The sequence below is a fragment of the Sulfitobacter sp. 1A15258 genome, from assembly GCF_043557045.1.
GTDB classification, from domain to species: domain Bacteria; phylum Pseudomonadota; class Alphaproteobacteria; order Rhodobacterales; family Rhodobacteraceae; genus Sulfitobacter; species Sulfitobacter faviae.
The window spans coordinates 283902-340163 of record NZ_JBIFFK010000002.1 but is presented as its reverse complement, the minus strand read 5'-3'; the positions used below and the strand labels follow the sequence as shown (position 1 = coordinate 340163).

Genomic DNA, 56262 nt, shown 5'->3' with positions numbered 1-56262 from the left:
GAGGGCGGCAGCTCCGACTTTTCGCTGCAGGGGCAGCGCAGCATGATCGAAGAGCAATTGGCGCAAAAGGTTGAATCGATCCTCAACGCCCGGGTTGGGCCGGGCAATGCCCGCGTTCGGGTCAGCGTCGATCTGACGACCGAGCGCGAAGTGCGTGTCTCGCGCAGCTTCGATCCCGCCCAGCAGGTCGCCCGGTCGATCGAAACCCGCGTGCGCAACTCGAACGAGACTGACCCGGCGGCGGCCACGGTGGATGTGGCCAACAACATCCCCGATGAGCTGCGCGACGATGCAGGCGGGGCCGCAGGCCAGTCCACCCGCTCGGAAAACGATGAGATCATCAACTACGAGATCGGCTCGGTTCAGAGCGAATTGGTACGCGAGCCGGGCGATATCGAGCGTATCTCGGTCGCGGTGCTGGTCAACGGCAGCTACGGCACCCTGCCCGATGGGTCCGAAGGCTATATCGAGCGCAGCCCCGAGGAGATGGCGCGCCTAACGCAGCTGGTGAGCACCGCCATCGGCTTTGATCAGGCGCGGGGCGATCAGGTGCAGGTCGACAGCCTGCAATTCCTCGATTTCGATTCCGAGTTCAGCAACCCCGCCAGCCGTGGCTTAGGCGCGGTGCTGGCCGATAACGCCATGACCATTCTGCGCTCGCTCTTTGCCTTGGCGCTGGTGGCGATCATCATGGTGCTGGGCGCCCGCCCGCTGCGCATGGTGCTGGATGCCACCCTGCCCCAGCCCGCCGCGCTGGCCGGTGCCGGAGCCGATGCGGCGCTGCTGGACGGCCCTGAGGAAGACAACGCGCCCAAGGCGCTGACCGGCGGCACCCAGAAAGAGACGCCGCAGAACCGCCTGCCCACCCCGGCAGGGGCGCAGACCGGTGCCGTGCTCGGCCCGATGGATGAGATGCCCCGCGACATGGTGCATCTCGCCTCGGTCGAGGGGGCGGTTCAGCACAGCCAATTGCGCGCCGTGGCCGAACTGGCCGAGGACAACACCGATGACGCCCTGCGCGTTCTGGGCGAATGGCTGTCGGAAGGGGATGATCTGTGATCACGAGCCTCAAGCTTCAGAACTTCGACGAAGACGGCAAGAGCAAGCCGCAAGACCCGGCGCTGCCCACCCCCGAAGAGATCGAAGCGAAAATCAAAAAGGCCCATAAACAGGGCCATATCGAAGGCTATCTGGCCGGGGCCGATGCGGGCCGCGCCGAGATGCATCAGACCATGCAGGCCGAACATGCCGCCATGGCCGAAAAGCTCGCGCAGGAACTGGCGCGGCTGGCACAGGCGATGCAGGCTCATCAAGAAGCGCTGATGGCGCAGATCGTGGGCTTTACCCTGCAAACCTGCGAGATCGTCCTGCCCGAGGTGATCGAAAGGCTCTCGACCGCGCGGGTGAAAAAGACCGTGACCCAATCGCTGAAAATGGCCATCGGATCAAGCCATATCAAAGTGCGCCTGTCGCCCGCCACGCTGGATCAGATCGGCCCCGAGTTGCGGCAACGGGCGGTCTATTACAAATGCGACAGAATGCTGGACCTGCGGGCCGATCCCGAACTGCCCGATGGCGATGCGCGCATGGAATGGGACCACGGCAGCCTTGATTACGGGTTCAAAAAGATTTGCGACCGCCTGCTCGCCGAATTGCGCGACACCCATGCGCGGGCGCTGAAAGCACAAAAGGAGAAGGACGGAAATGGACAAGCCTGACCTGCAATCCCCCCAAGACGACAACAACGCCACAGAGGGCAAAGCGCCTGACGCCACGCCAGAGCAGCCGCGCGCCGATGCCTTTGGCAACGCCGCCAGCACGGGCGGCGATGATGCGGGCGTCTTCCCGCAGCTCGACACCGAAGACTCGCGCAATGCGCTGGCCCCCCGCCCCGAGGCGGGCGGCGCGGGCATCAACGCGATGCTGAACGTCGGCCTCGACGTGCAGATCGTGCTGGGCCAAGCCCGTATGCCGATTTCGCGCCTGCTGGAACTCACCCGCGGCTCCATCGTGGAGTTGAACCGCAAGATCGGTGCGCCGGTGGACCTTATGGTCTCTGACCGTTTGGTGGCGCGCGGTGATCTCGTAAAGGTCGGCGAAGACCGGCTGGGCGTGTCCCTGACACAGATCGTCAAGGACTATGTCCCTGACTGACCGCCCCTCTCTGCGCAGCTATGCGTCGGGCCGTATGGGCCTTGCCCTGCTGGTGCTTCTCGCCAGCGGCAGCATGGCCATGGCCCAAGACGGCGGGTTTCTCAGCACCCTGTCGGATGTGATCGGCGATACCGCGCCCGGCAGTGACGAAAACGCCAATCTCTCGGGCCGGATCGTCCAGTTTATCGCGCTGATCACCGTGCTCAGCATCGCGCCGGGGCTTTTGGTGGTGATGACCAGCTTCACCCGCTTTGTCATCGTCCTGTCGATGCTGCGCTCGGCCCTTGGCCTGAACCAGACCCCGCCCAATATCGTGCTGACCTCGCTGGCGCTGTTCATGACCTTCTTCGTCATGCAGCCGGTGTTTGAGGACGCCTATGAGGCCGGGGTCGAGCCGCTGCTGGAAAACGCCATCGCCGAGGAACAGGCGCTGGAGCGGATCGCCGCGCCCTTTAAGACCTTCATGTACGTCAACACGCGGCCCGAAGACTACGCCCTGTTCCTGCGCATCGCGCCCGCGGATGAGGAGGCCGAAGAAAGCCCCCTGCCCGCCTCGGCGGAAGAGGCCACCTTCCGCCATCTGGTGCCCGCCTTCATGATCTCGGAACTGCGCCGTGCCTTTACCATTGGTTTTCTGATCTACCTGCCCTTCGTCGCCATCGACCTTATCGTCGCCTCGGTTTTGATGAGCGCGGGGATGATGATGCTGCCCCCGGTACTCATCTCCTTGCCGTTCAAGGTGATCTTCTTTGTGCTGATCGACGGTTGGTACATGCTGGCGGGATCGCTGATTGAAAGCTATGTGCCGCTTGCCGGTGGCTGACCTGCACTGAAAGGATCTCTTCATGTCGACCAATGCCCTTTCCAAATCCCGCAGAAAGCCCATCACGGTGGAGGATCTGAACGGTCCGACCAAGGCCGCCATCACCTTTCTCTGCCTTGGCGAGCAGACCGGCTCGGAACTCATGCAAAAGCTCGGCACCGCCGAGATCGAGCGTATCACCAGCGCCATGAGCCGCCTTGGCCCGATCCCGGCAGAGGTGGTGGAACATGTGCTCAAAGAGTTCACCCAAAAGGTCGTCAGCGGCACCGGATCGGTTGTGGGGTCGCTGTCGACGGCAGAGTCCATGCTGCGCAAATTCATGCCCGAAGAGCAGGTGACCAGCATCATGGAGGGGCTCAAGAACAGCGAGCGCGAAAGCGCCATGTGGCGCGGCTTTGGCGCGCTGGATGAGACGGTGATCGCCAATTACCTTAAGGGCGAGCATGACCAGACGGCGGCAGCGATCCTCAACAACGTCGACACCGGCGTAGCCGCCAAGGTGCTGCCGCTGCTGGGCCCTGAGCGGATGCAGGACATCGCCGAGCGCATGATCGCGATGGAGGCCGTACCGCTGCATATGATGCAGCAGATCGAAGAGACATTGAAACAAGACATCCTGTCGAATGCGATGCACACCAATTCGGTCGAGACGCATCAGCGCATGGCGGATCTGTTCAACCAGTTGGATGTGCAGGCTTTCGAAGAGCTTTCCGGCGCGCTCGATGCGCGTATTCCGGACGCTTTCCAAGCCATCAAACAGCGCATGTTCGTCTTTGATGACCTGTTCAAACTGCCGATGCAGGACTTGGCGCAGGTCATGCGCGGGCTGGACGGGGCGACCCTGCCGATGGCCATGCGCGGCGCCAAGAAAGAGCAGCGCGATCACCTGATGGAATGCCTGCCGCAACGCTCGCGTCAGATGCTGATGGACGAGATGGCCGCCACCGGCCCGGTCCGGGGCCGCGACGTGCGCGCGGCACAGGCCGCCATGGTGGAATATGCCAAAAGCCTCGCCGATCAAGGCGTGATCGAACTGCCCTCGGCCGCCGATGACGACGAATTCATCGAATAAAGGGGGTCAGCGGTAGACGCTTGACGCGCTATAGCCGCCGGTGATCGTGGGGATGTCGATGGTCGCGGCCGTAAAGCTGCCGCCCTGCCCGATCGAGACAGCCCCCTGCATCAGCGAAAGCACCGTGCTCGACGACGAAGAGACACCTTCGACCGCATCGTAAATCGCCGAGAACCGCGAGACGAGCTTGTCGACCTCCGCCGGGTCTTGCAGCTTTTCGATGTCGAACTTCTGCTCGAAAAGTGCGATCTGACGGTCGAGATCGACTTGAATCGCCTCATCCGGCACACCAAGGGCGCGGCGCATAAATTTGCCGAGGTCTTCGTCCTTCAGCACGTCGAGCCAAGAGTCGATCTCAGCGGCTTTGGATTTGAACTCCAAGGCGATCCGCGCGCCTTCGTTGTCCTCTCCGGCCTCGTTCAGCACGAAACGTTCCTTGAAGCGGTCGATCATCTCGGCCTGCCAATCGACCTTATCGAGGTTTTCGCTGCTGCCCCCTCCGGGCGTGAAGCCCAGAGTGAGATACATCTCGCGAATCTTGGGGTCGCTGAGCCGGTTCACCAGCGCGGAACTGTCGGTGATATCGCTCTCTAACGTCTTGCGGATCATCGCCTTGCCAAAGATCTGATCTTCAAGGTCGAAGGCCCGCATGACGAAAGTATAGACTTCCGTATCGGCAATCAGTTCCTGCGGGGAAGAGATGCTGCCAATACGCTCTTCAAAGGCTTCGATCTGCCGGGCGTTCAGAGCATTGCTGGCGGCAAGGTCGAGTTGTTTGTCGCGCGTTGCGTCAAACAGTTTGACCGCCACCTGCGTGCCCATGCCGCCCAGCGAAATCATGCGTGCGCGGCCTCATGGCTAGAGGCGGGCGGCACCGGGCGAAGCTGCATGAGCTCGGTCTCGTATTTGAGCACCGCGCGCAGCTCGCTCATCGCCTTGTAGAAATCGGCCATGGAGACGAAATTCGCCGCTTCCATGATCCGGGCGCGCATGTCTGCGCCAAAGCAACAGGCCAGATCGGCCAAGCCCTGCTGGATCATCGGCAGGATTTGATCGCGTGTATCGGGACGGATCAGCGCAGTCTGCACCAAGAAGTAGACCTTGGAGACGGGCGTGGATTCCGCATCTGGCTTCAACAGATCGGACTCGCGCACGATGTCGGCGCGGTTCTCGACCGTCAGCGCTTGGCGGCGGTCGCCGTTGCGGATGACGCAGCCGTTTACAACAACGCGTTCGCGGGGGCGGAGGGTGAGTTTCAGCATCTTACACCTCCTGCATCTGCGGCGCGGCCTGCCCGGCCAGACCGGCGGCGATATTGCCGTTGATCTCGACGAGACCCGCCAAGCGGCCTTCGCCAGCCATCAGCGCGGTGCTGTGACGGTCTACCCAAAGCGCGATGGAAATGAGCGAGGCTTTCAACCCGTCGGGCATCTTGTTTTCCGGCTCGGACAGGTCAAAGCGCAGGGCCGACCAGAACCGTTGATTTTCGTAAATTGCATCGCGCAGACCGGAGGCGAGGATATTTAACCGCTCGCTCTTATCGTCTGTCGCATCAAAGCCTTGGCCCTTTTCGGCAAGGTCATGTGTGACACGGCTCAGGATGCGGCGCTCGATCTGCCGCGGGGTTTCGCTTTCGCGAATTGTTCGTTTGTATGCTGCCAGCCCCATAGGAATTCTTCCTTGTTTTTATCGTTTGCTGCCTGCCAACCGCAAATTCTGAGGCGGTTGGACCGGGGCCAAAGCGCTAGGCTCTGGCCCCGAAAACCCTAATCCTTAACGGAACAGGCTCAGGATGTTCTGCGGTGCCTGGTTGGCGATCGACAGGGACTGCGATGCCAGCTGCTGCTGAACCTGAAGCGCCTGAAGACGGGCGGCTTCTTCTTCCATGTTGGCGTCAACCATCGCGCCAACGCCCGCGTCGAGGTTGTCGGAGAGCTTGGTCAGGAACTCCTGCTGCATTTCGATCGACTTTTCGGAGATGCCCAAGCTGGTAGAAGCATCGACAGCAGACGTTGCAAGACCGTCAGCGTTTTCGAGGGACTTTGCTAGAAACGCCGCGCCAGTTGTAGCGTTACCAGCGTTGGTTTCGAAATTCGTAGCAATGGCCTCAAACTTCTTCATCATATCATGTAGGTCGACCGTCTCCACGTCGATGGAGGTCGTTTCGATTGTCGCACCCGTACGGGTAATACCTGTAGTTACAGAACGGGTTTCGGTTACAGCGACTGGTGCCGCAACAGCTGCATTACTAGAATCTTCGTAGCTGAGCACACCGGTAGCCGCATCGATAACGACAGTGGCGTCGCCACCCGCGCCATCACCCTTGGCAGTGCCTGTGGCATTAACCAGATCATCACCAGCAAAGGTAGACTGGCTGATCGTGGTCTCCATCGAAGCGACCAGAGCTTTCAAGTCTGTTTCGATATCGCCAAGGCCGGTGCTGTTGTTTTGCGCTGTCAGTACCTTTTCAGCAAACTGTGCTGCGAGATCTTTGAAAGAATCTGCCCCGACACGTGCTGTAGCGATTGAGTTTTTCGTTAACGTCAAACCCTCGTTGACAGCTTTGGTCATACCGCTGTCGCCCTTCATTCCTTCGGAGATAGCGAAGTACGAAGCGTTGTCTTTGGCCGAGGTGACTTTAAGACCAGTGGAGATTCGGTCTTGGGTTTGGTTAAGGTTCGAATTCACATTCCGCAGAGTTGCGAGAGCGTTCATTGCGGATGTGTTTGTGTTGATCGAAGACATATTCTTTTTCCAGACTATTCTAGTTCGTTATGTCGTCTTTCTGACAACTGCGGGGCGAACCCGCTTGATTACGTTTTTACGCGAAAAACTGGCAACATTGAGGCAATTCAGAAACTTTTGTCCACGGTTGCCATCAGTGTTGCGCGGTTGTCACGTTTCGCACCGCTTCGGCCGTAAATGCCTGCAATGCTGTGCTTTTCCCGGATTTGGGAAACCTGTGAGATCATCTCTGACGTGGCTTGGCGGGCCAATTGCAGGTGGTGATGATCGCGCGCGATCAGATCTTTCAGATCGCGCAATTTATCTTTGCTGACCGCCTCGGGATCGTGGCTGAGTTGCTCTTCCAAGACGGCGGTGAGTCGGGCTTTTTCGCTGGCGAATTCGACCAGCTGGTTGAACGCCCCGCCCTCGACCGCGGCGATTTCGCGGCGCAGCAGATTGCCCAATGCGTCAACGGCGGCGAGTGCTTTGCGCGGATCGCTCATCGGTCGGCCCCCGTTTGATAGCGCTGCATGGCAGTTTCAATTGTGCGGGCGATTCCGGTGCTGTTCTGCTCGGCGATGCTTTCGCCAATCGCGTTGGACAGAAAGCTGCGCCAAGTCTCTTCGGCATGCCCCCCGCCGAAGCTGCCGATGTCCACGGTCGAGAGCATTTCATCGACCATCTGGCCGAGGAACATGGCCTCGAACTCCTGCGCCTTTTCGGCGGTGACGGCATCGGTCTGCGGCGCTGCCGGTTTGGCCGCCGGGGTCGGTGCGGGGATTGGGAAAGATGGGAATTCCATGACCTGCCCCTAGATGATCTCAAGGTCGGCATGCAGAGCGCCCGCCGCCTTGATGGCTTGAAGGATTGAAATCGTCTCGGTCGCGCCGACGCCGATGGCGTTCAGCCCGTCGACCAGCCGTTGCAGGCTGACCGACCCGTCGATGACAGCGAATTTCGCGTCTTTCTCTTCCACGCCGACCGAGGAATTCGGGACCACCACGGTGGTCCCGCCGATGGACAGCGATTCGGGCTGGCTCACGTTGAAATCATCGCGGACGGTGACGGTCAGCCCGCCTTGGCTGACAGCGACACGGTCGATGCGAACATTGGCCCCGATGACGATGGTGCCGGAGCGCGCGTCGATCACCACTTTGGCGACCTGATCGGGCTGGACTTGCAGCGGCTCGATCAGGGCCATCGTCTCCATCAACGATCCTTTGCCGTAGGCCGATACGGTGATGGTGCGCGAATCGATGGCCTTGGCGACCGGACCCATGGCTTGGTTGATCGCCGCCTCGACCCGCTGTGCGGTGACGAAATCGGCGTTGCGCAGAGCCAGTTTGATGCTGTTCATCTCGCTAAAGTCGAAATCGACCTCGCGCTCGACGATGGCGCCATTGTCGATCCGCGCGCCCGTGGGCACGCCTTCGACGATGGAGGCGTTCAGCCCCTGTGCGGCGAAACCGGCGACGGCAATCGGGCCTTGGGCCACGGCGTAGATCTCACCATCGGCCGCGGTCAGCGGGGTGACGATCAGCGTGCCGCCGCGCAGCGATGACGCATCACCCAGCGAAGAGACCACCACGTCGATGGTGCTACCGGCCCGCGCGAAGGGCGGCAGGGAGGCGGTGACCATGACGGCGGCGGTATTGGCCGTGCGCATCTGATCTTCGGTCAGGTTGCCGATGCCGAGCCGCTCTAGCATGCCCTCAATGGCACGTTCGGTGAAAGGCGCGTTGCGCAGGCTGTCGCCCGTGCCGTTCAGCCCCACGACCAGCCCGTAGCCGACCAATTGGTTCGACCGCACGCCCTCGACGGTGACGATATCCTTGATCCGCACCTGTGCTGCCGCCGGCGCGGCGAGCGCGAAGGTGAGGCCGATCAGCAAAAGTTTAAACAAGGCGTTCATGGGGCGGTTCCGGTTAGAGGTAGTTCAGGAAGGACAGGCGCGAGAGCCGCGCGGTGATGGCAAAGCTGGAGTCGAGTTGGTTCTGCAATTGGGTCAGACGGGTGGCCGCGTCATATTGGTCGACCCCTTCGAGGTTCATCACCTCCCCGTCCAGAAACAGCGCCCGGCTTTCTTGAGCCGCGATCGTATCGGCCAGCTGTGCGCGTTTCAGGCCGGTCTGGGTTTCCAGATCGGTCAGCCCTTCAAGCCCCGCCCCGATGGCGCTGCGCGCCTCGCTCAGCCACGCATCGCGGGCGGCCTCATCGGGGATGTCGCTGGGGTTTACCGCGCTCAGCATCGCCAGCCCTCGGACCAGATCGCGGATTGCCGGGTCATTGGCTTGGGCGGTTTGGGTCAGGGTCTGGGTCTCAGACGTGCGCGAGGTCAGCGGCGGATTGCCCGACGGCGCGCCGTTGTAAAAGGTGTTCTCGAAATTATGGTTGAAGAACACCGAACTGTCGCCAAAGCCCGCCTTGAGGTCATCGATGGCGCGCTGCACATCCGCCACATCGGTCAGAGGGCCGCCGATCATGTGATCCACCGCGATGGCCGAGGATTCGCCGGTGCGCGGGTTGATCTCATCCCAAGCTTGCAGCGGGTTGGTGTCGCTGCGGGTGCCCGACATCAGGAAACCGGAACTGTCGCTGACCGCCGCACGCTCCAACACGCGATCAAGCGCCGTGCGCGCGGCCTGCGACAGATAGGTCGCCGAAAGCCCGCCCGCGTTGTCGGTGGTGAAGGCTTGCTCAAGCACACTCTGACCGACGTCGCGCATGGCACCAAGCGATGTTTCGACGGCGAGAAAGCGGCGATCCAAGAGCGTATTGGAGGTCAGGAAACCATCGTTGCGGGTGATCTGCATCCGAATGGCAATGGCATCGGCAGAGCGATGGCCCAGATCGTCATAGGGGTTGGCCTTCAGCCCGGTCGTCACCTCTTTCGACACGTCCGAGATCTCGGCGGCGAGGCGGCTGGTCTGTTCGCGCTGGCGCAGGCTTTGCAAAGCGGTGGAGACGGCGCGGGAAATCTCGGTCATCCTATCCTCACACGCTGGCCAAAAGGGTGTCGAGCATATCGCTCAGGCTGGTGAGCACCTGCGAATTCGCGCCGTAGGCCTGTTCGATTTCCAGAAGCTTTTGCAATTCGGTATCGACGTTCACGCCTTCGATGCTGCTGCGGTTGTCTTCAAAGGTGATCAGGCGCACGCGCGCCGTTTCGGCCTGCGCGTCAGCGCCGACCCGCAGCACGTTCTGCTGGCTGACCAGATCGGCGGCAAAATCCCCAAGACGCGCATTGGTGCTGAGACCGGTCGCGGCGTCGAAAGTCATGCCCGTCTCAAGCACGTCGACAAAAGCGTTCAATTGCGTGGTATCACCCGGCTCCCCGGGCACCGTTGCACCGGCACCGTCGCGCAGACGCCAAAGCGCACCGCCCTTGTCGGGCTGGACGCTGTCATTGAGCGCAAGCCGCCCGGCCAGCCCGTCCAACTGCGCCGGATCGAAAGCGCCGCCTGCATCGGTGAAAAGCCCCGGCTGCCCGGCCCCGACGGAGGCATCGGCGGCCTCGAAACTCTGCACCAGCCCGCGGGCGAGTTCATCCAATTGCAGCTTCATCTGCGGCAGGTCATTGGCGATCAGCCCGCTCAGCCCCGCAAGGCGGCCACTGTCCGACCCGCGCGCGGTGGGGCTGTTTGGCGTGATGTCGATGTCCCCTGCCATCAGCCGCCCCGTCTCGGGGTTGGCACTGAGCGGCACGGCGGTTTCGCCATAGACCAACTCCGTACCGCCGGTGGTGTGCAGCGTCAGCGTTCCATCCGCTTCCCAACGGCTTTGGAAATCCATCTGACTGCCCAAAGCATCAAGGCGGCGGTTCATCTCATCCATCAGCCCGCTGGTGCCGGTGGGATCGGTCCCGGCAAGGGCCAGACGTTCGTTCAACGCAGCGATATCCGAGAGCGCCGCGTTTACCTCGGCCACGCTCGCCACCAGACTGTCACCGGCCTGTGCGCGGCTGGCCTCAAGCCCGATGGCGGCCTCGTTGATGCTGTGCACCAAGGTCTCGCTGCGCGACAAAAGGTCGTTCTGCGCGGCGGGGTCGGAGGGGTTGTTGGCCAGAAGGTCGAGGCCCGCCTGAAACTCCGCCAAACGAGCGGCGGGGGAGACTTCATCGCCCGGCTCGCCCAGAGTGATCAGATAGCTGCCGAGTATCTCACTGGTTGCAGAAGCGCGGCCCAATTCAGCCGAAGCATTCCGCGACATGCCTGCAAGGCGTTCATCCACCTGCCGCGCAATGCGCAACTCTACCGTGCCACTTTGACCGTTGGTCGTGACCTGCGCGGCCTCGCGCCGGACGTAGCCTTCGGTTTGCGCATTGGCGATATTGCCCGCAACGAGGTTGGCGCGACCCTCTGTCGTGCTCAGCCCGCTGCGGGCAATGCTAAAGGCAGATGAGATGCTCATTCATGCACCGGGTTAGCGTTTGATGCTTAGCGTTTCACTCAGCATCTCATCGCTGGTGGTGATGATCTTGGCGCTTGAGGAATAGGCCCGCTGTGTCTGGATCAGGTCGGTCAGCTCTTCCGCGATATCCACGTTGGAGCCTTCGAGCGCCCCGCTATTGATGCTGCCCAGACCGTTCAACATCGGGTTGCCGATGCTCACCGCGCCGGAATCCCGGGTCGCCACATAGGCGTTGCCGTCGACCGAGCGCATCTGGTCAGGGTTGGCGACATTGGCAAGCGGCACTTGGAACAGCGCGCGGCGCTGGCCGTTGTCGAAGACGCCGTAAAGGATGCCGCTGTCGCTCATCTCGGCCCGCTCAAGGCTACCGGTCTCGGTGCCGTCATCCGAAAAGGCCGGGGGCGTGTAATCGCCCGAGAATTGGGTCATCCCCTCAAAAGTGCCGGGCGCGCCGAAGTCGATCTCAAGCGGTTGGGGGGTGCCGCCGTTGTTGATTTGCAGGGTCACCACGCCGGTCGCGGGATCAATCGGCAGGGTGCCGGGCGTGTAGCTCGCCGGACTGCCTGCATTGACGCCGCTGTCGGTGAAATTCACCGTCGCATCGCCGTAGCTGTTGCCTGCCTCATCGCTGATGCTGACGGTCCATTCATTGGCCGTGGCCCCCGGTGTCCAAGACAGGTTCAGCGCATCGCTGCCGCCCAATTGGTTCACATAGCGCAGGGTGGATTCAAAGGCCGTACCGGTGGTGCCAGCGCCGGTTTCCTGCGCGGGGACATTGCCCGAAACGCCAACGCGGGTGCTGGGCGTGCCTTGCACCTGATAGCTCGCCACATTGACGGTGCTGAGGTCATTGTAGCTGGTGCTGCTGACGCTGCCCGTGGCGCCGCTGGCATCCGTCGGAAAGCCCGAGAGGAAATAGCCCGCCGAGTTGCGCAGGTTGCCGTTCTGATCCGGGGTGAAGGAACCGGCGCGGGTCAGGTAGTAGTTGGATTCGACAGGATCGTTGGGATTGCGCGAGACGACGAAGAAGCCGTCACCCTGCACCGCCAAGTCGGTCGAGCGCCCCGTGCCCATGATATTGCCATTGGCCGAGATATCGGCGCGCACATCCGTCAGCACCCCCGCCTGCGTCGACCCGGTGTTCTGTGTCACGAATTCCGAGAAGGTCCGCCGGTAGCCCACGGTATTGGCGTTGGCGATATTGCTAGAGATATTCTGGACGCGGGAGGAGTTGGCCTGCAACCCGCTGACCCCGATCTGAAGGGCGCTTGTAATGCTCATGACTTGATCCTGCTCGTTCTTGTTATTCTTGACTTATACATGAGAAAGCCGATTCTTCATGACTAAAGCAAGAATAAAATTTGTATTTGATATTTATGTCACTGACTTTCCTTGACGTCCGTGACCTTGGTCACGGCATCTAGGATACGGTCCGCGCTCTCCATGCTCAGCCGCATCACGTTTGACCCCAGCGGCCCCTCTTCGGCAGGGCGCGCGCCCAGCCCTGTGGCGATCTCGGCCCAGCCGGGCAGGTCGGCCAGCGCGGGAAAGGCCGTGGCGGCCCTTGCAACCGTATCACTGTCGCCCGCCTGATAGGCGGCGAGGGTCAGTCGCGTGGCGTCGGCAAAGGCAAACTGCTGGGGGTGCGCCTCCCACATCTCAAGATAGGCCTGCCGTGCAGCGCCCCATTTGCCGGTCTCGTAGAGGGCCACCGCGCGGCTGCGGCGCAGGTCCATGTCTTGGGCGCGCAGACGCAGGGCGGCGAGTTCATCCGACCGGCCCGCCTGCGCCAAGGCTTCGACCAAAAGCGCTTCGGCCTCGGCGCCCTGATCGTCGGCATAGCCGCTGAGCAGGTCCACTGCCGCATCCGCCTGCCCACCTGCCAAAAGCGCGCGGGCCTCACCGCGCCGCAAGCGGGCCATAAGACTGGCATCGGGGGCAGTCGCCCCGCCCCGCTCCAAGGTCTGGGCCATTTCGCGCAGCGCGCGATACTCCCGCGCCGCAAGGGCGGTCATCCCGGTATCTAGCAGGCGTTGCGGCACGGCCATGGCATGGCCGACAAAGCCCGGATCGAAACGCCAGCGGGCGCTGATACGGGTGTGCCCTTCAAGAAATGGCCCAAGGTCGATCTCCCCCGCCGCCCCAGCGGCATAGAAGGCACCGTAGATCGCCCGCGCCTGTGCGCGTAGCGCCCCGGCCTCCTCTTCAGGGGCGGTGCGCAGCAAATTATGCAGCGCCCACAAGGCGGTATCGGTGTCGCCCTGCTCTGCGGCGACCTCTGCCAAAAGCTGCGCGCCTTCGCGCCCGAGGGCATCCCCGCTCCACATCCAGCGCGCGGTTTTCAGCAAAGACAGCGCGTCCTGCCCCGGCAGGGTCTCGGTCTCGCGCCCCATCCGGACCAGCGCGAGCCGCGCCCGCTGCGCATAGGCATCGCGGCCCTGTGCGGCTTGGACATAGCCTTCGAAAGCCATCAAAAGATCGCCCGACACCTCTGAGGCGCGGGCCAGAAGGTAGCGATAGGCGGGGCCATCGCGCAGCTCGGCATGGTCGGGGAATTGCGCGGCCAATGCCTGCGCCACCTCCCAATCCTCGGCCTCCAGCGCCGCTTCGAGCAGGTCGGGCAAAACGGCGGCTTGAATGGCTGGCGACAGGTCGGCGAGGCTTTCCAAGGTGCGCGGCATCAAGCGCGCCGCCTCCTCCACCGCGCCCAGCCGGACAAAGGCCGCTGCGCGCAGAGCCTGCCCCTGCCCCCAGCCGACGGACCATGACACCGCCTGCCCCAGATCGCCACCTGCGCCCCCGTCGAGCAGGGCGAGCGCGAGGCTCAGGGTCCGGTGCCGCCGCGCGGCATCGCCGGAGAGTGTTTCGGCGTCGAGCGCCTCCAGAAAGCCCGCCGCCTCGGGGCGCATCATCCAAGCAAGGTGCAATTCCGCCAGCCCCAGCAACACCTCGGCCCGCGCAGGATCCTCCGGCGCGGAGACCTCTGCCAGCTGCGTCATCAATGCTTCGCGCGTGGCGAGAAAGTCCTGCTCCCCCTGCTCGGCCATGGATAGAGGCGCAAAGACAGCACCCTCCTCCGCCGTCGCGGCCGGGGCCAGGAGCAAAGACAGGCCAAGAACAATGTTGTGCAGATGCTTCATTATATGAATAGATGCACTTTATTCTTGTAAAGATCCATTCTTTATTTCACACTGATCTTCATAATGTCACGCCATCCTTGCCCAAACTGAGGCCCGTTATGACGGAAACCAGCCATATCAGCATGTCGCTGGCGACTTCCCTCCAGCGCCAACTGGACATCACCGCCAACAATATCGCCAACGCCAGCACCGCGGGCTACAAGGGCGAACATGTGGTGTTCGAGGCGCTGTTGCAGGACAACACCGCGCTTGGCGACGATCAGGCGGCTTTTGTCAGCGATACCGGCTCGTACATCGACACCCGCCCCGGCGCGCTGTCGCAGACCGGCAACCCGCTGGACGTGGCGCTGCATGGTGAGGGGTGGTTCAGCTATCAAACCGCCGACGGGCAACAGGCCTTTGGCCGCGATGGCAGCTTTGCGATCGACCCTGAGGGCAATCTGACGCTGCTGTCGGGGGCCAAAGTGCTCGACGCGGGCGGTGCGCCGATCCAACTGCCCCCTGCGGGCATGGGTGATATCAACATTTCCGAAGATGGCACCATTTCGGGCAGTGAGACCGGACCGCTGGGGCGGATCGGCGTTTTCAATATCCCTGAAATCCAAAGCTACAAGCGCCTTGGCGGCGGCATGCTCGTCGCCCCCGAGGGGGCCGCGAAACCCGCCGTCGCAGAGGCCGTGCAGGTGCGCCAAGGCACGCTTGAGCTAAGCAACGTGAACCCGGTGCGCGAGATGACCCGGCTGATCGACGTGCAACGCGCCTATGAGCGCACCAATACCATGATGGGCAATGCGGACGACCTGCGCCGCGACTCGCTCAAACGGATCGGACAGGCGGTCTGACCCGACATCCGTAAAACGGAAGGAACGAGACAATGAAGGCACTCAGCATCGCCGCGACGGGCATGATGGCGCAGCAGACCAATGTCGATGTGATCTCGAACAACATCGCCAACGCGAATACCACCGGGTTCAAGGCCAGCCGCGCCGCCTTTCAAGATCTGATCTATCAATCCATGCAACGCGAAGGCGCCGTCACCTCAGAGGCCGGATCGACCCGCCCCGTGGGCATCGACATCGGCATGGGCGTGCAGACCGCTGGCACCGTGCGGCTGAACACCCAAGGCGGCATGGTGGCCACGGAAAACCAGCTTAACGTCGCCATTGACGGGCGGGGCTATTTCTCGGTCACGCTGCCCGATGGCGGCACCGCCTATACGCGCGACGGGTCGTTCCAACTCTCCCCCGAGGGTGAGATCGTGACAATGCAGGGCTACCGCGTCGAGCCCGGCATGGTCGTGCCCGAAAACACCACGGCGGTCGAGATCAACGAACAGGGCGTCGTCATGGCCTATGTTGAGAATGATCCCGTGCCGGTGGAACTTGGCCAGTTCAACCTGACCACCTTCGTCAATGAGCCGGGGATGCGTCCGGTGGGCAACAACTTCCTGCTGGCGACCGAAGCTTCGGGCGAGGCGCAGGTGGTGAACCCCGGCGATCCGGGCGCGGGGATGATCCGTCAGGGCTATCTTGAGGCGTCCAACGTGAATGTCATCCAGCAGATCACCGATCTGATCTCGGCGCAGCGCGCCTATGAGATGAACTCCAAATCCATCGAGACCGCAGACCAGATGCTCTCGGCTGCGAACCAAATCCGCTAATGCGACGGCTCGCCGCCCTCTTCCTTGGCCTGATGGCGCTGACGGGCCCTGCCCTTTCGGCGCCCATCGGCGTATTGGTCGAGGAACGCGCGCGGGTGGACTACGCCGACAGCCTGCCGCAAGAGGGTGCCTTCGAGATCACGGTCAAGGACGCCCCCGCCGAAGAGGTGCTGACGCTGGCCGAGTTCTGGATGGACCCGCGCAGCGGCAAGTTTCTGGCCAATGCGGTGCTTGAGACGGGCGAGGTGCAGCGCATCGCGGGCTATGCCCTTGTTACCATGCCGGTCCCTGTGCCCATCACCCGCCTGCTGCCCGATGACATCATCATGGAAGACGACCTGACCGTCATGCGCCTGCCCGTGGGCAGGATCGGCGCCTATGTGATGACGGATATGGAAGAGGTCGTCGGCAAACAGGTGCGCCGCGTGCTGACACCGGGGCGGCCCATTCAGACGCAGTCCATCATTCAGCCGCTGGTCATCAACCGGGGCGAACGGGTGGAGATCTATTTCAGCGACGGGCTTCTGGCCCTCTCCTCACCCGGGCGCGCGCTTGATGACGCGCATGAGGGGCAGGAAATCCGTATCGTGAACCTTGTCAGCAACAAAACGGTCACCGGCATCGCCACCGGCGAAGGGACCGTGGAGATCCTACGATGACCACCGCTTTCGCGCGCTCCTCTGTCTTGATGTTCGGTGCCGCCCTTGCCCTGTCCGCCTGCGATACCGCCGATCATTTCGACCGCGATCCTCAGCCCTCCCCAATCGTGGTGGATGGCCAAGCCATCCCCGAGGTCGCCCGCGTGCAGGTGCCGATGCCCGCCGTCGCGATGGAGCCGCCCCGGCGCGGCAGTGCGAAAGCCTCGCTCTTTACCGCGCGCAGCCAGCCGCTGTTTTCCGACCAGCGCGCCGACGACATCGGCGATATCGTGACGGTCGTGATCTCCATCGACGACCGGGCACAGCTGCGCAATTCGACGGACCGAGAGCGCGAGGGGGCAAGCTCGGTCGGATTCCCGACATTCTTTGGCTATGGCGCGAAAATTGCCGCAATTCTGCCCGGAATCAGCGCCGCCGATCTGCCGAGCGGCGATATCGTCGAGGTGGGATCGGCCTCGGAGGCCAGCGGGTCAGGTGCCATTTCGCGCAATGAACGGATCGAGCTCAAAGTCGCCGCTTTGGTGATCGACAAGCTGCCAAACGGCACGCTCGTCGTCGCGGGACGCCAAGAAATACTGGTTAATCAGGAGCTGCGCGAGCTGCGCATGGCCGGGATCGTGCGCCCTGCCGACATCCGCGATGACAACACCATTTCTTACGACAAGATCGCCGAAGCCCGCATCGCCTATGGCGGCAGAGGCACGCTGTCGCGCGCGCAAGAGCGCAGCTACGGCGAAGACGCGATGGATGTGATCCTGCCCTATTAATTCCTGACTTGGTCACAAAGTGAGACCATTGCCGTCGCAATCGACCGTTAAACCTGACGAAAGCTCAGGAAAGGTCGAACATGAAAAAGGCAGCAATCGCATTTATAGCACTCCCCTTGCTTTGCATGGGTGCAGGCTATGGCGCCGGTCTGGCCCTCGCCCCTGCCCCAGCCGAAGCGGCGGGGACAAAGAGTGATGACAAGACCGCTTATGACGCAAAGGAGACGGCAAAGGACGCCGCCCATGCGCCCGAGAAAGACGCCCATGGCGATAAAGGTGAGAAATCCGCCAAGGGCGATGATCACGCGCCGATGGACAGTTATGAACTGGCCAAGGACCGCACGGTGGTGCGCCTTGGGCAGATGACCATCCCGGTGGAGAAGACCAACAGCGTCTCTTATGTGGTCGCAGATTTTGCGCTCAAGATGGGGTCACTGGAATTGGCCGAACGCTACCGCCGCGTGGAAGACGCGACGCGGATGCGCGATTCGCTCTTGCAGGCGATGAACCTAGCCGCCGAAAGCGCCGTGCTGCGCGGCGTGGCGATCGACAGCGAAGCCCTGTCGCGGCTGCTGCGGGATCTGATCAGCAAAGAGCATAAGGGCGTCGATGATGTGATGTTCGTATCGCTTTACAAACAAGATGTGGCGCGGCTCTGACACGCGCCACAGCGCAGGTTTACAGAACCGAACGCACCACGTTCGACAGCACGGATTCCCCGTTATCCAGTTCCAACTCCGGCCCGTAGGCGGTGAAGTTCACCCGCGTCACCTCGGACCGGGTCAGCGGGGTGACACCCACATCGTTGCCCTCGGCATCCGTCGCCGTGATCTCAACCCGGAAGGTATCGGGCGGCACCGGCAGGCCCACGGAATCGAGGCGGTTCCACTCCACGTCGATCACCTCCCCTTCGGCGGTGGAGGGGCCGGGCATCTCGCGGATCAGCGTGCCGTCTTCGGAGAAGATCCGAACGGTCACCTCCTCCGCCCCGGCGTTGAGCTGGTAGCTCAGCGGGAATTCATCTTCGGTCATGCGCACTTGGGTCGAGGGCACCAACACGTCGCGCCCGATCAATTGCAGGTCCGACATTGCGCCCACGGTGGAAAGCATGGTCGAGATTTGCTCAAGGCTCGCGTTGGTGGCGATGCTTTGCTCCACTTGGGTCAACTGTGCCAATTGCGAGACGAACTGCGTCGAATCCACCGGGTTCAGCGGGTCTTGGTTCGAAATCTGCGCCGTCAGCAGGGTGAGAAAGCTGTTGTAGCTTTCCTGAAGCTCAGCGGATGAGGTCGCCGCCGCCGAAGTGTTGGCGGTGCTCAGGGTGCTTGCTGTGGTCGCGTCGATCATGGTCTCGCCTTTCAGGTGAGGATATCTAGCTGCCCGGCGCCGAGGCGGGGGCTGGAGGTCTGGGCCGTGGGCGCGGCGTCACCGCCCTGCGCATCATCGGCCTGTGCTGTGGTCTTGGTGTACTCGGGGCCCTGTTGCTGCCCGCCGTTGCGGCCCCGGTCGCCAAAGGTCTGAAAATCGAGGTCCGCATTCTCGGCGCTGATGCCGCGCGATTGCAGCGCGTCCAGCAGTTGCTCACGGTCTTGCCGCAGCATGTTCAGGACCGAGGCGCTTTCGGTGGTCATGGCGATTTGCATGCGCCCCGCCTCACTGCGCACAACCTCGATCTCGATCTCTCCCATACCGTAGGGGGAGAGCGAGAAACGCAGCTTGTTGTCCGCCGTATCGAGGCTGCGGATCTGTTGGCTGACGTGCTGGCGAAGCTGTTCTTCCGGCGCGGCGGCAGGGTTCGGTGCGGGGGCCGGCGTGGGCTGCGGCGGGCTGAGGCGTAGCCCCTCGCTCTGCGGTGCCTGCGGCGCGGTCAACGCCGCGACCTCGCGCAGGACGGCCTCTGCCGCCGGGGCATTTGCGCCGGGCTGGGCGGCCTTGGCGGCATCGACAGCGGCGCTGAAACGCTCGGCGGCGGCTGTGAGGCGCGGGTCTGCGGCTTCAATGCTCAAGTCCACCTTGGGGGCGGTCGTGCTGCCCTCGGCCTTCGCGGCGAGGGGCGGTTCTGTCGCCCCCACGGTGGCGGCTCTCGGGGCCGGTCCCTCACTCGGCAGGACCGTTTTAAACCCGCTCTGTTCGGCAGGGCCTTCGGCCTGCAACACCGGCGCGCCCCCTTCGGGGGGCATCACGCGGGCCCCCTGCTGGGCCTGCCCCATGGCCATACGTCCCACAACCGGCAGCGCGGCCGAGGCGATGCTCAATTGGCTCGCCGGGGTGGGCAGGCGCAGGGCACCGGCGATCCTCTCCTCCAATGCGGCTTCAAGGCTAGGATCATCCAACTGCGCCACCGCCTCCAGCGCGCCGAGGTTTTCAGGCGGCGCTTCGCCCAAGGCTTCGGCAAATGCGGCGAGGGCAGCTTTCGGGGTGATTTGCTGGCTGGTCTCCTCCAACCCCGCGAGGGTGTGATCCATCAGGGCCATCAGCCCCTCTGCCGTCTCAAGGTCGATGTCCTCGGGCAGCGGATCGGGAGCGGCTTCCACCTCTGGCGCGGCGGCTTGCACGTCTTGGCCCTGCGCCTCCGACGCGGCCCCCTGCCCGGCCAACCCCTGCATCAGGGCGGCAAAACCTTCGGCAGCCCCCTTCTCCGAGGGCTGCCCGAGACCTGCGGCATTCGGCACCGCAGGTGCTGCCTGAAGTTGAGCGATCATCTGACGTCCTCCAACTTGGGATCCACGGCGGGATTCCGAAGGCTCTTGTAGGATCAGGAGATCCGCACGTTCCCGCGCTGATCTTCAAAGGCGCGGCGTGCGCTCCGCGCCTCAACGAGGGCTTTCAGCCGCAGGGTCCACTGGTTAAGGGTCACGGGCGTCTCTGTCCCGGTCAGCGCACGCAGCGAGATCTGCGCGCCCTCGGCAGGGGCTGCAAAGACTGAATGACTGTCGACCGGACGGCCCCAGTACTGCCCCAAAACCGTGCTCAGCCCCATGCGGAAGGCGGCGGGCTCAAGCCCAAGCCTGAGCAGCTCATCCGCCTCGGCGGCGTGATGGTAGGCCTGCCCCAAAGCGTGCAGAACGCTGTCTTCGTCCATCATCGGGAACAGGCCGCGCCCGATGATCCCGATCAGCACTTCGCCCACCAGCGCACCGGCGGCTTGGGAAATATTGGTGAAATTGTCGCTTTTGCGAATAACGACGAGCGAGCCATAAGGCACATCGGCGTCGAGTTCTTCGGCAAGGATATCGCCAAGGCAAATGCCCGGGATCGGTTCGATGCAATCTGGCATTGCCACCGGATGACCGGCCCAATCCTGCATCTCGAAGACCGAAGCTTGAACCGGAATCAGCGCCCGGATCAGCATGTTGAAATGACGGCCATCGGCCGATGAATCCATGTGGCAGGCACCCTTCCAGATGCCACCTATAAGTGAGTTTACCTGCATTTCCGCCTCGTTCAGGACGTTCTGTCCATGGTTTATCCGGGCGATTTTTAAAGATTTTTTAGGTGCCCGGTGCTCGATTATTACATAAGGTCTAGATCGCAAGACCTTGACCGTCAACAATTTTACATGACCGTGCCAATTTTTCGGGAATCAGCGGCAGGGATGTCGCACTTTTGCCAAGGTTGTAAATTCGCACAACCGGGCCGGTAGAGCCTTGAAAACAAGGACTACTCGGCTTGATAGACCAGCCGAATCGAGATGCGCCGGTTTTCCGGGGCCAAGGGATCGATCGTGTTGATCGGTTGCGTGTCGGCCACACCCGACACCCGCATGAAGCGCGCCCCGGCAATGCCCGCGGCCATCAGCGTGCGGCGCGTGGCGTTGGCGCGATCCGCCGAGAGTTCCCAGTTGGTGTAGCCATTATTCGCGCCAAAGGCGGCCGCATCGGTATGACCCACGATCTCGACCGGCTGGTTCTGTTCGGCGATCACATCACCAATGGCCAGCAGCAATTCGCGAGTCTTGGGGGTCACGTCCGCACTGCCCCGCGCAAAAAGCGACCGCTCATCCTGATCCAGCACCTGCACCGTCAGCGCCCCGTTCGATTTCTCCAGCCGGACATTGCGCGCCAGATCATTCAGGGCGCTGTCAGAGGTGATCCGCTCGGCGATGTCTTCGGCCATGCGGTCGATCTCGGACTGGCGGCGCTCGGATTCTTCAATCGCGGCGAGTGTGGCGGGATCGGCGGGCGCCGCGGGCTCGGGCGCTTCGGCATATTCCACGACCACGGCGGCGGGTTTGTCACGCAGGCGGCTGTCGAAGACCATCATCGGATTGTCGCGGCCAAAGGTCGGCTTTTGCACATTGCCGGTGTTGTCGACCGCGCCGGTCATCACCCCTGCGGCCATCAACGGGCGCAGGTCCGCCGCCGCATCCGAAGAGGATCCGCCGTCCGACACCGTAGGGGTAAAGTAATTGGCCAGCCCGCGCAGCTTTTCCTCATCCGAGGCAGCGAGGATCCACAGCAGCAGGAAAAACGCCATCATCGCGGTCATGAAGTCCGCATAGGCCACCTTCCAACCGCCGCCGTGGTGGGCGTGGCCGCCCTCCGCGTCGTAGCGCTTGATGATGATCATCGCGTTCTTCTTGTCAGCCATCACGCGGCCTCCCGATTACGCAAGATCGGGCACGGGGGCCAGATCAGGAAAGCTCTGCGTTGTTGTCCGATTTGTCGCGGCTGTATTTGCCCAGACCTGCGCGTTTGGCGTATTCGGCCTTCCGCTTGGAATAGCTTGGCGCGACCAGCGGCGTGTCGGCAGGCAGATTGAACATCACGCGGTATTCCGCTTCAGTCAGCCCATGTTCGGCCCCGAGGTGACGTTTCAGCATCTTGAACCCCTTGCCGCAACACAGGCAAAAGATCGTGTCTTCGGTCATCGGCTGCTCGCCCGGTGCGGCGGTCATGCCCTGCGCCTTGGGCGCGACGGGGGCCACGGCGGCGGCGGCGGGGATATTGGCCAATGCGGTGGCGGGAGCCTCAGCGGGGGTCGCGCGCAGACGCTCGACCAAGATCAGGATATCGTCAATGGTCACGTCGCTGCGGCTGGCGAACCCCGAAACGATGGTCGCAATCGCGGTATCGCTCAGATTCTGCTTGGGGGGTACATTAGGCATGAAGCAACTTCCTTGTTAAGTTAATCTTGCCTTCTGCAAGGTTCGCGAAGCATTCAAAGAGCGCTTCGCAAGGGACGTAGCAAAGATAAATAATTCTTCGCCGTTTATTCTTATCACGATTCGAATTGTATTTGGAACCCGCGCAAGCATTGGCAAGCACTTTTTCGCCATATCGTGCGGAATGCATCACGGCTCCATCTGCGCGACGGTTTTGAAGATCGCGCTTTTCGGGGCCGGATCGGGGGCTACGTCATTGCCGGTGGTCTGGGCGATGATCGTGCTGAACAGACCGGTCACCCCCAGCCCTGCCACCGCGATCAGCGGCACATGCAGGGACTTCCACAGGCTCTTGCGGGGCGCGGGCGGCTGCGGCGCCAATGCGGCGGGGTCGAGCAACTCAGGCTCGGGCGCCGGGGGCACTTCGATCGGCGCGCCGAACTCCACAAAGATGCCGCGCGGCATGACCGCGACCTTCACTTCGCGCCGCGCGCAGCTGTCGCTAAAGCCTGCGGGGAAGAGCTCAGCCGGGATGTCGATCACCATGTCATCCTTGGGCCGCCACTCAGCCGCCAGCGTGTCACGGGGGATATAAACCGATGCGAAATCATCCCGAAAGGCGATGTCACGCACCAAGGTCGGCACCATGGGCAGCGGCTGTTCCGGGTTGGAGGCGATTCGCATGCGCCCCCCGGCGAGCCACATCTCAAGACGGACGTAGAAACACTCCCCCGGCTGCACCTCGGCAGAGGGCATATAGCCTTCGGGCGGGCCCGAGCGCAGCTTGCGGCGCTTGCGGTTGCCGATGGGAAAGATCTTGTTGGTGCTAACGCGTTGGAACTGGTCCAATTCGGGCCGCTGACGCATCAGCTCGTCGAAATCCAGCCCCTCTTCGCGGGCGAAATTGTAGTTGATCAGATAATCCGCCGCCGTTTCCTCAAGCGTTTTGCTGTCTTGAATGGCCTTCAACAGCGCATTTTCCTCAGAAAACAACAGCCTACGGCAGGGGTGGCCCTCAACCTCGGGGCTGACGGCAAAGCTGCCCACGGGACGGTCGAGGATATCCGCTACCCGATCGAAAACCGCATGTTCTTCGTCATTGTGAAAGACCACGAACTCGCAAAGACCGGCGGCATCCATGCACAGCAGCAGCCGCATCTCTTCGGGCCAGCCCGGCACGAGCACCGAAAGCTCGGAGGGATCGACGAAATAGGCGAAGGCATCGGGCTCTTGCAGAGCGTCGATATCATCCTTCAACTCTTCTTTGACCGAAAAACCACTATTCATCATAGAAACCCAAGTTCTTTCCTAGATAATACTTGTATAGACCCATTCGCTCAAGGATAAAGTAAGAATAGTTTCTTTTTGGAGGCGTGTGCAGCAATGACACTCTTGCTTGGTCTTGTAATGGTCTTCGGTCTGGTCTTTGGCGGTTTCATGCTGTCGGGGGGCAATATGGACATCGTCCTGCACGCCCTCCCCTACGAGGGCATGATGATCGGCGGCGCTTCTCTGGGGGCCTTCGTGATCGCCAACTCCTTCTCGGTGGTGAAGTCATCGCTGGCCGGGGTGATGCGTGTGATCAAGGGGCCGCGCTGGAAGGCGGCGGATTACAACGATCTGCTGGCGCTGATGTTCGAACTGGCGCGTCTTTATAAGACCAAGGGCATCGTCGCGATGGACGAGCATATCGAAAACCCCGAAGCGAGCCCGATCTTTCAACGCTACCCCAAGCTGATGAAGGACCACTTCCTGACCGACCTCATCGCCGATAGCTTTCGCATGATGTCGATGCAATTTGACGACCGCTTCCAGATGGAAGACGTGTTGAACCGAAAGATCAAAAAGCACCACCATGAGGCGCTCGTTTCGGCCCGCGCGATCCAGAGCATGGCCGACGGCCTGCCCGCCATCGGCATCGTTGCGGCGGTTCTGGGGGTGATCAAGACAATGTCCTCGATCGACAAACCGCCAGAGATCCTTGGCGCAATGATTGGCGGCGCTTTGGTGGGCACGTTCCTTGGTGTTTTCCTTGCCTATTGCATGGTGCAGCCCATCGCGGGCCGGTTGGAGCAGATCGAAGAGGAAGACGGCGCGATCTATACCGTGATCCGTGATGTCATCGTCGCCATCGTGGCAGGCCACCCGCCAAGCATCTGCATCGAACTGGGCCGCGGCAACATTCCCACGACGAAACAGCCGAACTTCTCCGCCGTGGAGGCCTCGCAGCGCGAACTGCCTGCGGTATGAAGCGCCCCCTGCCCCTGATCGCACTCATCGCGCTCTTGGCTGGGCCAGCGCTGGCGGCGGGACCGGCCAAGGAAAAGGACGCGGAAGAGGTCGACGCAGCCGCCGAAGCAGAGGCCCGGTTGCCCAATTCCATGCGCCGCCACGGTGTCATCGGCCATGTCCCCCCAATGGAGGGGCTGCCGCTGCTCGACGCCGAGGTGCTGGAACGGATGCGCGAGCGGCTCATCGTTCTGTCACAGGGCACAGAGCAGTGAAGCCAAAGCGCGGCGACGGGCTGGCTGTTTTGTCGCGGCTGAAACGCTTTGAGATGGAGAATGTCGCGCTGGAGATGGCCGAGGTGAACCGCGCGCTGACCCAGATCGAGAACGAACGCCACAGCCTCATGGAGCAGCTTAACGACCGGGGTGACCCCGACGCCGTGGAATCGACGCGCGTGGTCTCGGCCTTCATCCGCAATGTCTCGGAAACCATCCACCGCAAGGAAGCCGAGGCCGAGCGGCTGCGCGCCGACAGCGCAGGGATCCACGACAGGCTGAACGGGCTTTTCGCCGAGGCCAAGCGCATCGACCTGATCCGCAACCGCCGGGCCGAGGCCCGCAGGCATGCCCTGCAAGAAGCCGAGACCGCCGCCCAAGCCGAAGGGTTTCTGTCGATCTGGCTGGGCGATCAACGATAATTACACGGCCATATCCATTTACGGGAACTAATTCCGAAAATTCCCCTAAATAGCGAATACCGGACAAGAAAAAACCGCAATTCGATTCCATCAAAGCCCCATTGAAAATGCCGCCCTGGGGAGGGGGCGCCGAGGCCACCGCGTTTTTATTCCGGCTTCGGCATAGTTTGAAAGGATTTACGATGAAGCGAAGAGGATTTTTCACCGCCGCCGCCATCGGTGCCGCGTCGTTGAGCGTCAGCCCGCTCTGCGCGCAATCGGCGGAGGTTACCCTTGCCGAGGTGCGCGCCCTGTTCCAAAGCCGCGACCTTGGCGCGCGCAGGATGGTACAGGACAGCCTGAAACACGAGGGCTATTACAAGGGGGCCATCGACGGCGCATGGGGGCCGGGAACCGAAGCCGCCTTTCGCGCGCTCATGGCCTCCGACCGCTACCAACGCCACGCGCCGACCTGGACGTTTGCCCATGAGGTTCAGGTCAGCGAAACGATGTTTTTCCTGACCTCCGACGCCTATATGTGACTGCGCCCGGGGCCCTTTCGGGCCTCGGCCTTACCCCGCTTCCGCAACCGCCAGTTCGGCCATGCGCAGCGCCGCGTCCCGGTTTGCCGCCACGGCAATGAACCGCGCGTTATGACAGAACTTGGCCCCCGGCACGCCGCTTGCGGCCTCCAATTCGGCATCCGTTAGCCCGGCCCAAGCCTCGGGCAGATCGGCGCGGGCCTCGAAACTATCACCGCTTTTGCGGATCGTGGTCAGGGCCCAATCGTCCCCGCGCGGATGCACGACGAAGAGCAGGTGATCGGCCCCGGCCTTTTCCACCGCCGAGCGGAAGGGCATGCCCGTGGGCAGTTCCAAGACGCGCCCGCGGCCTGCCGCCTCAATCGCCTGCATCACCATCGCCTCGGCCCGGCGTTTGGCGGCTTTGCCCTTGATCGCGGCCTCCACAAAGGCCCGCGCGACAGGCAGGGCGGCCATGAAGGCGCGGTCGTCGGCATCCTCACCCCGTTCGTCAAAAACGGGCTTTAGCGTCTCCAAGAGCACCGGCAGGGTCATGCCCGCCAGCGGCCCCGCGACCGAGGGTTCAAGCGCACCATTGTCGATCAGGTCGACCGGCAACACGAAGCCTTGGTCGAAACTGTGGTGGATATCCTCCACATCCGCCTCGGGCACGTCAAAGCTGCGCAGATAGTCGCGGCCATAGTGCTGCCAGATCAGCCCGAAAGAGCTGTAGGGCTGGCCATCCTCGCGCAGCGGTCCGGGGCGCTGGTGGTGGTCAAAGATCAGCGCGTCGGCGTCATAGTCGCGGCCCACGTCATAGATGATCCGCCCCGCGCCGGGGGTGATCCACGCGGCATCCCGGCTGCGCATAAGCACCGCCTCCGGGTAGAGCCGGGTCAGGATGACGGAGGACAAAAGCTCATCCGCGTGAAAGCCGCCCGAATGGGTGACGAGATGGGTGATGGTCATGTGGGTGGCTCCGCTGCGGCTGGGGAAATCGGTCAATGGTGGCTTGCGCCCCCATACTGCGCGGCGCAGGCCAAGTGCAAGCCGCCCGCCCTAGCGCGACAGCGCGACCAGCGTGGCCGAGACGGGGTCGAGGATGAAGGCCCCCACCTGCGCCCGGGCCTGCGCCAACCCATCGCGCCGTTCCGGCATCAACTGCACGAGAGAGGCAAAGCGGTTGTGATGGGTGCCGTCTACCGCGCCAATGGCCGAGATATCGACCAGCAAGACGCCATAGCGTTTGGCCAGCGCCTGCACCGCGGGGGAGCTGGCACTGGTGCGCCCGATCCGAGGCCGCGCCCCGGCAAGCCCCGCCGAGATGCGCAGCGCCCGATCATCCGGCGCGACAAGGATGGCCATGGGCGGATCAAGCGGCCCGATCACCTTGACCTGTTTGCGAAAGACATCCACGTCGATGTCGGGCGCTGCGAGGACCACATCGCTCAGCCGCGCGATCACCTCATCCTGCCCCGACAGGCGCAACTGCCGCAGCGCCTCCACCACCAGCCAGCCGCCCATGCTGTGGCCGAAAAGCGTGATCTCGCCCACGTCGGGATCGGCGGCGAGGGTGCCGAGCATGGCGGCCAGTTCATCGCGCGAATAGGCCGCCGCGTCCTTATCTGCGACATAGCCCACTACCGTCCCGGCAGAGGGCCAAGCGAAGAGGATTGGCTGCTCGGGCAAATGCCCATCCGCCGTCACCTGCGCCAACCGAAAAAGCGATTCCGGAAAGGTCTGGTTGTAGCCGTGGACAAAGACCATCACATCCTGCCGCCCCCGCCCGCTGCGGTGGATATCGAGCGCGGGCAGCGGATCGCGGGCCGTCACCGCAAAGCTTCGGTTCGGATCGGGGGTTTCACCCGGCCATTCGATCTTGCTGGCCTCATGGTCGGGCGGGATGGCGATGGTGAACCGCTCGTAATTCAGCGCCCGCGCGCGGGCGTCGGTATAGGTGCCGGCCTGCGGATCGCGCCCGCGGGTCGAGGCCACGGTGATCGCCAAACTCTGCGCAGCTTCGGCCTCGGGCACCACCGTCAAAGTCTCCCCGCCCGGGCGCGGTGCGCAGGCCGCCAGCAAGACCACCGCAACCGCGCAGAGCGTCTGTAGCCCCCGGCCCCCAATCCCATGTCCCTGCATAACGCCCCCCGGCCCTTCGTTCGGCGCAGTTCTAGCCCAATCGGCGCATAAAGTCATAGGCGAAAGGCCCCTGCGACTGCGACGAAACAGCCCCGCTTTTCACCTACGGAAGCCCCCTCTCTCTGCCCGCCTCTGCCGCCAACAGCTTGCGGCCCGTGTCGAGCACGCCGTCGACGATGTCATTGGCAATCGCCGCGCTCAGCGCCGCGCCATCGCGGGCAGTGAGGGCGGCCAGCACCTCTTTGTGGCGGTCGATCTGATAGTATTCCGCCACCTCGGTGATGACCTGCCGCTGGAAAGGGCCGAGTTGCAGCCAGATGCTTTCGATCATCGGCAAGGACGCCTGCGCGGGGTTCACGGAGTAAAGCATCCGGTGGAAGGCTTGGTTCAGCAGCGTCAGTTGATCCGCGTTTTTCTCGGCCACGAAACGGTCCATGCTGCCGTCGATCTCGGTCAGGCGGTCGATCACGATGTCCGAGATATAGGGCAAGGCGCGCAGGGCGGCGTGGGTCTCAACCGCGATGCGCAGGGCGACCAGCTCCTCGAACCGCTCGGGGGTCATCAGCGGCACGGTCAAGCGGCGGTTGTCCTTGATCAGGATGGCATATTCCGAACTCAGCCGCCGCACCGCCTCGCGCACCGGAGTCGGGCTGAGGCCCAGCCGCTCCGCAATGCCGCGCATGGTCAGCGAGGTGCCGGGCGTGATCGCGCCCAGCATGATCGCATTGCGCAGCCGCTCGTAAACATATTCTTGCGTCGTCCCGCCTGGAATTTCGGGAATTTCGGGAATGTTGAGCGCATCGTTATCGGTGTCGATCATTTGGGCCGCCTTTGGTCTTTCGTCGCTGACCATACGCGCGGGGGCAATTGACAGACAAGCGGATAGTGATATGACATTCTAACAAATGGTATCACATTTTCAGGTTCGATATCGAAAGGAACCCCATGTCCGAGAGCAAAGCCGAAGCGTGGTTGGCGCAACATCCCGAGATCGAATCGATCTTTGCCTGCGTTTGTGACCTCAACGGCACCATGCGCGGCAAACGGGTGCCCGCCGATCAGGTGTCCAAAGTCGTCGAAGGCGGGCTGCGCCTGCCGCTGTCTATCGTCGGCATGGATATCTGGGGCGAGGATGTCGAAAATAGCGAGTTGGTGTTCGAGACCGGGGATTCCGACGGGCTCTGCGATTTCACCGGGCGGCCCCTGATGCCGATCACATGGACCACGCGCCCCACGGCGCTCGCCATGCTCTGGATGCGTCAGGAAAACGGCAAGCCCTTCCCCGGCGATCCGCGCCGCGCGCTGGCCGAGGTGGCCGCGCGGTTCAAGGCGCGCGGGTTGACCCCGGTGGTCGCCACGGAATTGGAGTTCTACCTCTTCGATCCGACCGAGGATCACCCGCAGGCCCCCTGCTCCCCGGTCACGGGCAAACGGCTGGATTCCGACGGCGCGCTGTCGCTGGACGAGTTGCAGCATTTCGATGAGTTCCTGAACGAGGTCTACGACGCCTGCGAGTTGCAGGGCATCCCGGCGGATGCGGCCATTTCGGAAAACGGGGCGGGGCAGTTCGAGATCAACATGCGCCATGTGGACGATCCGCTGCGCGCCGCCGATGACGCGGTGCTGTTCAAACGTCTGGTCCGCGGCATCGCCCGCAAACACGGCTTCGCCGCCACCTTCATGGCCAAACCCTATGGCGATCTGGCGGGCAGCGGCTTTCACGTTCACTTCTCCTTGGTGGATGGAAACGGCGTCAATGTCTTCGACAATGGCGGGGAGGAAGGCACGGCTCTGATGCTCAACGCCGTCGCCGGACTGCTGGCCACGATGCAGCAAAATACGCTGACCTTCGCGCCGCATGAAAACTCCTACCGCCGCCTGCTGCCGGGTGCCCATGCGCCAACCAATGTCGCTTGGGGCTATGAGAACCGCACCGCCGCAATCCGCATCCCGGGCGGCGACCCCAAGGCCCGCCGCATCGAGCATCGCGTCGCCGGGGCCGACGCCAACCCCTATCTGGTGCTCACCAGCATCCTGGGCGGCGCGCTGTTGGGGATCGAGCAGGACATGCAGCCCGTGGCCCCGATCACCGGCGACGCCTATACAATGAAGCTCGACAACCTGCCGCTCGACTGGGCCACGGCCATCGATGCCTTCCGCAAGGGGCCGGATGTGCCCGGCCTGTTCTCTGCCCGGTTGCAGACCATGATGGTCGAATGCAAGACGCAGGAACTACGCAAATTCGCGCGGCAAGTAACCCATTTCGAATATGACACCTATCTGGAGATCGTCTGATGTCGCGCCATCCCTACGCCGGAGACGGCAGCCATACGTCAAGCTACTACGCCGCCTCGGCCAACCCTGCCCCCGCGCGCCCCGAATTGCAGGGCGATCACGAGATTGACGTCTGCATCGTCGGCGCGGGCTACAGCGGTCTGTCGACCGGCCTGCATCTGGCCGAAAAGGGCTATAAGGTCGCCATCATCGAAGGCGCGCGCGTGGGCTGGGGGGCCTCGGGGCGCAATGGCGGGCAGATCGTTAACGGGCTGAACGCGAGCCTGCAAACGATCAAGCGCCGCTATGGACAGGACACCGCGACCTTTGTCGCCGGCCTGGTGCAAGAGGGTGGCGAGATCATCCGCGAGCGGGTCCGCACCTATGACATCCAATGCGACCTCAAGGACAAGAACATCTTCACCGGGCTCACCACGGCGCATATGCGCGAGTTGGAGGAGCGGCAGAAGCTCTGGCAAAGCTACGGCATCGACAATCAAGAGATGCTGGACAAGGACCAACTGCGCGCCCACGTCAATTCCGACCTCTACGAAGGCGGGCTGATCGACCATTCGGGTGGCCATATGCACCCCCTGAACCTCGCCCTCGGCGAAGCGGCTGCCTTTGAGAAGAACGGCGGCACGATCTATGAGATGTCCCCTGTCACGGATGTCGATCACGAGGCCGCCCGCCCCGTGGTTCGCACGGCCAAGGGGACGATGACCTGCAAGACACTGGTGCTCTGCGGCAATGCCTACCTCGGCCATGTGGTGCCGACGCTGGCCCCGCGTGTGATGCCCGTCTCGACCCAAGTGATGGCCACCGAACCGCTGAACGAGGCGCAGGCCCATGCGCTGCTGCCCACCGATGCCTGCGTCGAAGACATCCGCTATATCCTCGACTACTACCGCCTGTCAGGTGACAAACGGATGCTCTTTGGCGGCGGCACCGTCTATGGCGGCGCGGACCCGCGCGACATCAAGGCCAAGCTCAAACGCAATATGGACAAGGTCTTCCCCCAGTTGAAAGACGTGAAGATCGACTATGCCTGGAGCGGGAATTTCGCACTTTCCTTCAGCCGCGTGCCGCAGATGGGCCGGATCGGTGACAACACCTATTTCGCGCATGGCTACAGCGGCCACGGCGTGACCGGTTCGCATACCTTCGGGCGCATCCTGTCCGAGGCGATCGACGGCGACCTCACCCGCTTTGACGTCTTCGCCAATGTGCCATGGTTCCCCTTCCCCGGCGGGCGCATGTTCCGCGTGCCCTATTCGGTCGTGGGGTCGTGGTGGTACGGGCTGCGCGACCGTTTGGGTGTCTGAAACCTTTTGACAGGGCTGGGGGTTTCTTCACAGTGGCGGGCACGGCGCACGTCATGAGTGGAAGGACCCCCATGCCCGATCAAAAGCCCGCCTCCGTGATCGTCTTCGACGTCAACGAGACCCTGCTCGACATCACCACGTTGGAGCCGCTCTTCGCGCGCCTCTTCGGCAATGCCTCGGTCCTGCGCGAATGGTTTGCCGAGCTGATCCTCTATTCCCAGACCATGACCCTCTCTGGCCGCTACGCGCCCTTCGGGGCGCTGGCGGGGGGCGTCTTGCGGATGGTCGGCGCGAACAAAGGCGTGGCGGTGACGGATGAGGATCTGGCCGAGCTGAAATCCCTCATCGGCTCCATGCCCGCCCACGCGGATGTCGCCCCTGCCCTGCGCAGTCTGCAAGAGGCGGGGTTTCGGCTGGTCACGCTGACCAATTCGCCCCCGTCCCCCGCACCGACCCCGTTGGAGAAAGCCGGGATCGCCGAGTTCTTCGAGCGGAGCTTCAGCATCGACGCGGTCGCAAAGTTTAAACCTCATCCGGCGACTTACCAGATGGTGGCCGAGGCGCTTGATCTGCAAACCGATGATCTCTGCATGGTGGCCTGCCATCTGTGGGACACCATCGGCGCGCAGGCGGCGGGCTGTCAGGGGGCCTTCCTCACCCGGCCCAACAACAACCTGATCGAGGTGCAAGAGGTGCCGCAGCCGCACTACCTCTCGGACGATCTGGCGGATTTGGCCGAGCAGATCATCGCCGCGAACGGGCGCTGATCCTCAGCCGCCCATGCGCCGCGCCAACCGCGTTTCAAGCTGCACCATGGCGTCATAGATCAGCACCGCAAACAGGCCGACCGCCAGCCCGCCCTGCACCACGAAGGCGGTGTTATTGGTCAAAAGCCCCGCGATGATCACCTCCCCCAAGGTCCGTGCCGCCACAGTCGAGCCGATGGTCGCCGTCCCAAGCGCGATAACCACCGACAGCCGAATGCCCGTCAGCGTTACCGGAAGGGCAAGCGGCAGCTCCACCCGCCAGAGCCGCTGCCAACGGCTGAGCCCGATGCCGCGCGCGGCCTCCATCGTGGCGGGCGGCAGGTTGGTGAGGCCGGTGACCGCATTCTCGAAGATCGGCAGCAGGCCATAGAGAAACAGCGCCACCAGCGTCGGCCCCGCCCCGAAACCCAGGGCCGGAACGGCCAGCGCCAGCACCGCCACGGGGGGAAAGGTCTGGCCCATATTGGTGATGGTGCGCGACAGCGGGCGAAAGGCCGCGCCCGCCGGGCGGGTCACGAGGACCGCCAGCGTCACCGCCACCACCGTCGCCGCAGCCGAGGCCATGGCCACCAGCGCCAGATGGCTCAGCGACAGCGACAAGAGCGAGGCGCGGGCGTAGATCACCGGACCATTCTCCGGAGCCAAGGGCGCAAGCAGCGGGGTGAACCACTCAGGCCGCAGGACCAAAGCCAGCAGCACCGCCACCAGAAGCGGCCGCAGGAACCAGCCGATCCTCATGCGTGCTGCCCTGCCCTTGCGCGGATTGCATCGAGGGTCACGCGGCCCATCGGCACCCCGTCTTTTGCCACCGGCACCGCCTCGCGCCCCGTCCACAGGCAGGCCGACAGCGCGTCACGCAGGCTGGCATCGGCGGGCAGCGCCTCGCCTTCGGCGGCACCCTCTTCTACCAATTCGGCCACGGGGATCAGCGAGAGAAGCCGCAAGGGCCGTTCCACATCGCCGACCATATCCGCCACGAAATCCGTTGCGGGCGCGGCGATGATCTCGGCAGGCGTGCCGTGCTGCACCAGATGCCCGCCATCCATGACCGCCACCCGGTCGCCCAGCCGGATCGCCTCTTCCATGTCGTGGGTCACCAGCATGATGGTCGACCCCAGCCGCTGCTGGATGTGCCGCAGGTCTTCCTGCGCGCGGGTGCGAATGATTGGGTCGAGCGCGCCAAAGGGTTCGTCCATCAGCAACAGATCGGGCCTTGAGGCCAAGGCTCGCGCCACGCCAACCCGCTGCTGCTGTCCGCCCGAAAGCTCCGCCGGATAACGGTCGCGGAATTGCGCGGGGTCCATCGAGAAAAGCGCAAGCAGCTCATCCACCCGCGCCGCGATCTTCTCGCGCGGCCAGCCCAACAATTGCGGCACCGCGCCGATATTGCGCCCCACCTTGTGATGCGGGAACAGCCCGTGGCCCTGAATGGCATAGCCGATGCGCCGCCGCAGGATATGCGGCTTGACCGACAGCGTGGAGTCGCCATTGATCCGCACCTCGCCCGAGGTCGGTTCCTCCAACCGATTAATCATCCGCAACAGCGTGGTCTTGCCTGAGCCGGAGGTGCCGACGATCACCGTGATCGTGCCCGTCTCAACCGTCATGGATACGGAATCCACCGCGCGAATGTCGCCATAGGTCTTGGTAATGCGGTCGATCTCGATCATGCGCTGTCCTTCGGGGTCTTGCGGGTCAGTTCGACCAATATGTCCATCACGATGGCCGCCGTCAGGGCCAGCACCACGGTCGGCAGGGCACCCAGCAGGATCAGGTCGGTCGCCGTTTGGTTCAGCCCCTGAAAGACGAATGTCCCAAACCCGCCGCCGCCGATCAGTCCGGCGATGACGGCCAGCCCGATGTTCTGTACCAAGACGATGCGCAGCCCGGTGAGGATGATCGGCAGGCCAAGCGGCAGTTCCACCCGCAACAGCCGTTGCAGCGGTGTCATCCCCATGCCGCGCGCCGCCTCAAGCGCCGCAGGCGGGGCAGAGGCCAGCCCCGCCACGGTATTGCCGACCACAGGCAGCAGCGAATAGAGCACCAGCGCCAGAAAGGCGGGCGCAAAGCCGATGCCAGCGATGCCAAGCGCACGCGCGCCCGGCAAATTGGCCCCCACCCAGCCGAGGATCGGGATCATCAGCCCGAACATGGCCAGCGAGGGGATGGTTTGCAAAAAGCTCAGCACCGGCAAGGTGGCCCCGCGCAGCCCGGCAAGACGGTGACAGAGCACGCCAAGCGGGAAGCCGATCACCGCGGCCGCGGCGAGAGAGCCGAAGGCCAGCCCGAGATGGCGCAGGAACTCCCGGCCAAAGGCATCGGCCCGGCTGGCGTATTCCTGCATCACCGAAAGCTCCGACAGCGCCCCCGACCACAGGATCGCGCCAAGCACCGCAAACACGCCCGCCAGCACGGCCCCCCGCATCAGCGGCCCCGGTGCCATCGCGGCAAGAGCATCTGCCATGAGCAGCATGAAGACGACCAGCAGACACCAAAAGCCTACTGAGGGCGAGACACGGGCGTAGTCACCCGCTTCGGCCAGCAGGCCGGAGGCGCCTTGGGTCACCAGCCACAACAGCCCGCCCAAGCCCAAAGCCGCCCCAGCAATACGCAGGCCATTGCGGCCCGCAGGCAGCCCCATCAGCAGCCCCGCCCCGATCGCCGCAAGCCCCGGCAGTACCATCGGCAGACTGGCCACGCCCCATGCCATCACCCCTTCGCCCGCCACGATCCGGTTGGCGGCAAGGGTCATGAAAGGCACGCAAAGCGCTGCCGCGCCCAGCACAGCGAACAAAAGCCCCGGCGCAGAAATCCCTGCGCCGGGGCCAGTTATTGTGCGGGCGGCGGAGATCAGTCCAGCACCCCGGTCTCGGTCAGATAGGAGCGTGCCACGGCTTCCGCCGGCTCCCCGCCGACTTGAATCCGACCGTTCAGCTTTTGCAGCGTCGCCATGTCGAGCCCGGAGAAGATCGGGTTCAGAACTTCGGCGATCTGGGGGTATTCCTCCAACACCTCGGCGCGGACGATGGGAGCGGGTTCATAGACCGGCTGCACGCCCTTGTCGTCTTCCATCACCACCAGCCCCGTGGCCCCCACGCCGCCATCGGTGCCGTAAACCATCGCCGCGTTCACGCCCGATGTGCCACGCGCCGCCGCCTGAATGGTCGCCGCTGTGTCGCCGCCCGACAGGATCACGGTCTGGTCTTGGCTCAGCTCGAAACCATAGGTCTCTTGCATCGCGGGCAAAACAGCCGGAGAGGACACGAATTCGGTCGAGGCGGCGAGCTTCACCTCACCGCCCTCGGCCACCCATGCGCCGAAATCGGACATGGTGGTGAGGTCATTTTCCTCGGCCACCGGGCCGGTCACGGCGATGGCCCAAGTGTTGTTGGCCGGTGCGGAGTCGAGCCATGTGACGTTATTCTCACCGCCGTCCAATTCCTTGGCACGGGCATGGGCCTTGGCCGCGTCTTTCCAGACATCGCTTTCCGCTTCGTTAAAGAAGAAGGCCGCGTTGCCGGTGTATTCGGGGTAAATGTCGATCTGGTCCGACAGGATCGCTTCGCGCACGACCTGTGTGCCGCCCAGTTGCAGACGCCGCTCTACCGGCAGGCCCGCATCTTCGAGCGCCAGTGCGATGACGTTGCCCAACAGGCCGCCTTCGGTGTCGATCTTCGACGATACGGTGATCTCCGGCGAGGCGGCAGAGGCCAGAGTGGCGGCAAGGCCAGCGGCTACGGCAGTGGAAAGAATGCGGGGACCCATGGGCGAGAACTCCTTGAAACAATGGCCTGACACGGCGACATGCCGTTTGAAAACGGTAAGGTAGCTGGCATTTTCGCGAAACCAAGGCGGGATTGCACAGCGGCGCGGAATTTTTACCGCCCCGAGTACGACAAAGGGCGCGCCCGGATTGACCGAACGCGCCCTTTGCCTTGCCGCCACGCGCCGATCAGGCGGCGCGGGCGGCCTCCGCCTTACGCGCGGCGCTGCGCTTGAAGAAGAGGAAGTAGAGCACCGGTGCCGCGATCAGCGTCAGGACCGAGGCAAAGGCCAGCCCGCCCATGATCGTCGCCGCCATCGACTGGAAGAAGGCATCCGACAACAGCGGCAGCATCCCTAGAATGGTCGTCGCGGCGGCAAGGAAGACCGGGCGCAAACGCGAGGTCGAGGCGGTGACGATGGCCTCTTTCAGATCCATCGTCGGATCGGCGGCGCGGGTGAGGTCGATCTCTTCCACCAGCACGATGCCGTTCTTGATCAACATCCCCGACAGCGACAACAGCCCCAGAAGCGCGGTAAAGGTAAAGGGCAGCCCCGTCCCCAACAGCGCCAGACTGACCCCGTTCACCGCCATCGGCACCAAGAGCCAGATGATGATCGGCTGTTTCAGCGCGTTGAACAGCAGGACTGAGATCAGAACCATGATGATGATGCTGAAGGGCAACTGCTTGCCCAAGGCGGCCTGCGCCTCGCCCGCGCTTTCCAATTCGCCCCCCCATTCCATGGCATAGCCTTCGGGAATTTCCATCGCCTCGATGGTTTCCTGCACCTCGGCCTGCACCTGCGCCGCCGTGACGCCGCGCGGGATATCCGCGCCCACGGTGATCACATCGGCCCGGTCGCGGCGGTAGAGCAGCGTGTCCTGCGGCTCGAACCGGAAACCGTCGATCACCTGCTCCATCGGGACCAGCGCATTGGTGTTTTGGGCATAGATCACATGGTCCGTCAGCGCCAAATCGGCATCCTGCGGGGCGCGGATCACGATGGGGATCTGACGATCCCGCTCGCGGAAGGTGCCGCCACTGGTGCCTTCGGTGGCGAATTTGAGGGTCTCGGTGATTTCGGTCCGCGAGATGCCAGCGTCCTGCGCGCGTTCTTCGGCATAGATCGGACGCAGCACCAATTCACGCTCGCGCCAGTCCTGACGCGGGGTGATGATATTGTCCGACGCCGCCTGCATCCGGTCCATCGCCTCATCCGCGAGATCGCGCAGCACATTGGGATCGCGGCCCGAGAAGCGCACCTCGATCGGGGCACCGCCGCCGGGGCCAAAGGCCAAGCGCTTGGCCCGGAACTCCCCTTGCGGAACCGCATCTGCGGCGAAAGCCTCAAGCGCGTTCATCTCGTCTTGGATCACCTCAAGCGAAGACACCCGAACGATCAGATGCCCATAGCTGGGGTTGGGGTCTTCGGCCTGATAGGTCAGCATGAAACGCGCAGCACCCTGTCCCGCGTAGGAGGTCACGTCTTCGACATTGTCCCGCGCCACCAGCCAGTCCTCGAGCACGGCCAGATCGCTGGAGGTCTGATGGATCGACGAGCCCTGCGGCAGCTTGTAATGCACAAAGTAGAGCGGCGTGTTGCTGTCGGGGAAGAACTGCTGCTTGATCTGACCAAAGAGGGCATAGCACACCGCCGTCCCGGCAATCAGCGCCACGATCACCAGCCAGCGCAGCTTGAGCGAGGCACGCAGCACGGCGGCATAGCCCTTGAAGATCGCCCCATCATAGCCGCCAGCCCCGCCTTCGACGCCGCGTTTGAAAAAGTAGTGCCCCAAAAGCGGCGTGGCGGTGATGGCCAGCACCCAAGACAGCAACAACGAAATCGCGATCACGGCAAAGAGCGAGAAGAGAAATTCGCCCGTGGCATCGGGGCTCAGCCCGATCCCGGCAAAGGCCATGATGCCGATGACGGTCGCCCCCAAAAGCGGGATCTGCGTCTTGCTCGCCGCCTCGGTCGCCGCTTCGCGCGAGCTTTTGCCCTGCTGCATGGAGATCTGCATCCCCTCGGCCACAACGATGGCGTTATCGACCAGCATCCCCATCGCGATGATCAACGCCCCGAGTGAGATACGCTCCATCTCAATCGCGCCGAGCGCCATGAAAAACAGCGTCCCCACCACCGTCAGCAACAGGGTGGAGCCCACGACCACCGCCGCGCGCCAGCCCATGAAGACGGCCAGCACGGCCACAACGATGGCGACCGACATGGCGAGGTTCAGCAAAAAGGCGTTCGACGCCTCTTCGACCACCGCGTGCTGGCGGTAGATGGATTCGATCGAGATGCCCAAGGGCAGCGTTTCGCGCAGCTGCGCAAGCTTGTCGTCCACCCGTTTGCCGATATCGACGATATTCTCGGTCGCGATCCCGGCCACCCCGAGGGTAAAGGCCTCCTGCCCGTTGTGGCGGATCACCAGATCGGGGTTCGCCTCGCGGGTGCGGTAGATGTTGGTCACATCGGCAAGGTTGATCACCTGACCGCCAACCCCCACCGACAGGGCGGCGATCTCGGACACGCTGTCAGAGCCTTCGGGCCGCTGGATCAGGGTGCGCCCGTCCGCGTCTTGAATGGCGCCGCCGTCAACAATTTCATTCGCGCTTGATACCGCGCCGACAATCGCCGTGGGCGGAATGCCGAGCGTGGTGCTGAGCGCAAGCTGCGGCTCGACGTAGATAACCTCATTGGGCACGCCCGAGAGCGCCACATCCGACACGCCATCCACCAGCAGCAATTCCCGCCGCAGATAGCTGGAGAGTTCATTGACCTCTGCATCGGAATAGCCATCTGCGGTGACGGCGTAGTACAGCCCGTACACATCCCCGAAACCGTCGTTCACATAGGGCTGCGTCGCCCCGCTTGGCAGCGCCGCCTCGTTCACGCGGTTGCGCAGTTTGGTCCAGATTTCCGGCAGTTCCGACCCATCAAAGGTGTCCTGCATATTGACCGTGATCCACGACAGACCGGGCTGATTCATGGATTCGATGTCCTTGATCTCGGACATCTTCTGGATTTGCGATTCCAGCGGTTCGGTGACCTCAAGCGCGACCTCTTCGGCAGAGGCACCGGGGTATTGGGTCACCACCACCGCCGTTTTGATGGTAAAGGCCGGGTCTTCCAGACGGCCAAGGGTGGCAAACCCCCAGATGCCGCCCAAAAGACAGGTTAGCATGATGATCCAAGTATAGATCGGGCGGTTGATCGACAGACGTGCGATATCCATGCGCTCAGTCTCCGAAACCGACGAAGCGGCGCACGGCGGCACCATCTTCAAGCTGGCTTGCGCCGCTCACCACGATCTCTTGCCCATCGGAAAGCCCGGCTTCGACTTTGACATCGCCGCGCGCGGTGGGGGTGATCTCAACCGCGGTGCGGGTCACGGTGCCTTCGCGCGCGCCGGTGGGGTCAAAGACCATGACATAGGTGCCACGGTCATTGCCGACCACGATGGCGGTATCTGGCACGATGATGCTCGACCCGCCGATATTCAGCGTGGCGCGCACCTCGACCGAGGCGCCGGGCAGCGGCACGAAATCTTCGGGCAATTCCGCCCCAAGGGTGATGCTATAGGTCTGGCCGACATCCGCCGTCTCGGCGTTGTATTCGCGGATTTGCATCGGGTAGGTGTTGGCGTTGGCCGGGAACTTGGCCATGAAACGCACGCTGGGGTCGCGGCCTGCGCGCAGGAACAGGGTTTCGGGCACGTCGATCTCGACCCGCAACTCGGACATGTCATGCAGGCGCACCACCGGCGTTCCTGCGCTGACGGTCGAGTAATTGGGCACCAACCGCGAGGCGACGATCGCATCGAAGGGCGCATGGAGGGTTGCGTTCTCAAGGTCGCGCTCGGCGTTACGCACGGCGATATCGTTGACCGTCACGGCGGTTTCCGCATCTTGCAGATTGACCTCGGCCACCGAAGACCCGGCAAGCTTTTGATAACGCTCCATCGTCCGGCGCGCCTGCGCGTCATTGGCCTGCGCCTGCTCTAGCGCCAGTTGAAACGGCTCCAGATCCATCCGGGCGACGACCGTGTCTTCACTGACCGTGGCCCCCTCTTCGACCGGGAATTCCTCGATCTGACCGCCGACTTGAAAGGCAAGGTCCACGGTTTCACGTGCAACCACCTTGCCAAAGAACACACGCTCAACCTCGGCGTCGCTGACCTTGACCGTTTGCAGCTTTACCACCGGCATTTCGGCGGCAGCCACCATCGGCGCGGCAACACCGGCGGCCAAGGCAAGCGCAAATCCCAACACCCGCCCCGCGCCGGTCCCGCGCGTCGTCTCAACAAGCCACTTGGCCATGGTCAGTCTTCCTTATGAATAGCATCCGGCACGGGCCCAAGGGCGGCGGTCAGACTAAGTTGTTTGAGGGTGCGCAGCTGCGCGAGAAAATGGTCACGGTCCAGCGCATGCATGCCAGCGGCCTTGGCGGAACGTTGGATGAAATCGGCCAGCGTATCGACACTCAGGCCATTGCGGGTGATCGACGCCTCATAGGGCATCAGCACCTTAGCGATCACGTCGCAAAAACGCCCGGCGGAACATTGCAGCGCCTCTTGGCTGACAGCATTGGCCCCGGCGATGAAATCCTGCGCATTGGGCATCGCCTGCATCGTGTCATAGCCGCGCACCACCATCCGATCGAAAATAAGATCGAGCTGCGCCGCCAGATCGGGCGCATTGGGCATCTCTTCGGCGATCTCTTCCAGCGCCAATTCGGTGTAACGCCCAATCAGCCCGCGCAGAATGTCATCCTTGTTGCGAAACCGATTGTAGAGGGTCTGGCGCGAGACGCCCGCCTCTTCGCAGAGATCACCCATGCTGGTGCGCTTGACCCCATAGCGGGAAAAGACATGCAGCGCAGCGTCAAGCACGGTCTTTTCGAGTTCGGTCATGCGGGCTCCTCAACATGGGTCAAGGCGCAATTGGACATTTGAACCAAATATGTCAACCTGTAAATCCGCCGCCATGCGGCCTGCGCAGATCACAATCGCGTTTCGCGCATGGAGCGCGCTCTAGGGCGCGGAGATCAGGCTGCCGAGATAGAGCGTGAGCGGCAGGGTGAAAAAGCTGAGCAGCGTCTGCGTGGTGATGATCGCCGCCATCAAGGGCGCATCGCCCCGCATCTCCCGCGCCAGCGTATAGCTGGCCACCCCGGTCGGCAGAGCTGCAAAGATCAGCGCGATTTGCAGCGTCAGCGGCGCGGGGTTCAGCACCAGCGCGGCCAGCAGCACCGCCAGCGGATTCACCAGATGTTTGCCGATGATCGACAGCCCGATGACCGAGACCGAGCCGGACAGCCCGCGCAGCCGCAGGTTGGCGCCGACGCAAAGCAGCATGATCGGCAGCGCCGCATCCCCCAAGATGCGCGCGCTTTCATGCAAGACAGGCACATGGTGCAGCCCCGCGAAGTTGAAAAGCACGCCTGCCAGAATGCCGAGGATCAGCGGGTTCTTGACCAAGCCTTTAAGGATGGATTTGCCGCCGCCGCCCAACTGCCGGGTCATCAGCGTCACCACCGTCACATTCACCACGGGCACCAGCAGGGCCGAACCGAGCACGGCAATCTGTAGCCCTGCCGTGCCAAAAACGGCTTCGGCAATCGCGAGGCCGATGAATGTGTTGAACCGCGCACTGCCCTGCATCAGCGAACTGCCCTGCGGCGCGGCATAGGCCCGACCGAACAGCCAGCCACAAAAGATCGCTGCAAAGAACCCAGCGTAGAGCAGCAGGGCATAGTCGCCCAAGCCACCACTGAGGTCCGCCGCTGAGATCTTGGCAAAGAACAGCGCGGGCATCAGCACCCAATAGACCAGCCGGTCATTCAGGTTCCAGAACTTGGTCGAAGGGATGCCGCCCCGGCGCAGGCCATAGCCCATGAGGATCAGCGCGAAGACCGGCGCGATGGCCAGAAAGATAGTGAACATATTAACCGCCCGGAAGGATCGCGCGGACCCTAGGCGCGGCTTGGCCCGGATGCAACAGGGAGCGTTGCCTCAAACGGGCGGCCCCGGCCCCAAAGGGCCGGGACATGGATCAATCACGCGTCAATCGCTGCCGTGTACCGCGATTTGGGCGTCGGGTGCGGGGCGCAACTTCCACTGGACCGCAAAGATCACCGCCGCCGCTGCGATGCCGATGAGGTCGGTCATCAGACCGCCCGCGATCATGCAAAGCGCCGCGAGGATCAGACCCAGCCGGATGAACCAAGCCGCACCGCTGCCCGCGAACCAGCCCTGCATGCCCGAAGACAGCAGATAGACCCCGAAGATCGCCGTGACGCCCGCGCGGATCACCTCGAACCACGTGCCGTCCATCAGGATCGCGCCGTTGTAGAAGAACATGAAGGGCACGATGAAGGCCGAGATGCCGATCTTGAAGGAGGCCACCGAAGTCTCCATCGGGTTGGCGCCCGATATCCCCGCCGCCGCGTAACTGGCCAGCGCCACGGGGGGCGTGATGGCCGAGACGACGGCGAAGTAGAAGACAAAGAAGTGTGCCGTCAGCAGCGGAATGCCCAGTTGCACCAGCCCCGGCGCCACGACCGAAGCCGCCACCGCATAGGCCGCCGTGGTGGGCATGCCCATGCCGAGCAGAATGGCAATACACATGGCAAAGAACAGGGCGAGGAACTGGCTCGCCTCTGCCAGACCCAGCAGCACGGAAGAGAAACGCGCGCCGACACCAGTCAGGCTGATGACACCCACGATGATGCCCGCACAGGCGCAGACCGCGATGATCTGGATCGACATGATCCCGGCAAGGTCAAAGGCTTTGACAATGCTGCGCGGCCCCATGCGGAAGGGCGTGAACCACGACACCACTGCCGCCGCCGCCGTCGCCAGCGTGCCCGCCCGGATGATCGAATAGCCCATGAACAGCGCATAGATCAGGATGATGATCGGGATGAACAGAAACACCCGGCGCAGCATGTCCTTGAGCTTGGGCAGTTCCTCGGAACGCATCCCGCGCATGCCCAGCTTGGCCGCTTCGAAATCCACCATGAAGTAGATCGACACGAAGTAGAGCACCGCCGGGATGATCGCCGCCACGGCGATATCGGTATAGGGGATGCCCGTGATCTCGGCCATGATGAAGGCACCCGCCCCCATGATCGGCGGCATGATTTGCCCCCCGGTCGAGGCGGCGGCTTCGACCGCGCCTGCGGTCCGGGCCGGGTAGCCCACCTTTTTCATCAGCGGAATGGTCAGCGAGCCCGTCGCCACCACATTGCCCGCCGAGGTGCCATTGATCATCCCCATAAGACCCGAGGCAAAGATCGCGACCTTGGCCGGCCCACCGCGCGAGCGGCCCGCCGCGGCAAAGGCGAAGTTGACGAAATAGTCCCCCACCTTCGATGCCTGAAGGAAGGCCGCGAAGATGATGAAGAGGATGATATAGGTCGACGACACCGCCGTGGTGGGCCCCAGAATGCCCGCATCGGTGTAGACTTGGCTAAAGAAGCGGGTCCACTGGATGTTGGGCGCGTTCAGGAAGCCCGGCAGCATGTCCCCCACGAAGACATAGACCAGAAAGACACCCGAGATCACGATGAGCGCAAGCCCCGCCACGCGGCGCGTCAGCTCCATGATCAGCGCGGTGCCCGCGACCGCGGCGATAGAGATGCCGATGGGCGCAAAGGGCGTGCCCGTCGAGTTGCGCATCAAGGTGCCGTACATTGTGATCAGGTAAATCGCCACGGCCACCCCGCAGATGGACAGCAACAGGTCCGCAGGCGAAACCTGCCCCCGCTCGCGTCCGCGCAGCCACCCCACGACGATGCCGATGGCCGTCGCCGCCACCAGCGGCAGGCCATAGTGATAGATTTCGAGGGTCTTGAACTCGGGGCTCATGCCGTTCCACTGGGTGCCGCCAGCGATCTGGCTGGCGATGCTCCAAGCGGTCCAAATCGAATAAAGCGCCGGGATCATCGCAGCCCATGCCACGAAATCCAGCGGATGACGGCCCTGCCCCTTGCCCTCATCCACAAAGGCGCGGGCGGAATAGAGGGTAAAGCCAAGGATCAGCGCGCCCGCGATGTGCACGATGCGGAAATTCCACGTCTCCATCGGGAAGGTCGGCAAAAGCGGGATGCGGATGCCGGTCAGCTCTCCGATCGACATGCCGTTGAGTGCCGCCATGTGAAAGAAGGCATAGATCGCCGACATGGCCGCAACGACCAGATAGGTGCGCCCGGTGAATATGCGGCGATTGCTTTCTACCGGTTCGTCATCGACCCCTTCGGCGACAATCGGGCCCTGCGGGTCGGCGGCGCTATGCTGGTCTGTCATGGAGGCTTCCTTTCCCGATATCTGCGCGGGATCTGTCCCGACAATCAGGCGGGATGATGGCAAGATGCCGCCCCGATTAGGGACGGCATGCAAGTTTGTCTAGGCGTTCGCTTAGTTGCCGTAGATCATATCGTCGGAAATATCGGCATCCGCGTTCTCTTTGAACCAAGCTGCCGCACCGGGATGCCATTTCAGAACGGTGTTCTTCTCCCAGTTCTCAGGCAGGGTCGAAGCCGCCGCCTTGTGAATGCCCTTCATCCGCTCATTGTCGGACATGACGACATCCACAGCCGCTTTGACGAAGGATTCCGGCAGATCGCAGTTGGCAATCGCGAAGTTCCACATGGAGACCGAGCGCGCGCCCTCTTCCAGCGTGGTGTAGGTGCTTGCGTCGATGGTGAACTCGGACACCGGGAATTCTTCGAGCAGTTTGGCCTGCTCTTCCTCGGTGAACTCGATGATGTTCACATCCGTCTGCACCTCAAGCTGGCTGACCGCAGGCACCGGCACACCGGCAGCAAAGGCGATCACGTCCAGCAGACCGTCCTGCAACTGGCCGCCCAGATCGGTCCAACCGCCGTTGCGGCGCTCATACTCGACGCCGAGCGTGTCCATCATGCGCGGGAAATAGGTGTCCGAGGTAGAGCCCGCCGGGCCAAAGCCGATCTTGGCACCCGCCGGAATATCAGCGACCGAGGAGATGCCCGAGGACGACAGCGCGGTCACGGAGAAGGGTGTCTGATACATCGGGAACATCGCGCAGGCTTGGGTCATTTCCAAACCGGGGGCGATGGGGTTGGTGCCAGCCAGCGATTCCGCTGCCGGACCCATTGTGGTCATGCCGAAGGCCGCCTCGCCGGTGTGGACCAGTGCCATGTTCTGCATCGGGCCGCCAGTGACTTCGCCACCGCCGGTCAGGCCCAGCTCCTTGGCCACAAGGTTCGCCCAGCCCGAGCCATAGGCGAAGTAGGTGCCGCCTTGGCTGGCCGTGCCCACGGTGAAGCTGCTCGGCCAGTCGGATTTATCCATGTCCTGAGCGGCGGCAGCGCCTGCCAGAATGGTGCTTGCGGCGAGGATTGCGGTGAATTTCATGTCTCTCTCCCTTGGTTGCTCTTAACGGGCGTCGGCACAGGGTGCCGCGCGCCGCCGCTGTATTCAGCTTGTCCGGCCAATTAACTGTACACTGACAGGCAGAGGCAAGTCCGAATTTGCCGTGAAACCGGGGATGAGAGAGAAAGAGGCAGCCTACCGTTGGGTCAATGGCGCATTCTTTGGCAGTTGCGCGCCAGCGGCAGTGATTGAGGGAAGGCGCCGGCCGTCAAAAGCCCCGCCGCGCGGGAGGCGCAGCGGGGCGTGATATTAATCAGTGTTCGGCCTGACTTAGACGTCGACCACAACCTTGCCGATCGCCTGTCCGCTTTGCAGCCGCGCATAGGCATCGCCAACCGCGCTCAGATCAAAGGTCTTTTCGTCGAGCAGCGGCTTCACCGCCCCCTCATCCACCAGCGTGGCGAGCTTGCCGAGGATTTCCCCATGCACCGCGCGGTTCACGTCATGCAGCATCGGCAAGAGCATGAAGACCACATGCAAAGACAGCCCGCTGAAATGCGCCGGGGTCAGGTCGATCTCCGACAGGGCCACAGTCGTCACCACATGGCCGTTCAGCGCGGCGGCGGCGAAAGAGTTCGGCAGATTGGCCCCGCCCACAGTGTCGAAAACAGCATCGAAACCGCGGCCTGCGGTATGGGCGGCCACATAGTCTTCGATCTTCTCGGCTTTGAAGTCGATGGCCCGCGCGCCATAGCCTTCGATCACCGCCATTTGGTCACCCCCGGTGCCGGTCGAGGAGACCTCGGCCCCCATGTGCTTTGCCAGTTGCACCGCCAAATGGCCCACGCCGCCCGCGCCGCCTTGGACCAGCACCTTCTGGCCCCCTGCGACGCCCGCGCGGTGCAGCCCTTCCCAAGCGGTGATGCCTACCAGCGGCAGGGCCGCCGCCTCGCGCATCGACAGCGACTTGGGTTTATGGGCAATGAGCCGCGCGTCGGCGCGCATGAATTCAGCCAAAGCCCCTTGCAAATCGGCCAGACCACCGGCGCAGCCGTAGACTTCGTCACCCACGGCGAAACCGGTGACACCTTCGCCAATCTCTTCGATCACCCCGGCGAAATCCATGCCCAGAACGGCAGGCAGGTCAGGCGACAGAGGCAGGTCTTTGCCCGCGTTCTTGATCATCGTGTCGATGGTGTTCACGCTGGTCGCCTTGACGCGCAGCACCACACGGCCGGGGGTGGCCAAGGGGCGTGGCAAATCGGCTTCGACAAAAGGCGCCTCTGCGCCATAGCTGGTGAGGGTCATGGATTTCATCGGTCTATCTCCCGTTAACATTGCGTTGAGACAGAGATAGGCCAACATGGCGCGACAGATAATCGGATGAAACTTGAGTTCAGTTTCTCGTTATTGAATATAATACCAAGCACTATATGCTGACCCAGCGGATGATCCGCAGCAAGGACCGCGGCCCATGGATATCGACAACCTTCGCCTTTTCGTCATGGCTGCCGAACGGCTGAACATCTCAGCCGCCGGGCGCGCTTTGGGGATGGCCCCGGCCGTCGCCAGCGCGCGTTTGGCCAAGCTTGAACAAGAACTCGGGGTTGAGCTTTTGCGGCGCACGACGCGGAAGGTCTCGCTATCGCTCGATGGGTCGGACTTTCTGCCCTATGCGCGTGAGATATTGGCCCAAGCCGATGCCGCGCGGGCCATTCTGGGCGGGACCAAGGCGGGGCCCAAGGGCATCCTGCGCTTCGCCGCCCCCAGCAGCTTTGCCCAGCGTCATATCATGCCGCTGCTGCCGGAATTCCACGAGACCTACCCGGAACTGACCCTCGATCTGCGCCTCTCCGATACCCGGTTCGACGCGATCGAAGGCAGTTTTGACCTTGCCCTGCGCAGCGCGCCCTTGACCGACAGCAGCCTGCGGGGGCGCAAGCTGGCCGATGACACCCGCGTTCTTTGCGCCGCACCGTCTTATGTGGAGGCCCACGGTTTGCCCCAAACCCCCGCCGCGCTGCGGGATCATCACCTGATCGCTTGGGGTGATCTTGAGCCCCGCGCGCTGATCGGGCCGGAGGGCGAAGCCGCCACGCTCAACCCGCATGAGATGACCTGCCGCGTGATCATGGACGATGGCGATGCGCAACGCGAAGCGACCCTCGCGGGGGCTGGCATCTCGATCAACTCGCTTTGGAGCGTGTCGGACGAGCTTGCCTCGGGCCGATTGCTGCGGCTGTTGCCGGGCTGGCGGATGAACGACCGGTCGGTGCTTTGGCTGGTCTATCCGCGCTCCAACGTGCTGACACCCAAGACGCGATATTTCATCGACTTTCTGATTGCCCACCTCGGCAACCGCCCCGATTGGCGGGATTGAGCAGACCCGAAGCGCGTCAGAAGCTGTGCCAGATCCCGACTTTGACCTTGGTCACAGCGTCGGTGAATTCATGCGACAAGCCCAGTTCCAGAAAGCTGTTTTCCGAGACCTTGATCACATGCGACGGCGCAAAGGCCAATGTCTCATCCCCGTCTGACGGGGCCGCGAACTCCAGCTTGAAAATGGACAGGTTGCCATTCTCGTGGTTGATGCCGAAGCTGCTGTCGATCTTGCCCAGTGTTTCACCGTCCTCGTAGATCGCAAAGGTGCTTTCCACCCCCAGCCAGCCGCTGCCCCAAGCCCCCGATACCGGACGCCCCCAAGACAGGCCGGGCCGCAGAGCCGCCACCGCGCTGCCATCCCGTTCGGCCCAGCCAAGACCGACTTCGGCGGCGAAAACATTGTCCCCGCCCGAGAGCTCCAGCGGATAGCGCAGAAAGGCGATGGCGCTGACCTGCCCCCCACTCTGGGTCTTGCCGATGTCGAGGCCGAAAGTCAGTTTCTCGGTCACCCCGTATTCGTAGTAAAACGCACCGAAATCACCAAAGTCGGGGCCGTCTGCGGTGGTCTCATAGGACAGGGTGACAAAGCTTTTGTCTTCGCCCCGCGGCCAAGCCGCCGATGCCACCTCACTTGCCGGGAGGGCGATGGTACCGATGGCCGAGAGGACAACAAGGCGGGGTAAGAACCGCCGCGTGAGGTCAGAAGGCATTTTCGCTGTTTTGCGCATGGTAAGTTCCGCGTGTTCAGAGCCGCGAGAGGCTGAGCGATGAGGTATTAAACGATCGACCGAATGAAAGCCGCGAGCTTCAGCGGTTTGAACGGTTTGTGCAGAATGTGATCTGCCCCGAGGTCGCGAAACTTCTTCTCCGACTCGGGCGAGGTTTTGGCGGTGCACATCACGATCTTCGTGTCGTCCAAATCCGCATTGGCCCGCGCACAGCGCAGCACCTCCATACCATCGGGGGGCGGCATCATCACATCCAGCATGATCACGTCAAAAGACTGCGTCTCCATCGTGGCAATCGCGTCGAGCCCGGTCGCCGCGAAGGTCGGTTCGATGTCATCTTCGGTCATGATCGCAAACTCGATCAACTCGCGGATGTCATCCTCGTCATCAACGAACAACACTCTCATGCCGATGCCCCCTGCTTGGGCGCGGCGCCTGTATCCCGGGCGAAACGCACATAGAACGTGGTGCCGGGGTTCTCATCGCCGTCTTCTTCCGAGCGTGTCTCAAAGCTCACATCGCCATCTTGTCGCAACACCAACTCCCGCGTGATGGCCAGCCCCAGCCCCGTCCCATTCGCTTGGTTTTCGCGAGAGTGCACAGGGTCAGCGAACCTTTTGAACATACGATCATGGGCGGCTCTTGGGATGCCCGGCCCCGCATCGCAGACATAGAACGTGACCCACTGGTCGTCCACCTCGGCACCGATCTTTACCGTGCCGCCGCGCGGGGTATATTTCACCGCGTTGGAAATGAGGTTGGAGAAGATCTGCTGCATGCGCACGGTATCGACCCGCACATAGGCCTCCTGCGCCGCGTCGGGGCCTGTGTGGATGTCGAGTTGCACGTCGCGGTTTACCCCATAGCCGGTGTTGGCCGCGATGGCTTCCGACAGCACTTCCGACACCGCGACCCGCTCAGTCTGGATGCTAAGTTGGCGCTGGTCGATCGCCTGAAGGGTCAAGATATCGTTGACCAGTACCAACAGCCGGTCGGCATTGCGGGTGGCCATCGACAATAGCTTGCCCGCGTTCTTTGGCATGCTGTCGCCAAAGCGGTCATGCAGGATTTCGAGCGACCCGGCGAGGGACGTGAGCGGCGTGCGCAGTTCGTGATTGACCGAGGTGACAAAGGCCGTGCGCGCTGCCACCAGCCGCTCTTCGGCAGAGATGTCCTGAAGCACGTTATAGGCGATGTAATCCCCATGCAGATGCAGCTTCATCACCCGGCATTGCACCGCAACGCTCTCGTTCTCGGCGGTGGTGATCTGAATGCGGTGAACGGCGACGTCTTCGTCCATTTGCGAAAAGGGCGGGACCATGCCGCGCAGCTTTTGCACGGCTTCGATGTCTGAGGACACACCCATCAACGCGCGCGCCTTGCGGTTGGAGCGGTGCAGCTTGTTGTTGTCGTTATAGACGATCAGCCCGTCGCCGACATTCTCAAAGATCGCGTCAAATTCGCTCTGCGCCACGCGGATCCGTTCGCGGTGCCGTTCGGAAGTGCGCAGGGCCTGCGCCAATTGGGTCGACTGCCGCCGCGCGCGGATCGCCGCGTTGATCACCGTCAGGAACAGGATCGTGGCAAGCCCCACGAAAACCAAGGTGCGCTGCCAGTAATTTTGCAGCACCGCCGGCTTGCTGCGCGTCACGTCGATATAGAGGTCCAGCGCCGGAATCTCCTTGCGGGCGCGGAACACGGGCGTATCGGGGTCGCGTGGAGGCCGCCCCGAAACAAAGGCCCGCTCTCCGTTGGAGGTCACCACCTCGACATACATGTCATGTTGCAACCCATCTATTGCCAGCAATTGCGAGTAGTAATCCTCGCCCAGCGAAGACGCCAAGACCCCGCGCGACCGGCCATCCATGCCGATCAAGGGCCATGCAATCGGGGTCAGCCGCCGCCCTGTGGCCCGCGACACGATGGGCACCCCGACCGTATATTCATCCACATCAAGGCCAATCGCCGCCTGAAAATAGGCCCGGTCCCCAAGGTACTGGCCCATAAGCGGCTTCACCGTGGCCCAAAGCACAACCCCATCGGCGCCGATCAGCACAAGCGCATCGACCTGCTCGGTCTCCTGCACGGCGGCATTCATCAGATCACCGTATTGCGCCTCGAACTGCGCGGGGTTGCTCAGACGCGCGGTCGACAGCTCATCGATCAGCCCCCACATCCGCACATTCGCAACCGAGAGAGAGGCATCGACCGCCTGCTCGTAAAGCTCCGCGAAATGCTCAAGCTCCACCTCTGCCCGGGTCGTGGCGCGTTTGTAGTCCGACCAGGTCAGGACCGCGAGCCCCACGAAATAGATCAGAACGGCAGCCGAAATCAGCGCCCAGAACAGGGTCTGCGCGCGCGAAGACGGTTCCGCATCAGCTTTATTGGTGGGCTCAGTGCTGACCATTCTCGGCTTGGTGTCCTATGTCATTGGCGGCAAGGCAGATGCTGCCCGGCGCGCTTGTTATTCCAGCACTTTCGACGCCTTGAATGCCCCGCGCAAGCGAGGTGGCGACAGCCGCGTCCGAGGGCGGCACGACACAAGCGCTGACGCTCAAGGGCCGCGAGGTCCAGCCTTCTTTCACGGTGGCCGAAGCCTCAGCCACGGCTGAGATAAACTGCTGCGCCCGCGCTTCAAGCTGGGCGCGATCCGCGTGGAGCGCGCCATAGACGAAAAGATCATCCTCCCAATGGGCGAACCCGTCTTGCGCGGGGATTTCGACCTTGCCGAAAAGCCCGGCCACGCGGCGCTGAAGCTTTTGCCGCTGCGCGCGCGCCGCATCGGATTGGTCACGGTCGCCATCAATGCGGAAGACGATCAAGCCGAGGTCTTTTTGCATCGCGGGCGACAGCGACATGAGATGCCCCTGAAACCCGGATTTACTGCCCAAAAGGCTGGGCACCGTGGCCTCTGACACGCTCGGCGCGGAACGACGGCGCGCACTGCGGTTTTCGCCCGAACGGCGGCGGTCCAACTCGGATTTCAGCCGCAGGCAACTGCGCATACGGGCCTGAAGCTCAATCCGGTTGAAGGGTTTTGTGACATAGTCGTTGGCCCCCGCCATGAAGGCTTCGGAGAGAGACCCCATGTCTGTTCGGCTGGTCAGCATAATGATCGGTACATCGCTCCATCTGTCCAAGGCACGGATACGGGCGCATAGCTCGATACCATCAATATCGGGCATCATTATGTCCATCAGGATCAGGTCCGCCGTGGCCTCATCGCTTTCGATCGCGTCGAGTGCACTGCGCGGATCGATGAAACTGACGACATCGTCAAAGCCAAGCTCAGAAAGCGTCGCGCTGATGAAATCCTGCGCGATATCCGAGTCGTCGACTGCGATAATTCGTGGGCTCATGATTTTAATTCCACTCGTTAACTCTTTCAAAAACACGCCAACGGCTGTTTTGAAAAACCTCCTCATACCCCGGCATCTGCGATTGCTTCAGCTGCGGGAACCTGCGCAGAATTCTGTCTGCTGTGGCCTGCCCTTCCGCCTGTTGCGGGACCACGATGTACCTTGTGCGCGGCACGCCCCCCTCAAGCGCCCAGTCGTAGGCAGGCTCTCCGGCGATCACCAGCCGGTCGATATTCCCCAGACCGACGACGATCTCGGGGTTTTTCTCAACATCTACCATAATATCGGACTTGTCGCGCAAGAACGAAACGACCTCTCGCGCGGGGCGGGACGCTGCGTTTTCCGCGCCGAGCATCGCGTTGGTCCAAGCGCGGGTCTCGTCATGGGCGACATGGCGCATCACAACCGCCGAGGTCAGCAGCGACAGCGCCAACAGCGCGATGGCAATCGGCTCACGCAAGGATAGGTTCGGCCAAAAGCGGATCGCGGCGGCCAAGACCCCCAACATGGGCGCCAGCGCCATGGCCGGGTCGCCCTCGACATGGAAAAAGACGTTAAGCGTATAGCCGCCCAGCACCGCCCCCACCGCCGCCAAGAGCGGCATGAACAGACGCGGCACCATGATATTGCGCAGGATCGCCACAAGAGCCGCCGGGCCAAGCCCGGCCAGAATGACCAGATGCTGCCGCAAGGTCAGCGGCGTGGCGCTTTCCGACAATAGTGGGATCAGGCGGCTGTCGAAGATCATGCTGACGAACATCAGCGCCCCCACGGCGGCGGCCACGGGATAGAACATCGCCACCAGATAGCCGGTCGAGGAGACCGCGATCATGCTGGGCCGTGCCGCGACGATCATGAAGGGCATCGCCCCGAGGCAAAGCATCAGGCCGTAGCTGTCCGACAGGGCCACCACCAAAAGTCCCACGGCCACTTTCATCATATCCGGCGCGTTGCCCGTGAGGCGCAGATTGACGATCCCGCGCGCGAAAAGCCATGTGCCCAAGATGCAAAACATCGTCTCTGGCCCATCGGCCAAGGCGCGCAGGAAAAACGGGTTCAGCGCCAAAAGCAGCACCACCAGCGCCGAGGTTACGCCCGAAAAGCCGCCCGTATCGCGCAGGTTGAGGAACCACAGGACCAACAGCCCTGCCCCCACCAGCGCGGAGAGCACGAAGGGCACCGGCACCTGCGTATCGGGCAAGACCGCCTGCCCCAAAAGCGACAACGCATAGGGCACGGGCGGGTAGAAAGCATCGCTTGCCTTGAACTGCGCCGGCCCCTCGATCTGCACAATCGACTTGGCCCAGAGGTCGGTCACGTCCATCGACAGGAAGCCATGCGCCTCGGTCCAGCCGAGGGTGAGCAAAAGCAGCAACGCCAGCGCGACAAAGCCGAAAGACCATGAGGCGGCGCGGATCATTGCGCGGCCTCCGTCGCTTCGGCACTGGCTTCGGCGACCTCATTGGCGGTGTGTTTGGACAGGCCGTGCTGGGTCTTTTCCCAGTAGAACGGGTTGAAGATCAACTGCGACAGCGCCTTGTAAGAGGCCACGGTCATCAGCACCCAATAGCCCACCACGGTGATCCCCCAAGGCGCCAGATCGGTCCATCTGCGCCTAAAGGGCGCGACCATCGTAAGGTAGATCAGCAGCCCGTTGCCCGCCAGTAGGTTGACCAGCGACAGGTACAGCACCGGGAGCGGGAAATAGGGGGTAATCACCTCGGTGCCGAAGATCAGCCAGATGGCGAAGATCGACCAGAAGACCGGGTTCAACAGACCCGAGAGCACCGTGCCCCCGATGAAGAAGACAAAGCCAAAGACGCCCGCCGCCCCGACCGATTGCCACAGGTGAATGGGTCTGCGGCTGTGGACGAGAAAGGTCTGCATATAGCCCTTGATCCAGCGCGAGCGCTGGCGCACCCAGTTCGGGATCGAGACATTGGCCTCTTCAAAGGTCGTGGAATCGATGACGCCCACGCGGTAGCCCTTCTGCGTCAGACGAATGCCCAGATCGGCGTCCTCGGTCACGTTGAAGGGATCCCATGCGTTCAATTCGCGCAGCACGTCCATGCGGAAGTGGTTCGAAGTGCCGCCCAGCGGGATCGGCACGCCCAAACGCTCCAACCCCGGCAGCATCAAGTCGAACCACAGCGAATAGTCCAGCGTGAACATCCGCGTCAGCCAGTTCTCCCGCGCGTTGTAATAGTTCAAACGGCATTGGATGCAGGCGGTATTGGGTGCGGATTGGTTGAAGGCGGCGATGACCTTTTTCAACTGATCCGGTTCGGGCTTATCCTCGGCGTCGAAGATTACGAGGAAATCACCCTGCGCATAGCGCAGCGCAAAGTTGCAGGCCTTCGGCTTGGTCTGCGGGTGGGAAGCCGGGACGCGGATGATCTCGAACACGCCTTCAAGGTCAAGCTTGCGCGCCGCGTCGATGGTCTCGTGGTCGCCCTCTTCCAGCACGATCTTGATGTCGAGCTTGGCCAGCGGATAGTCGAGGTTGCGCAGCGCTTGGGCAAGGATCGGCAGCACCTCGGGCTCGCGGAACATCGGCACCAGCACGGTATAGATCGGCAGGTCTTCGTCGCGCAGGAGCGATGCCTCGGCCGCGATGGCCCGCGATGATGTTTCCTGTGCAGCACCGCCGAGCCAGACCAGCAGCGCTTTGAACAGGAAGTTGCCGGTGTAGAACACCGTCAGCAGGACGTTCAGCACGATCAGCGTGACCACGGGGGCAAAGGCCAGCCCCAGCAGCAGCGCCGAGATCATGAGGTAGATCACCAAGATCTGCGGCGGGGTCACGACGTTCTGCGCCGACATGTCGGGGTCAAGCTCGGCCAGCGCAAACACCGCCTCATGCGAATGTTTTTCGCGGAAGGCGCGCTGCAACTGCCAAGACACATCGAAATGCGAGGCCACGACGATGGTCACGCCAGAGCCATAGACCTCACGGATATGCAGCAGCGTGCGCGGGCCGGGGCGCGAGGTGGCCACCGTCAGCGTGCCATCCTCTGCCCGGGCAATCGGCACCGTCATGAATTGGTTCATCACCACCGGATCATACTGGCGGACCAGATCGTCATCGGCTCGGTCCTCGATCAGATCGACCAGCGTCAGCCCGTGGTAAAAGGCGATCTCGCGGTAGAGTGTCTGCGTGGTCAGCCAGCGCCGCGACAGAAGAACCTTGACCAGCGAGACATTCCACTCCTCGGCCAAATCCTCTGCCGCGTCGAGCTGTTCCGCCGTTAACGCGCCACGGTCAAGCAGCAGCGAACCAATGGCTTCGCTTTCGGCATCCAACGGCACGGTGGCTTACGTCTCGTCTTTGCCGCGACGGGCGCGGTAGACGCGCTGGAACACGATCAGCACAAGCAGTGTCACCAGCACCCAGATGGCCCCCACGATCCAGGGGCGGTATTTGGCCAGCATCTGTGCAAGGCTGGTGCGGTCGGGGTAGACGACATCAACGAGCGGGCTGCGGTCGGTGGCGGTGGCAAGGATCACCCCCTCCTGCCCGATCAGCGCGAGATCGCCGCGGTCCAGCATCATGGGGCGTTCGGGCGTCAGCTCTGGTGCAGGGCCATTGCCAGGACGCAGCCACAGGCCACGGGTGTCGCCCCGGGTGACGATCTGCACCACGCCAAGCCGCGACAGGTCTTCGCCCGAATAGATCAGGTTGTCTTGACGGTCGCGCACCTCGATCCGGCCCTGATCGAAGGTGATCAGCGGCTCTGCATCGCCGGGGTTCTGGTCAGAGATTACAAAAAAGGGTTCATCCCCCTCAAGCGCCTCGACAGAGGCGCGCGGCAGGATGGGGGCGCGGTCGGGGATCACGCTGCCCGCGACACCTGCAAGCCACGGCAGGGTCTGCGCGAAATCAAGCGAAAGCGCGGGGTCAAGCACGACCTGAACGCCATCGGCGAATTCCTGTCGCAGGGTAAAAAAGTCCTGATCCTGCGGCGCGGCATCAGAAAGAAGCAGGGCGCTGCCGGGCAGGATTTGCGCCGGATAGCCCTGCGGTTTGAACCGGCACTCGCCGCCCGAAGGCTGACGCTGGATCGACACCCGCAGCAGGTTATCCCGGCCCAGCAGGCCGCTCGGAACCGAAAAGGTCAGCTGCTCGGGCTTGCCGCTGCCAAGGGGGCGGTTGCCCAACAGCGTGTCATTCAGAAAGACCGAGGCCGTCGCCCCCCGCCCTTCGGGGTCAAGCGCTG

At 62.9% G+C, this 56262-nt stretch carries 56 protein-coding genes (2 of these 56 running past the window's edge); 18 read left to right on the top strand and 38 right to left on the bottom strand.

Annotated elements, in window-relative coordinates:
* The 5 genes in view from fliF to ACGYK9_RS05710 are tightly spaced (at most 22 nt apart) and all read left to right on the top strand, a layout consistent with a single transcriptional unit that may run on beyond the window.
* Positions 1–1059 carry the 3' portion of a flagellar basal-body MS-ring/collar protein FliF gene (gene fliF, locus ACGYK9_RS05730; RefSeq protein ID WP_394413625.1) on the top strand. 648 nt of this gene lie to the left of the window's left edge, so the window shows 1059 of its 1707 coding nt (coding positions 649–1707); its start codon lies off the left edge, out of view; its stop codon occupies positions 1057–1059.
* The gene (locus ACGYK9_RS05725; protein ID WP_168612846.1) at positions 1056–1718 is read left to right on the top strand and encodes a FliH/SctL family protein; all 663 of its coding nucleotides are present in this window, start codon (positions 1056–1058) and stop codon (positions 1716–1718) included. The genes fliF and ACGYK9_RS05725 overlap by 4 nt, the downstream gene beginning before the upstream one ends.
* Positions 1705–2154 (top strand): FliM/FliN family flagellar motor switch protein, encoded by a 450-nt coding sequence (locus ACGYK9_RS05720; RefSeq protein ID WP_394413620.1) that lies wholly within the window; start codon positions 1705–1707, stop codon positions 2152–2154. Before ACGYK9_RS05725 ends, ACGYK9_RS05720 begins: the two co-directional genes overlap by 14 nt.
* Positions 2141–2977, top strand: a complete 837-nt coding sequence (gene fliP, locus ACGYK9_RS05715; protein WP_394413617.1) for a flagellar type III secretion system pore protein FliP — start codon at positions 2141–2143, stop codon at positions 2975–2977. The genes ACGYK9_RS05720 and fliP overlap by 14 nt, the downstream gene beginning before the upstream one ends.
* Before the next feature lie 22 nt (positions 2978–2999).
* Entirely contained in the window at positions 3000–4049 is a 1050-nt protein-coding gene (locus ACGYK9_RS05710; protein WP_168612843.1) for a flagellar motor switch protein FliG, read from the top strand.
* A gap of 6 nt (positions 4050–4055) precedes the next feature.
* On the opposite strand, the gene ACGYK9_RS05705 is transcribed toward ACGYK9_RS05710, so the two are convergent.
* The 11 genes from ACGYK9_RS05705 to ACGYK9_RS05655 form a co-directional block, all read right to left on the bottom strand.
* Complete coding sequence (locus ACGYK9_RS05705) at positions 4056–4889, bottom strand: DUF1217 domain-containing protein (RefSeq protein WP_394413614.1); 834 nt, start codon at positions 4887–4889, stop codon at positions 4056–4058.
* A complete protein-coding gene (locus tag ACGYK9_RS05700) occupies positions 4886–5311 on the bottom strand; it encodes a flagellar biosynthesis repressor FlbT (RefSeq protein ID WP_322329176.1) in 426 nt (141 codons plus the stop codon). Before ACGYK9_RS05700 ends, ACGYK9_RS05705 begins: the two co-directional genes overlap by 4 nt.
* A gap of 1 nt (position 5312) precedes the next feature.
* Complete coding sequence (flaF, locus tag ACGYK9_RS05695) at positions 5313–5717, bottom strand: flagellar biosynthesis regulator FlaF (protein WP_067262368.1); 405 nt, start codon at positions 5715–5717, stop codon at positions 5313–5315.
* Between the two features lie 105 nt (positions 5718–5822).
* Positions 5823–6794, bottom strand: coding sequence for a flagellin (locus ACGYK9_RS05690; protein WP_394413609.1), 972 nt, complete (start codon positions 6792–6794; stop codon positions 5823–5825).
* A gap of 107 nt (positions 6795–6901) precedes the next feature.
* Complete coding sequence (locus tag ACGYK9_RS05685; protein ID WP_394413606.1) at positions 6902–7279, bottom strand: hypothetical protein; 378 nt, start codon at positions 7277–7279, stop codon at positions 6902–6904.
* On the bottom strand, positions 7276–7578 hold the full coding sequence (locus tag ACGYK9_RS05680) for a rod-binding protein (protein WP_394413603.1): 303 nt from the start codon (positions 7576–7578) through the stop codon (positions 7276–7278). Before ACGYK9_RS05680 ends, ACGYK9_RS05685 begins: the two co-directional genes overlap by 4 nt.
* A gap of 9 nt (positions 7579–7587) precedes the next feature.
* Positions 7588–8688, bottom strand: a complete 1101-nt coding sequence (locus tag ACGYK9_RS05675) for a flagellar basal body P-ring protein FlgI (RefSeq protein WP_168612836.1) — start codon at positions 8686–8688, stop codon at positions 7588–7590.
* Between the two features lie 13 nt (positions 8689–8701).
* Positions 8702–9763: a flagellin gene (locus ACGYK9_RS05670; RefSeq protein WP_394413600.1), complete on the bottom strand. Its 1062-nt coding sequence runs from the start codon at positions 9761–9763 to the stop codon at positions 8702–8704.
* Positions 9764–9770: 7 nt separating this feature from the next.
* Positions 9771–11186, bottom strand: a complete 1416-nt coding sequence (gene flgK / locus ACGYK9_RS05665; RefSeq protein ID WP_394413597.1) for a flagellar hook-associated protein FlgK — start codon at positions 11184–11186, stop codon at positions 9771–9773.
* A 12-nt stretch (positions 11187–11198) separates the two neighbouring features.
* Positions 11199–12467 (bottom strand): flagellar hook protein FlgE, encoded by a 1269-nt coding sequence (locus ACGYK9_RS05660; RefSeq protein ID WP_394413594.1) that lies wholly within the window; start codon positions 12465–12467, stop codon positions 11199–11201.
* 98 nt (positions 12468–12565) lie between these two features.
* Positions 12566–14290, bottom strand: coding sequence for a hypothetical protein (locus ACGYK9_RS05655; RefSeq protein ID WP_394413591.1), 1725 nt, complete (start codon positions 14288–14290; stop codon positions 12566–12568).
* A 134-nt stretch (positions 14291–14424) separates the two neighbouring features.
* On the opposite strand from ACGYK9_RS05655, the gene flgF reads away from it, so the two are divergent.
* The 5 genes from flgF (at position 14425) to ACGYK9_RS05630 (ending at position 18071) form a co-directional block, all read left to right on the top strand.
* Complete coding sequence (flgF, locus tag ACGYK9_RS05650) at positions 14425–15168, top strand: flagellar basal-body rod protein FlgF (RefSeq protein WP_394413588.1); 744 nt, start codon at positions 14425–14427, stop codon at positions 15166–15168.
* A gap of 32 nt (positions 15169–15200) precedes the next feature.
* Complete coding sequence (gene flgG, locus ACGYK9_RS05645) at positions 15201–15986, top strand: flagellar basal-body rod protein FlgG (protein ID WP_067262392.1); 786 nt, start codon at positions 15201–15203, stop codon at positions 15984–15986.
* Positions 15986–16645: a flagellar basal body P-ring formation chaperone FlgA gene (gene flgA / locus ACGYK9_RS05640; protein WP_168613245.1), complete on the top strand. Its 660-nt coding sequence runs from the start codon at positions 15986–15988 to the stop codon at positions 16643–16645. The genes flgG and flgA overlap by 1 nt, the downstream gene beginning before the upstream one ends.
* Positions 16642–17412, top strand: a complete 771-nt coding sequence (locus ACGYK9_RS05635) for a flagellar basal body L-ring protein FlgH (RefSeq protein WP_394413584.1) — start codon at positions 16642–16644, stop codon at positions 17410–17412. Before flgA ends, ACGYK9_RS05635 begins: the two co-directional genes overlap by 4 nt.
* 80 nt (positions 17413–17492) lie before the next feature.
* On the top strand, positions 17493–18071 hold the full coding sequence (locus ACGYK9_RS05630; RefSeq protein WP_394413581.1) for a hypothetical protein: 579 nt from the start codon (positions 17493–17495) through the stop codon (positions 18069–18071).
* A 19-nt stretch (positions 18072–18090) separates the two neighbouring features.
* Here ACGYK9_RS05630 and ACGYK9_RS05625 read toward each other — a convergent pair whose 3' ends face one another.
* From ACGYK9_RS05625 to ACGYK9_RS05600, 6 genes are all read right to left on the bottom strand, one after another.
* Entirely contained in the window at positions 18091–18759 is a 669-nt protein-coding gene (locus tag ACGYK9_RS05625) for a flagellar hook assembly protein FlgD (RefSeq protein WP_067262400.1), read from the bottom strand.
* 11 nt (positions 18760–18770) lie between these two features.
* A complete protein-coding gene (locus ACGYK9_RS05620) occupies positions 18771–20114 on the bottom strand; it encodes a flagellar hook-length control protein FliK (RefSeq protein ID WP_394413578.1) in 1344 nt (447 codons plus the stop codon).
* A gap of 53 nt (positions 20115–20167) precedes the next feature.
* Positions 20168–20797, bottom strand: coding sequence for a hypothetical protein (locus tag ACGYK9_RS05615; RefSeq protein ID WP_394413575.1), 630 nt, complete (start codon positions 20795–20797; stop codon positions 20168–20170).
* 275 nt (positions 20798–21072) lie between these two features.
* Complete coding sequence (locus tag ACGYK9_RS05610; RefSeq protein ID WP_209217520.1) at positions 21073–22002, bottom strand: flagellar motor protein MotB; 930 nt, start codon at positions 22000–22002, stop codon at positions 21073–21075.
* Positions 22003–22045: 43 nt separating this feature from the next.
* Positions 22046–22519, bottom strand: coding sequence for a MucR family transcriptional regulator (locus ACGYK9_RS05605; RefSeq protein WP_394413571.1), 474 nt, complete (start codon positions 22517–22519; stop codon positions 22046–22048).
* A 186-nt stretch (positions 22520–22705) separates the two neighbouring features.
* Complete coding sequence (locus ACGYK9_RS05600; RefSeq protein ID WP_394413569.1) at positions 22706–23806, bottom strand: hypothetical protein; 1101 nt, start codon at positions 23804–23806, stop codon at positions 22706–22708.
* 93 nt (positions 23807–23899) lie between these two features.
* Between ACGYK9_RS05600 and motA the strand changes: the two genes are divergently transcribed.
* From motA to ACGYK9_RS05580, 4 genes are all read left to right on the top strand, one after another.
* Positions 23900–24766 carry a flagellar motor stator protein MotA gene (gene motA, locus ACGYK9_RS05595; protein WP_271692066.1) on the top strand — a complete coding sequence of 289 codons (867 nt, stop codon included), beginning with the start codon at positions 23900–23902 and terminating at the stop codon, positions 24764–24766.
* Positions 24763–25020 (top strand): hypothetical protein, encoded by a 258-nt coding sequence (locus ACGYK9_RS05590; RefSeq protein ID WP_394413566.1) that lies wholly within the window; start codon positions 24763–24765, stop codon positions 25018–25020. Before motA ends, ACGYK9_RS05590 begins: the two co-directional genes overlap by 4 nt.
* Positions 25017–25442: a hypothetical protein gene (locus tag ACGYK9_RS05585; protein WP_394413563.1), complete on the top strand. Its 426-nt coding sequence runs from the start codon at positions 25017–25019 to the stop codon at positions 25440–25442. Before ACGYK9_RS05590 ends, ACGYK9_RS05585 begins: the two co-directional genes overlap by 4 nt.
* A 182-nt stretch (positions 25443–25624) precedes the next feature.
* Entirely contained in the window at positions 25625–25963 is a 339-nt protein-coding gene (locus tag ACGYK9_RS05580) for a peptidoglycan-binding protein (RefSeq protein ID WP_067262423.1), read from the top strand.
* 30 nt (positions 25964–25993) lie between these two features.
* Here ACGYK9_RS05580 and ACGYK9_RS05575 read toward each other — a convergent pair whose 3' ends face one another.
* From ACGYK9_RS05575 to ACGYK9_RS05565, 3 genes are all read right to left on the bottom strand, one after another.
* Positions 25994–26911 carry an MYG1 family protein gene (locus tag ACGYK9_RS05575; RefSeq protein WP_394413560.1) on the bottom strand — a complete coding sequence of 306 codons (918 nt, stop codon included), beginning with the start codon at positions 26909–26911 and terminating at the stop codon, positions 25994–25996.
* Between the two features lie 90 nt (positions 26912–27001).
* On the bottom strand, positions 27002–28084 hold the full coding sequence (locus ACGYK9_RS05570) for an alpha/beta hydrolase (protein WP_394413557.1): 1083 nt from the start codon (positions 28082–28084) through the stop codon (positions 27002–27004).
* Between the two features lie 103 nt (positions 28085–28187).
* Entirely contained in the window at positions 28188–28904 is a 717-nt protein-coding gene (locus ACGYK9_RS05565; RefSeq protein ID WP_394413554.1) for a GntR family transcriptional regulator, read from the bottom strand.
* A 125-nt stretch (positions 28905–29029) separates the two neighbouring features.
* Between ACGYK9_RS05565 and ACGYK9_RS05560 the strand changes: the two genes are divergently transcribed.
* The 3 genes from ACGYK9_RS05560 (at position 29030) to ACGYK9_RS05550 (ending at position 32450) form a co-directional block, all read left to right on the top strand.
* Positions 29030–30379 (top strand): glutamine synthetase family protein, encoded by a 1350-nt coding sequence (locus ACGYK9_RS05560; RefSeq protein WP_394413551.1) that lies wholly within the window; start codon positions 29030–29032, stop codon positions 30377–30379.
* Positions 30379–31683: an NAD(P)/FAD-dependent oxidoreductase gene (locus ACGYK9_RS05555; RefSeq protein ID WP_394413548.1), complete on the top strand. Its 1305-nt coding sequence runs from the start codon at positions 30379–30381 to the stop codon at positions 31681–31683. Before ACGYK9_RS05560 ends, ACGYK9_RS05555 begins: the two co-directional genes overlap by 1 nt.
* A 71-nt stretch (positions 31684–31754) precedes the next feature.
* Positions 31755–32450, top strand: a complete 696-nt coding sequence (locus ACGYK9_RS05550) for a haloacid dehalogenase type II (protein WP_394413545.1) — start codon at positions 31755–31757, stop codon at positions 32448–32450.
* 3 nt (positions 32451–32453) lie between these two features.
* Here ACGYK9_RS05550 and ACGYK9_RS05545 read toward each other — a convergent pair whose 3' ends face one another.
* The 11 genes from ACGYK9_RS05545 to ACGYK9_RS05495 all read right to left on the bottom strand — a co-directional run bounded on the left by ACGYK9_RS05545 (position 32454) and on the right by ACGYK9_RS05495 (position 46893).
* Positions 32454–33188 carry an ABC transporter permease gene (locus ACGYK9_RS05545; protein WP_394413542.1) on the bottom strand — a complete coding sequence of 245 codons (735 nt, stop codon included), beginning with the start codon at positions 33186–33188 and terminating at the stop codon, positions 32454–32456.
* A complete protein-coding gene (locus tag ACGYK9_RS05540) occupies positions 33185–34120 on the bottom strand; it encodes an ABC transporter ATP-binding protein (RefSeq protein WP_271692076.1) in 936 nt (311 codons plus the stop codon). The genes ACGYK9_RS05545 and ACGYK9_RS05540 overlap by 4 nt, the downstream gene beginning before the upstream one ends.
* Positions 34117–35202, bottom strand: a complete 1086-nt coding sequence (locus ACGYK9_RS05535) for an ABC transporter permease (RefSeq protein ID WP_394413537.1) — start codon at positions 35200–35202, stop codon at positions 34117–34119. Before ACGYK9_RS05535 ends, ACGYK9_RS05540 begins: the two co-directional genes overlap by 4 nt.
* Before the next feature lie 98 nt (positions 35203–35300).
* Positions 35301–36215, bottom strand: a complete 915-nt coding sequence (locus ACGYK9_RS05530) for an ABC transporter substrate-binding protein (RefSeq protein ID WP_394413534.1) — start codon at positions 36213–36215, stop codon at positions 35301–35303.
* 187 nt (positions 36216–36402) lie between these two features.
* Positions 36403–39453, bottom strand: a complete 3051-nt coding sequence (locus tag ACGYK9_RS05525) for an efflux RND transporter permease subunit (protein WP_394413531.1) — start codon at positions 39451–39453, stop codon at positions 36403–36405.
* 4 nt (positions 39454–39457) lie between these two features.
* On the bottom strand, positions 39458–40537 hold the full coding sequence (locus tag ACGYK9_RS05520; RefSeq protein ID WP_082852162.1) for an efflux RND transporter periplasmic adaptor subunit: 1080 nt from the start codon (positions 40535–40537) through the stop codon (positions 39458–39460).
* Between the two features lie 2 nt (positions 40538–40539).
* Positions 40540–41130, bottom strand: a complete 591-nt coding sequence (locus ACGYK9_RS05515) for a TetR/AcrR family transcriptional regulator (RefSeq protein ID WP_394413528.1) — start codon at positions 41128–41130, stop codon at positions 40540–40542.
* 120 nt (positions 41131–41250) lie between these two features.
* Complete coding sequence (locus ACGYK9_RS05510) at positions 41251–42162, bottom strand: AEC family transporter (RefSeq protein WP_067268057.1); 912 nt, start codon at positions 42160–42162, stop codon at positions 41251–41253.
* A 120-nt stretch (positions 42163–42282) separates the two neighbouring features.
* Positions 42283–44526 carry a TRAP transporter permease gene (locus ACGYK9_RS05505; protein ID WP_394413525.1) on the bottom strand — a complete coding sequence of 748 codons (2244 nt, stop codon included), beginning with the start codon at positions 44524–44526 and terminating at the stop codon, positions 42283–42285.
* Between the two features lie 111 nt (positions 44527–44637).
* Complete coding sequence (locus tag ACGYK9_RS05500) at positions 44638–45618, bottom strand: TAXI family TRAP transporter solute-binding subunit (protein WP_067268061.1); 981 nt, start codon at positions 45616–45618, stop codon at positions 44638–44640.
* A gap of 288 nt (positions 45619–45906) precedes the next feature.
* Positions 45907–46893: a zinc-dependent alcohol dehydrogenase family protein gene (locus ACGYK9_RS05495; protein WP_394413522.1), complete on the bottom strand. Its 987-nt coding sequence runs from the start codon at positions 46891–46893 to the stop codon at positions 45907–45909.
* Positions 46894–47050: 157 nt separating this feature from the next.
* On the opposite strand from ACGYK9_RS05495, the gene ACGYK9_RS05490 reads away from it, so the two are divergent.
* Complete coding sequence (locus tag ACGYK9_RS05490) at positions 47051–47956, top strand: LysR family transcriptional regulator (RefSeq protein WP_394413520.1); 906 nt, start codon at positions 47051–47053, stop codon at positions 47954–47956.
* 16 nt (positions 47957–47972) lie between these two features.
* Here the strand turns inward: ACGYK9_RS05490 and ACGYK9_RS05485 are convergent, their stop codons facing one another.
* The 7 genes in view from ACGYK9_RS05485 to ACGYK9_RS05455 are tightly spaced (at most 47 nt apart) and all read right to left on the bottom strand, a layout consistent with a single transcriptional unit that may run on beyond the window.
* Positions 47973–48686, bottom strand: coding sequence for a hypothetical protein (locus ACGYK9_RS05485; RefSeq protein WP_394422431.1), 714 nt, complete (start codon positions 48684–48686; stop codon positions 47973–47975).
* Between the two features lie 47 nt (positions 48687–48733).
* Positions 48734–49093: a response regulator gene (locus tag ACGYK9_RS05480; protein ID WP_394413516.1), complete on the bottom strand. Its 360-nt coding sequence runs from the start codon at positions 49091–49093 to the stop codon at positions 48734–48736.
* Positions 49090–51093 (bottom strand): ATP-binding protein, encoded by a 2004-nt coding sequence (locus ACGYK9_RS05475; protein ID WP_394413513.1) that lies wholly within the window; start codon positions 51091–51093, stop codon positions 49090–49092. The genes ACGYK9_RS05480 and ACGYK9_RS05475 overlap by 4 nt, the downstream gene beginning before the upstream one ends.
* Positions 51080–52045, bottom strand: coding sequence for a PleD family two-component system response regulator (locus ACGYK9_RS05470; protein WP_394413510.1), 966 nt, complete (start codon positions 52043–52045; stop codon positions 51080–51082). Before ACGYK9_RS05470 ends, ACGYK9_RS05475 begins: the two co-directional genes overlap by 14 nt.
* Positions 52046–52049: 4 nt before the next feature.
* Complete coding sequence (locus tag ACGYK9_RS05465; protein WP_394413507.1) at positions 52050–53465, bottom strand: hypothetical protein; 1416 nt, start codon at positions 53463–53465, stop codon at positions 52050–52052.
* Positions 53462–55354 carry a glycosyltransferase family 2 protein gene (locus tag ACGYK9_RS05460; RefSeq protein ID WP_394413504.1) on the bottom strand — a complete coding sequence of 631 codons (1893 nt, stop codon included), beginning with the start codon at positions 55352–55354 and terminating at the stop codon, positions 53462–53464. The genes ACGYK9_RS05465 and ACGYK9_RS05460 overlap by 4 nt, the downstream gene beginning before the upstream one ends.
* 6 nt (positions 55355–55360) lie before the next feature.
* On the bottom strand, positions 55361–56262 hold the final stretch of the coding sequence (locus tag ACGYK9_RS05455; protein ID WP_394413501.1) for a hypothetical protein. Its footprint extends 1042 nt past the window's final position; the window shows 902 of its 1944 coding nt (coding positions 1043–1944); its start codon lies beyond the right edge, outside the window; it ends in the stop codon at positions 55361–55363.

Coding starts and splice junctions, on each gene's coding strand:
- ACGYK9_RS05720 (WP_394413620.1), top strand. CDS start 1,705: ATGGACAAGCCTGACCTGCAATCCCCCCAAGACGACAACAACGCCACA.
- fliP (WP_394413617.1), top strand. CDS start 2,141: ATGTCCCTGACTGACCGCCCCTCTCTGCGCAGCTATGCGTCGGGCCGT.
- ACGYK9_RS05710 (WP_168612843.1), top strand. CDS start 3,000: ATGTCGACCAATGCCCTTTCCAAATCCCGCAGAAAGCCCATCACGGTG.
- ACGYK9_RS05705 (WP_394413614.1), bottom strand. CDS start 4,889: ATGATTTCGCTGGGCGGCATGGGCACGCAGGTGGCGGTCAAACTGTTT.
- ACGYK9_RS05700 (WP_322329176.1), bottom strand. CDS start 5,311: ATGCTGAAACTCACCCTCCGCCCCCGCGAACGCGTTGTTGTAAACGGC.
- flaF (WP_067262368.1), bottom strand. CDS start 5,717: ATGGGGCTGGCAGCATACAAACGAACAATTCGCGAAAGCGAAACCCCG.
- ACGYK9_RS05690 (WP_394413609.1), bottom strand. CDS start 6,794: ATGTCTTCGATCAACACAAACACATCCGCAATGAACGCTCTCGCAACT.
- ACGYK9_RS05685 (WP_394413606.1), bottom strand. CDS start 7,279: ATGAGCGATCCGCGCAAAGCACTCGCCGCCGTTGACGCATTGGGCAAT.
- ACGYK9_RS05680 (WP_394413603.1), bottom strand. CDS start 7,578: ATGGAATTCCCATCTTTCCCAATCCCCGCACCGACCCCGGCGGCCAAA.
- ACGYK9_RS05675 (WP_168612836.1), bottom strand. CDS start 8,688: ATGAACGCCTTGTTTAAACTTTTGCTGATCGGCCTCACCTTCGCGCTC.
- ACGYK9_RS05670 (WP_394413600.1), bottom strand. CDS start 9,763: ATGACCGAGATTTCCCGCGCCGTCTCCACCGCTTTGCAAAGCCTGCGC.
- flgK (WP_394413597.1), bottom strand. CDS start 11,186: ATGAGCATCTCATCTGCCTTTAGCATTGCCCGCAGCGGGCTGAGCACG.
- ACGYK9_RS05660 (WP_394413594.1), bottom strand. CDS start 12,467: ATGAGCATTACAAGCGCCCTTCAGATCGGGGTCAGCGGGTTGCAGGCC.
- flgF (WP_394413588.1), top strand. CDS start 14,425: ATGACGGAAACCAGCCATATCAGCATGTCGCTGGCGACTTCCCTCCAG.
- flgG (WP_067262392.1), top strand. CDS start 15,201: ATGAAGGCACTCAGCATCGCCGCGACGGGCATGATGGCGCAGCAGACC.
- flgA (WP_168613245.1), top strand. CDS start 15,986: ATGCGACGGCTCGCCGCCCTCTTCCTTGGCCTGATGGCGCTGACGGGC.
- ACGYK9_RS05635 (WP_394413584.1), top strand. CDS start 16,642: ATGACCACCGCTTTCGCGCGCTCCTCTGTCTTGATGTTCGGTGCCGCC.
- ACGYK9_RS05630 (WP_394413581.1), top strand. CDS start 17,493: ATGAAAAAGGCAGCAATCGCATTTATAGCACTCCCCTTGCTTTGCATG.
- ACGYK9_RS05625 (WP_067262400.1), bottom strand. CDS start 18,759: ATGATCGACGCGACCACAGCAAGCACCCTGAGCACCGCCAACACTTCG.
- ACGYK9_RS05620 (WP_394413578.1), bottom strand. CDS start 20,114: ATGATCGCTCAACTTCAGGCAGCACCTGCGGTGCCGAATGCCGCAGGT.
- ACGYK9_RS05615 (WP_394413575.1), bottom strand. CDS start 20,797: ATGGATTCATCGGCCGATGGCCGTCATTTCAACATGCTGATCCGGGCG.
- ACGYK9_RS05610 (WP_209217520.1), bottom strand. CDS start 22,002: ATGGCTGACAAGAAGAACGCGATGATCATCATCAAGCGCTACGACGCG.
- ACGYK9_RS05605 (WP_394413571.1), bottom strand. CDS start 22,519: ATGCCTAATGTACCCCCCAAGCAGAATCTGAGCGATACCGCGATTGCG.
- ACGYK9_RS05600 (WP_394413569.1), bottom strand. CDS start 23,806: ATGATGAATAGTGGTTTTTCGGTCAAAGAAGAGTTGAAGGATGATATC.
- motA (WP_271692066.1), top strand. CDS start 23,900: ATGACACTCTTGCTTGGTCTTGTAATGGTCTTCGGTCTGGTCTTTGGC.
- ACGYK9_RS05590 (WP_394413566.1), top strand. CDS start 24,763: ATGAAGCGCCCCCTGCCCCTGATCGCACTCATCGCGCTCTTGGCTGGG.
- ACGYK9_RS05580 (WP_067262423.1), top strand. CDS start 25,625: ATGAAGCGAAGAGGATTTTTCACCGCCGCCGCCATCGGTGCCGCGTCG.
- ACGYK9_RS05575 (WP_394413560.1), bottom strand. CDS start 26,911: ATGACCATCACCCATCTCGTCACCCATTCGGGCGGCTTTCACGCGGAT.
- ACGYK9_RS05570 (WP_394413557.1), bottom strand. CDS start 28,084: ATGCAGGGACATGGGATTGGGGGCCGGGGGCTACAGACGCTCTGCGCG.
- ACGYK9_RS05565 (WP_394413554.1), bottom strand. CDS start 28,904: ATGATCGACACCGATAACGATGCGCTCAACATTCCCGAAATTCCCGAA.
- ACGYK9_RS05560 (WP_394413551.1), top strand. CDS start 29,030: ATGTCCGAGAGCAAAGCCGAAGCGTGGTTGGCGCAACATCCCGAGATC.
- ACGYK9_RS05555 (WP_394413548.1), top strand. CDS start 30,379: ATGTCGCGCCATCCCTACGCCGGAGACGGCAGCCATACGTCAAGCTAC.
- ACGYK9_RS05550 (WP_394413545.1), top strand. CDS start 31,755: ATGCCCGATCAAAAGCCCGCCTCCGTGATCGTCTTCGACGTCAACGAG.
- ACGYK9_RS05545 (WP_394413542.1), bottom strand. CDS start 33,188: ATGAGGATCGGCTGGTTCCTGCGGCCGCTTCTGGTGGCGGTGCTGCTG.
- ACGYK9_RS05540 (WP_271692076.1), bottom strand. CDS start 34,120: ATGATCGAGATCGACCGCATTACCAAGACCTATGGCGACATTCGCGCG.
- ACGYK9_RS05535 (WP_394413537.1), bottom strand. CDS start 35,202: ATGACCCTTGCCGCCAACCGGATCGTGGCGGGCGAAGGGGTGATGGCA.
- ACGYK9_RS05530 (WP_394413534.1), bottom strand. CDS start 36,215: ATGGGTCCCCGCATTCTTTCCACTGCCGTAGCCGCTGGCCTTGCCGCC.
- ACGYK9_RS05525 (WP_394413531.1), bottom strand. CDS start 39,453: ATGGATATCGCACGTCTGTCGATCAACCGCCCGATCTATACTTGGATC.
- ACGYK9_RS05520 (WP_082852162.1), bottom strand. CDS start 40,537: ATGGCCAAGTGGCTTGTTGAGACGACGCGCGGGACCGGCGCGGGGCGG.
- ACGYK9_RS05515 (WP_394413528.1), bottom strand. CDS start 41,130: ATGACCGAACTCGAAAAGACCGTGCTTGACGCTGCGCTGCATGTCTTT.
- ACGYK9_RS05510 (WP_067268057.1), bottom strand. CDS start 42,162: ATGTTCACTATCTTTCTGGCCATCGCGCCGGTCTTCGCGCTGATCCTC.
- ACGYK9_RS05505 (WP_394413525.1), bottom strand. CDS start 44,526: ATGACAGACCAGCATAGCGCCGCCGACCCGCAGGGCCCGATTGTCGCC.
- ACGYK9_RS05500 (WP_067268061.1), bottom strand. CDS start 45,618: ATGAAATTCACCGCAATCCTCGCCGCAAGCACCATTCTGGCAGGCGCT.
- ACGYK9_RS05495 (WP_394413522.1), bottom strand. CDS start 46,893: ATGAAATCCATGACCCTCACCAGCTATGGCGCAGAGGCGCCTTTTGTC.
- ACGYK9_RS05490 (WP_394413520.1), top strand. CDS start 47,051: ATGGATATCGACAACCTTCGCCTTTTCGTCATGGCTGCCGAACGGCTG.
- ACGYK9_RS05485 (WP_394422431.1), bottom strand. CDS start 48,686: ATGCGCAAAACAGCGAAAATGCCTTCTGACCTCACGCGGCGGTTCTTA.
- ACGYK9_RS05480 (WP_394413516.1), bottom strand. CDS start 49,093: ATGAGAGTGTTGTTCGTTGATGACGAGGATGACATCCGCGAGTTGATC.
- ACGYK9_RS05475 (WP_394413513.1), bottom strand. CDS start 51,093: ATGGTCAGCACTGAGCCCACCAATAAAGCTGATGCGGAACCGTCTTCG.
- ACGYK9_RS05470 (WP_394413510.1), bottom strand. CDS start 52,045: ATGAGCCCACGAATTATCGCAGTCGACGACTCGGATATCGCGCAGGAT.
- ACGYK9_RS05465 (WP_394413507.1), bottom strand. CDS start 53,465: ATGATCCGCGCCGCCTCATGGTCTTTCGGCTTTGTCGCGCTGGCGTTG.